Source organism: Allobosea sp. TBD101 (assembly GCF_059817965.1).
This window is the reverse complement of sequence record NZ_CM187543.1, coordinates 2,656,166-2,712,955: the sequence shown is the minus strand read 5'-3', so window position 1 is coordinate 2,712,955 and position 56,790 is coordinate 2,656,166. Positions and strand designations below refer to the sequence as shown.

The 56,790-nt window shown below is 67.0% G+C and carries 54 protein-coding genes (2 of these 54 only partly in view); 12 read left to right on the top strand and 42 right to left on the bottom strand.

The genetic code is table 11. From position 1 onward, the window contains the following. The 5 genes from AC6RIC_RS13290 to clpS form a co-directional block, all read right to left on the bottom strand. A protein-coding gene (locus tag AC6RIC_RS13290) for an AzlD domain-containing protein (protein WP_454656715.1) crosses the window boundary here: on the bottom strand, nt 1–265 show its 5' portion. The gene continues 95 nt to the left of window position 1, outside the view; the window shows 265 of its 360 coding nt (coding positions 1–265); it begins with the start codon at nt 263–265; its stop codon lies off the left edge, out of view. Beyond that, a complete protein-coding gene (locus tag AC6RIC_RS13285; protein ID WP_499736489.1) occupies nt 262–984 on the bottom strand; it encodes an AzlC family ABC transporter permease in 723 nt (240 codons plus the stop codon). The genes AC6RIC_RS13290 and AC6RIC_RS13285 overlap by 4 nt, the downstream gene beginning before the upstream one ends. Nucleotides 985–1,132: 148 nt before the next feature. Then, nucleotides 1,133–1,429, bottom strand: a complete 297-nt coding sequence (locus tag AC6RIC_RS13280) for a hypothetical protein (RefSeq protein ID WP_454656713.1) — start codon at nt 1,427–1,429, stop codon at nt 1,133–1,135. Between the two features lie 7 nt (nt 1,430–1,436). Next, nucleotides 1,437–3,962, bottom strand: coding sequence for an ATP-dependent Clp protease ATP-binding subunit ClpA (gene clpA, locus AC6RIC_RS13275; protein WP_499736488.1), 2,526 nt, complete (start codon nt 3,960–3,962; stop codon nt 1,437–1,439). 46 nt (nt 3,963–4,008) lie between these two features. After that, on the bottom strand, nt 4,009–4,368 hold the full coding sequence (gene clpS, locus AC6RIC_RS13270) for an ATP-dependent Clp protease adapter ClpS (RefSeq protein WP_499736593.1): 360 nt from the start codon (nt 4,366–4,368) through the stop codon (nt 4,009–4,011). A gap of 285 nt (nt 4,369–4,653) precedes the next feature. On the opposite strand from clpS, the gene kdsA reads away from it, so the two are divergent. Next, nucleotides 4,654–5,526: a 3-deoxy-8-phosphooctulonate synthase gene (kdsA, locus tag AC6RIC_RS13265; RefSeq protein ID WP_454656711.1), complete on the top strand. Its 873-nt coding sequence runs from the start codon at nt 4,654–4,656 to the stop codon at nt 5,524–5,526. Then, the gene (locus AC6RIC_RS13260) at nt 5,519–6,742 is read left to right on the top strand and encodes an MFS transporter (RefSeq protein WP_499736487.1); all 1,224 of its coding nucleotides are present in this window, start codon (nt 5,519–5,521) and stop codon (nt 6,740–6,742) included. Before kdsA ends, AC6RIC_RS13260 begins: the two co-directional genes overlap by 8 nt. Here the strand turns inward: AC6RIC_RS13260 and queF are convergent. Then, on the bottom strand, nt 6,727–7,182 hold the full coding sequence (queF, locus tag AC6RIC_RS13255; RefSeq protein ID WP_293808740.1) for a preQ(1) synthase: 456 nt from the start codon (nt 7,180–7,182) through the stop codon (nt 6,727–6,729). The two genes, AC6RIC_RS13260 and queF, sit on opposite strands and share 16 nt — an antisense overlap. Nucleotides 7,183–7,464: 282 nt before the next feature. Between queF and AC6RIC_RS13250 the strand changes: the two genes are divergently transcribed. Continuing rightward, nucleotides 7,465–7,788, top strand: a complete 324-nt coding sequence (locus AC6RIC_RS13250) for a hypothetical protein (RefSeq protein WP_454656709.1) — start codon at nt 7,465–7,467, stop codon at nt 7,786–7,788. Between the two features lie 202 nt (nt 7,789–7,990). Further along, on the top strand, nt 7,991–9,274 hold the full coding sequence (gene eno, locus AC6RIC_RS13245) for a phosphopyruvate hydratase (protein WP_499736486.1): 1,284 nt from the start codon (nt 7,991–7,993) through the stop codon (nt 9,272–9,274). A gap of 24 nt (nt 9,275–9,298) precedes the next feature. Here the strand turns inward: eno and AC6RIC_RS13240 are convergent, their stop codons facing one another. Then, a complete protein-coding gene (locus tag AC6RIC_RS13240) occupies nt 9,299–9,937 on the bottom strand; it encodes a hypothetical protein (RefSeq protein ID WP_499736485.1) in 639 nt (212 codons plus the stop codon). A 171-nt stretch (nt 9,938–10,108) separates the two neighbouring features. On the opposite strand from AC6RIC_RS13240, the gene AC6RIC_RS13235 reads away from it, so the two are divergent. Further along, on the top strand, nt 10,109–11,098 hold the full coding sequence (locus AC6RIC_RS13235) for a DMT family transporter (RefSeq protein ID WP_499736484.1): 990 nt from the start codon (nt 10,109–10,111) through the stop codon (nt 11,096–11,098). Here the strand turns inward: AC6RIC_RS13235 and AC6RIC_RS13230 are convergent. From AC6RIC_RS13230 to AC6RIC_RS13205, 6 genes are all read right to left on the bottom strand, one after another. Further along, complete coding sequence (locus tag AC6RIC_RS13230) at nt 11,012–11,797, bottom strand: hypothetical protein (protein ID WP_499736483.1); 786 nt, start codon at nt 11,795–11,797, stop codon at nt 11,012–11,014. The two genes, AC6RIC_RS13235 and AC6RIC_RS13230, sit on opposite strands and share 87 nt — an antisense overlap. After that, nucleotides 11,794–12,957, bottom strand: a complete 1,164-nt coding sequence (tgt, locus tag AC6RIC_RS13225; RefSeq protein WP_499736482.1) for a tRNA guanosine(34) transglycosylase Tgt — start codon at nt 12,955–12,957, stop codon at nt 11,794–11,796. The genes AC6RIC_RS13230 and tgt overlap by 4 nt, the downstream gene beginning before the upstream one ends. 84 nt (nt 12,958–13,041) lie before the next feature. After that, nucleotides 13,042–13,788: a hypothetical protein gene (locus AC6RIC_RS13220; RefSeq protein ID WP_499736481.1), complete on the bottom strand. Its 747-nt coding sequence runs from the start codon at nt 13,786–13,788 to the stop codon at nt 13,042–13,044. Nucleotides 13,789–13,883: 95 nt separating this feature from the next. Beyond that, nucleotides 13,884–14,240 (bottom strand): ArsC family reductase, encoded by a 357-nt coding sequence (locus AC6RIC_RS13215; RefSeq protein ID WP_499736480.1) that lies wholly within the window; start codon nt 14,238–14,240, stop codon nt 13,884–13,886. Nucleotides 14,241–14,252: 12 nt separating this feature from the next. Beyond that, a complete protein-coding gene (locus tag AC6RIC_RS13210) occupies nt 14,253–14,960 on the bottom strand; it encodes a glutathione S-transferase N-terminal domain-containing protein (protein WP_499736479.1) in 708 nt (235 codons plus the stop codon). 118 nt (nt 14,961–15,078) lie between these two features. Further along, a complete protein-coding gene (locus tag AC6RIC_RS13205; RefSeq protein ID WP_499736478.1) occupies nt 15,079–15,663 on the bottom strand; it encodes a 2'-5' RNA ligase family protein in 585 nt (194 codons plus the stop codon). Nucleotides 15,664–15,867: 204 nt separating this feature from the next. Between AC6RIC_RS13205 and AC6RIC_RS13200 the strand changes: the two genes are divergently transcribed. Beyond that, nucleotides 15,868–17,247 carry a M20/M25/M40 family metallo-hydrolase gene (locus AC6RIC_RS13200; protein ID WP_499736477.1) on the top strand — a complete coding sequence of 460 codons (1,380 nt, stop codon included), beginning with the start codon at nt 15,868–15,870 and terminating at the stop codon, nt 17,245–17,247. A 271-nt stretch (nt 17,248–17,518) separates the two neighbouring features. On the opposite strand, the gene AC6RIC_RS13195 is transcribed toward AC6RIC_RS13200, so the two are convergent. The 3 genes from AC6RIC_RS13195 to AC6RIC_RS13185 all read right to left on the bottom strand — a co-directional run bounded on the left by AC6RIC_RS13195 (nt 17,519) and on the right by AC6RIC_RS13185 (nt 21,108). Beyond that, a complete protein-coding gene (locus tag AC6RIC_RS13195) occupies nt 17,519–18,301 on the bottom strand; it encodes an enoyl-CoA hydratase/isomerase family protein (protein ID WP_499736476.1) in 783 nt (260 codons plus the stop codon). A 12-nt stretch (nt 18,302–18,313) separates the two neighbouring features. After that, nucleotides 18,314–19,507, bottom strand: coding sequence for a CaiB/BaiF CoA transferase family protein (locus AC6RIC_RS13190; RefSeq protein WP_499736475.1), 1,194 nt, complete (start codon nt 19,505–19,507; stop codon nt 18,314–18,316). A 284-nt stretch (nt 19,508–19,791) separates the two neighbouring features. Further along, nucleotides 19,792–21,108: an aspartate aminotransferase family protein gene (locus tag AC6RIC_RS13185; RefSeq protein ID WP_499736474.1), complete on the bottom strand. Its 1,317-nt coding sequence runs from the start codon at nt 21,106–21,108 to the stop codon at nt 19,792–19,794. Between the two features lie 133 nt (nt 21,109–21,241). Between AC6RIC_RS13185 and AC6RIC_RS13180 the strand changes: the two genes are divergently transcribed. Continuing rightward, nucleotides 21,242–22,033 (top strand): IclR family transcriptional regulator, encoded by a 792-nt coding sequence (locus AC6RIC_RS13180; protein ID WP_293808767.1) that lies wholly within the window; start codon nt 21,242–21,244, stop codon nt 22,031–22,033. 5 nt (nt 22,034–22,038) lie between these two features. Here the strand turns inward: AC6RIC_RS13180 and AC6RIC_RS13175 are convergent, their stop codons facing one another. The 11 genes from AC6RIC_RS13175 to AC6RIC_RS13125 form a co-directional block, all read right to left on the bottom strand. Beyond that, on the bottom strand, nt 22,039–22,986 hold the full coding sequence (locus AC6RIC_RS13175; protein WP_499736473.1) for an ABC transporter permease: 948 nt from the start codon (nt 22,984–22,986) through the stop codon (nt 22,039–22,041). Then, the gene (locus AC6RIC_RS13170; protein ID WP_454656694.1) at nt 22,983–23,861 is read right to left on the bottom strand and encodes an ABC transporter permease; all 879 of its coding nucleotides are present in this window, start codon (nt 23,859–23,861) and stop codon (nt 22,983–22,985) included. The genes AC6RIC_RS13175 and AC6RIC_RS13170 overlap by 4 nt, the downstream gene beginning before the upstream one ends. A 43-nt stretch (nt 23,862–23,904) precedes the next feature. Further along, nucleotides 23,905–25,443: an ABC transporter substrate-binding protein gene (locus AC6RIC_RS13165; RefSeq protein WP_499736472.1), complete on the bottom strand. Its 1,539-nt coding sequence runs from the start codon at nt 25,441–25,443 to the stop codon at nt 23,905–23,907. Between the two features lie 31 nt (nt 25,444–25,474). Next, nucleotides 25,475–26,983 carry a M81 family metallopeptidase gene (locus AC6RIC_RS13160; protein WP_499736471.1) on the bottom strand — a complete coding sequence of 503 codons (1,509 nt, stop codon included), beginning with the start codon at nt 26,981–26,983 and terminating at the stop codon, nt 25,475–25,477. A gap of 339 nt (nt 26,984–27,322) precedes the next feature. Then, on the bottom strand, nt 27,323–28,285 hold the full coding sequence (locus AC6RIC_RS13155; RefSeq protein WP_454656691.1) for an ABC transporter ATP-binding protein: 963 nt from the start codon (nt 28,283–28,285) through the stop codon (nt 27,323–27,325). Further along, a complete protein-coding gene (locus AC6RIC_RS13150) occupies nt 28,282–29,094 on the bottom strand; it encodes an ABC transporter ATP-binding protein (RefSeq protein ID WP_454656690.1) in 813 nt (270 codons plus the stop codon). The genes AC6RIC_RS13155 and AC6RIC_RS13150 overlap by 4 nt, the downstream gene beginning before the upstream one ends. Beyond that, on the bottom strand, nt 29,091–29,945 hold the full coding sequence (locus AC6RIC_RS13145) for an ABC transporter permease (protein WP_454656689.1): 855 nt from the start codon (nt 29,943–29,945) through the stop codon (nt 29,091–29,093). Before AC6RIC_RS13145 ends, AC6RIC_RS13150 begins: the two co-directional genes overlap by 4 nt. Nucleotides 29,946–29,953: 8 nt before the next feature. After that, nucleotides 29,954–30,895, bottom strand: coding sequence for an ABC transporter permease (locus tag AC6RIC_RS13140; protein WP_499736470.1), 942 nt, complete (start codon nt 30,893–30,895; stop codon nt 29,954–29,956). A 34-nt stretch (nt 30,896–30,929) separates the two neighbouring features. Next, the gene (locus AC6RIC_RS13135) at nt 30,930–32,528 is read right to left on the bottom strand and encodes an ABC transporter substrate-binding protein (RefSeq protein ID WP_499736469.1); all 1,599 of its coding nucleotides are present in this window, start codon (nt 32,526–32,528) and stop codon (nt 30,930–30,932) included. Between the two features lie 215 nt (nt 32,529–32,743). Next, nucleotides 32,744–34,048, bottom strand: a complete 1,305-nt coding sequence (locus tag AC6RIC_RS13130; RefSeq protein ID WP_499736468.1) for an alanine racemase — start codon at nt 34,046–34,048, stop codon at nt 32,744–32,746. Next, a complete protein-coding gene (locus AC6RIC_RS13125; protein WP_499736467.1) occupies nt 34,039–35,499 on the bottom strand; it encodes a M81 family metallopeptidase in 1,461 nt (486 codons plus the stop codon). The genes AC6RIC_RS13130 and AC6RIC_RS13125 overlap by 10 nt, the downstream gene beginning before the upstream one ends. A 187-nt stretch (nt 35,500–35,686) precedes the next feature. Between AC6RIC_RS13125 and AC6RIC_RS13120 the strand changes: the two genes are divergently transcribed. Beyond that, entirely contained in the window at nt 35,687–37,171 is a 1,485-nt protein-coding gene (locus AC6RIC_RS13120) for a M81 family metallopeptidase (protein WP_499736466.1), read from the top strand. Between the two features lie 241 nt (nt 37,172–37,412). Then, nucleotides 37,413–39,803, top strand: coding sequence for a heavy metal translocating P-type ATPase (locus AC6RIC_RS13115; RefSeq protein WP_499736465.1), 2,391 nt, complete (start codon nt 37,413–37,415; stop codon nt 39,801–39,803). 199 nt (nt 39,804–40,002) lie between these two features. Here the strand turns inward: AC6RIC_RS13115 and AC6RIC_RS13110 are convergent, their stop codons facing one another. Beyond that, the gene (locus AC6RIC_RS13110) at nt 40,003–40,356 is read right to left on the bottom strand and encodes a hypothetical protein (RefSeq protein WP_499736464.1); all 354 of its coding nucleotides are present in this window, start codon (nt 40,354–40,356) and stop codon (nt 40,003–40,005) included. A gap of 561 nt (nt 40,357–40,917) precedes the next feature. Here AC6RIC_RS13110 and AC6RIC_RS13105 point away from each other — a divergent pair. Then, complete coding sequence (locus AC6RIC_RS13105; protein ID WP_082009515.1) at nt 40,918–41,073, top strand: DUF1127 domain-containing protein; 156 nt, start codon at nt 40,918–40,920, stop codon at nt 41,071–41,073. A 185-nt stretch (nt 41,074–41,258) separates the two neighbouring features. Beyond that, nucleotides 41,259–42,665 (top strand): methylenetetrahydrofolate--tRNA-(uracil(54)-C(5))-methyltransferase (FADH(2)-oxidizing) TrmFO, encoded by a 1,407-nt coding sequence (gene trmFO, locus AC6RIC_RS13100; protein WP_454656681.1) that lies wholly within the window; start codon nt 41,259–41,261, stop codon nt 42,663–42,665. Between the two features lie 45 nt (nt 42,666–42,710). Here the strand turns inward: trmFO and AC6RIC_RS13095 are convergent, their stop codons facing one another. The 5 genes from AC6RIC_RS13095 to yajC form a co-directional block, all read right to left on the bottom strand. Further along, on the bottom strand, nt 42,711–43,622 hold the full coding sequence (locus AC6RIC_RS13095; protein ID WP_499736463.1) for a phytoene/squalene synthase family protein: 912 nt from the start codon (nt 43,620–43,622) through the stop codon (nt 42,711–42,713). 65 nt (nt 43,623–43,687) lie between these two features. Continuing rightward, nucleotides 43,688–44,065 carry an Mth938-like domain-containing protein gene (locus tag AC6RIC_RS13090; RefSeq protein WP_499736462.1) on the bottom strand — a complete coding sequence of 126 codons (378 nt, stop codon included), beginning with the start codon at nt 44,063–44,065 and terminating at the stop codon, nt 43,688–43,690. Between the two features lie 132 nt (nt 44,066–44,197). After that, entirely contained in the window at nt 44,198–45,160 is a 963-nt protein-coding gene (secF, locus tag AC6RIC_RS13085) for a protein translocase subunit SecF (RefSeq protein WP_499736592.1), read from the bottom strand. Between the two features lie 33 nt (nt 45,161–45,193). Continuing rightward, nucleotides 45,194–46,804, bottom strand: a complete 1,611-nt coding sequence (gene secD / locus AC6RIC_RS13080; RefSeq protein ID WP_499736461.1) for a protein translocase subunit SecD — start codon at nt 46,802–46,804, stop codon at nt 45,194–45,196. A gap of 62 nt (nt 46,805–46,866) precedes the next feature. After that, on the bottom strand, nt 46,867–47,142 hold the full coding sequence (gene yajC, locus AC6RIC_RS13075; RefSeq protein WP_454658982.1) for a preprotein translocase subunit YajC: 276 nt from the start codon (nt 47,140–47,142) through the stop codon (nt 46,867–46,869). 342 nt (nt 47,143–47,484) lie between these two features. On the opposite strand from yajC, the gene AC6RIC_RS13070 reads away from it, so the two are divergent. Then, entirely contained in the window at nt 47,485–48,369 is an 885-nt protein-coding gene (locus tag AC6RIC_RS13070) for an ATP-binding protein (protein WP_454656677.1), read from the top strand. 298 nt (nt 48,370–48,667) lie between these two features. On the opposite strand, the gene AC6RIC_RS13065 is transcribed toward AC6RIC_RS13070, so the two are convergent. The 9 genes from AC6RIC_RS13065 to scpB form a co-directional block, all read right to left on the bottom strand. Next, entirely contained in the window at nt 48,668–50,041 is a 1,374-nt protein-coding gene (locus AC6RIC_RS13065; RefSeq protein WP_499736460.1) for a peptidoglycan DD-metalloendopeptidase family protein, read from the bottom strand. Nucleotides 50,042–50,463: 422 nt separating this feature from the next. Further along, nucleotides 50,464–51,126: a protein-L-isoaspartate O-methyltransferase family protein gene (locus AC6RIC_RS13060; protein ID WP_499736459.1), complete on the bottom strand. Its 663-nt coding sequence runs from the start codon at nt 51,124–51,126 to the stop codon at nt 50,464–50,466. 19 nt (nt 51,127–51,145) lie between these two features. Beyond that, nucleotides 51,146–51,907 (bottom strand): 5'/3'-nucleotidase SurE, encoded by a 762-nt coding sequence (gene surE, locus AC6RIC_RS13055; protein ID WP_499736458.1) that lies wholly within the window; start codon nt 51,905–51,907, stop codon nt 51,146–51,148. 2 nt (nt 51,908–51,909) lie between these two features. After that, nucleotides 51,910–53,211 (bottom strand): serine--tRNA ligase, encoded by a 1,302-nt coding sequence (serS, locus tag AC6RIC_RS13050; RefSeq protein WP_499736457.1) that lies wholly within the window; start codon nt 53,209–53,211, stop codon nt 51,910–51,912. Between the two features lie 106 nt (nt 53,212–53,317). Then, complete coding sequence (tatC, locus tag AC6RIC_RS13045; RefSeq protein ID WP_499736456.1) at nt 53,318–54,130, bottom strand: twin-arginine translocase subunit TatC; 813 nt, start codon at nt 54,128–54,130, stop codon at nt 53,318–53,320. Further along, complete coding sequence (gene tatB, locus AC6RIC_RS13040; RefSeq protein ID WP_499736455.1) at nt 54,127–54,834, bottom strand: Sec-independent protein translocase protein TatB; 708 nt, start codon at nt 54,832–54,834, stop codon at nt 54,127–54,129. The genes tatC and tatB overlap by 4 nt, the downstream gene beginning before the upstream one ends. Before the next feature lie 44 nt (nt 54,835–54,878). Beyond that, nucleotides 54,879–55,127, bottom strand: a complete 249-nt coding sequence (locus AC6RIC_RS13035) for a twin-arginine translocase TatA/TatE family subunit (protein WP_499736454.1) — start codon at nt 55,125–55,127, stop codon at nt 54,879–54,881. A gap of 80 nt (nt 55,128–55,207) precedes the next feature. Beyond that, entirely contained in the window at nt 55,208–56,248 is a 1,041-nt protein-coding gene (locus tag AC6RIC_RS13030) for an ABC transporter ATP-binding protein (RefSeq protein ID WP_454658981.1), read from the bottom strand. A 247-nt stretch (nt 56,249–56,495) separates the two neighbouring features. Further along, on the bottom strand, nt 56,496–56,790 hold the end of the coding sequence (gene scpB, locus AC6RIC_RS13025) for an SMC-Scp complex subunit ScpB (protein ID WP_499736453.1). Its footprint extends 404 nt past the window's final position; only the last 295 of its 699 coding nucleotides appear in the window; its start codon lies beyond the right edge, outside the window — the gene reads right to left on this strand; the stop codon is at nt 56,496–56,498.

Here is a 56,790-nt window from a genome sequence, read left to right as displayed (position 1 = left end):
CCGCGGCCACCAGCGCCGCGACGCGCACCCAGCCCGGAGCCGCCGCGAGCACGCCCGGCGGCGAGACGATCAGCTTGGCCACGATCCCCGCGAGCAGCGCGGTCGCGACCGCCCTCACCCATTCGAGCAGCGGCGAATCGTTGGAGAGCCCACGCGAGAAGCCGACCGCAAGCCAGCGCCAGATCTCCGTCGGCAGCACGGCGAAGAGCAAGAGCGCGAGATAGGGCCAGAGCGGCCCGTCGAGCATGGCGATCGGCTGGGTCATGCCGACTTCCGTTTCCGTCCGATGAGGAAGGCCAGGGTTCCGGCCACGAGTCCGGCCACGATCAGGTCGAAGCCACCGCCGATGAAGCGCTGGCAGAGGGGCGCGAAGGCGAGCCCGAGGATGAGAGCCGCCACATCGCCGCGATGGCGCAGGCCGGCGAGCAGCGAGATCAGGAAGAACATCGGCGTCAGGCACAACAGGCCGGCAGCGAAGGGAACCGGCAGCGCGCCGAGCAGGTAGTACCCAGCAAAGGTGCCGAGCGAGCTCACCGCCATGCAGGTATTGGCGAAGCCGAGGAAATAGGCCACGCGCTGATGCGGCGCGATGCCGGGCAGGCGCCGCAAACCCTCGCTCCAGGCGGTGACCGCAACGTAGTGGGCGAGCAGAACCTGCTGCCAGACGCTCTGGCCGGGCCGGCGCAGCAGCGGCAGGATCGCCATCGTCATCGGCAGGAAGCGCAGCGAGGCGAAGGCAATCGCGATCACGATCGCGCTCCAGGCGGCTCCGGCCGCGATCGAGGCGAAGAACAAGACCTGAGAGGGACCGGCCCAGACCAGGATGGTCGAGAGCACGGCGACATCGACGGGATAGCCGACATCGCGCGCGAGCGAGCCGATGCCGATCAGCCCGAAGCCGACGATCCAGGCCGGCAGCATCAGCGCATCGCGCATGCCGGCCAGCGCGACGCGCTGCCAGCTCCAGTCAGCGGATACGCTCATGAGGTCATTGCTGCGGGATGGTTCGACACAGGTTCCGGCCCGGAAGAGTGCCCGGTCAGTTCCTCTATCGTCCATGCGCCCGACGCTTGCATAGCCACCGGCAAGCCGGTCCGCTCTGCGGTTGATGCAGGAGCGTCGGCGCTGACCGTCAGCCCTTACCGCCCTTCATCGCGATGGCGATGAGTTCGTTGGCGAACTCGATCAGTTCCTTGGGGATGCCGCCGACGGCCTGCACGCCGAGATAGATCAGGTAGCCGAAGGCCGGCACCAGGATCCAGCCCAGCACTTCCTCGAAGATCTTGCGGCGGCGGCGACGCCGGTCCCGCTTCTCGAACCAGCCGAGCTTCTCCTTCTTCGGGCGCGCCGGGGCGGTGGGCGCCACGGGTGCCTCCTGAAGCACCTCGCCGCCATCGGCGGCGAGGCTCGCGGTCTTGCGCTTGAACAACACGTTCTCAGGCCTTCGTCAGCGGAACCTTCGGCACGGTGCGGACGCCCTTGGCCGAGGCCTTCGGCGCGCCACCTGTCCCATCTGGAGTGCCGCTACCTTTAGGCCCTCGCCGCGGCGGAGTCTTGGTCGTTTTGCCGGCAGCCGCAGTTTTCGCACGCGGCTTCGGAACGCGCTTGGCGGTCGCCGCCGCGACATCTTTCTCCGGCTTGGGCTTGGCCGGCCCGTCCGGGAACTCGAGGCCGAGCACCTTGATGCCGGTCTCGGACTGGACGACGACGACCTTGACCGCGCCGCCGCTCTTCAGGCGCCCGAACAGAACCTCGTCGGCGAGCGGCGTCTTGATCGTCTGCTGGATCAAGCGCGCCATCGGCCGGGCGCCCATCGCCTCGTCATAGCCGTTCTCGACCAGCCACTCGCGCGCCTCGTCCGAGAGCTCGATCGTGACGTTGCGGTCGGCGAGCTGCGCTTCGAGCTGGAGCACGAACTTGTCGACGACGCGGGCGACCACCGTCTTCGGCAGATGGCCGAAGGAGATGACAGAGTCGAGCCGGTTGCGGAATTCCGGCGCGAACAGCTTGTTGATCGCCTCGGTATCGTCGCCCTCGCGCTTGGTGCGGGTGAAGCCATAGGCGTTGCGGGCCATATCGGCGGCGCCGGCATTGGTCGTCATGATCAGGATGACGTTCCTGAAATCGACCTGCTTGCCGTTATTGTCGGTCAGCTTGCCGTGATCCATCACCTGCAGGAGGATGTTGAACAGGTCCGGATGGGCCTTCTCGATCTCGTCCAGCAGCAGCACGCTATGCGGATGCTGGTCGATCTGGTCGGTCAGCAGGCCGCCCTGGTCGAAGCCGACATAGCCCGGAGGCGCGCCGATCAATCGCGAGACGGTGTGGCGCTCCATGTATTCGGACATGTCGAAGCGGATCAGCTCGACGCCGAGCGAGGAGGCGAGCTGGCGCGCGACCTCGGTCTTGCCGACGCCGGTCGGGCCGGCAAAGAGATAGCAGCCGATCGGCTTCTCGCCGTCGCGCAGGCCGGCGCGGGCGAGCTTGATCGAGGAGGACAGCGCCTCGATCGCCTTCTCCTGGCCGTAGACCGTGCGCTTCAGCGTGGTCTCGAGATTGCGCAGCACCTCGGCATCGTCCTTGGAGACGGTCTTGGCCGGGATGCGCGCCATGGTTGCGACCGCAGCCTCGATCTCCTTGACGCCGATCGTCTTCTTGCGCTTGGACTCGGTCACCAGCATCTGCGAGGCACCGGTCTCGTCGATCACGTCGATCGCTTTGTCCGGCAGCTTGCGGTCATGGATGTAGCGGGCCGAGAGCTCCACCGCCGCCTTGATGGCGTCGTTGGTGTAGCGCAGCTTGTGGAACTCCTCGAAATAGGGCTTCAGCCCCTTCAGGATCTCGATCGTGTCCGGAACCGACGGCTCGTTGACGTCGATCTTCTGGAAGCGGCGCACCAGCGCCCGGTCCTTCTCGAAATACTGGCGGTATTCCTTGTAGGTGGTCGAGCCGATACAGCGTAGCGAGCCCGAGGCAAGCGCTGGCTTCAGCAGGTTGGAAGCGTCCATAGCGCCACCCGAGGTCGCACCGGCGCCGATCACCGTATGGATCTCGTCGATGAACATGATCGCCTTCGGGTGCTGCTCGATCTCCTTCATCACCTGCTTGAGGCGCTCTTCGAAATCGCCGCGATAGCGCGTGCCGGCGAGCAGCGTGCCCATGTCGAGCGAGAAGACGGTCGCGTCCTCCAGCACCTCGGGCACCTCGCCGCGCGTGATCTTGAGGGCGAGGCCCTCGGCGATCGCGGTCTTGCCGACGCCGGGATCGCCGACCAGCAGCGGATTGTTCTTCTGGCGGCGGCACAGGATCTGGATCGTGCGCTGCACCTCGGCCTCGCGGCCGATCAGCGGGTCGATGCGCCCGTCCCTCGCCTTGCGGTTGAGGTTGACGCAGTAAGCGTCGAGCGCACTTTCCTTTTTCTTCTTGTCCTTGTCCTCGGCCTGGCCCTGCTCGGAGCGCTGCTCGCGCTGCGGCTCGCCCTCCTCCTCGGAACCGCGGACAGGCCGGCTTTCGCTCGCGCCGGGGCGCTTGGCGATGCCGTGGCTGATATAGTTGACCGCGTCGTAGCGGGTCATGTCCTGCTCCTGCAGGAAGTAGGCGGCGTGGCTCTCACGCTCGGCGAACATCGCGACGAGCACATTGGCGCCTGTCACCTCCTCGCGGCCCGAGGACTGGACATGGATCACCGCGCGCTGGATGACGCGCTGGAAGCCGGCGGTCGGCTTGGAATCGTCACGTCCGTCGGTGACGAGATTGGTCAGCTCCGCGTCGATGTAATCGACGAGATTGCGCCTGAGCAGGTCGAGATCGACGCTGCAGGCGCGCATCACCGCGGCCGCGTCCTGATCGTCGACCAGCGCGAGCAGGAGGTGTTCGAGGGTGGCGTATTCGTGACGGCGCTCATTGGCGAGGGCCAGAGCCCGGTGAAGCGCCTGTTCGAGACTGCGCGAGAAACTCGGCAAGGGGCGCGCTCCTATCTGATTTCCAAAAGAACTCGATGACCCAAGACTACTTCTTCTCCATCACGCATTGCAGCGGATGCATGTGCTTGCGCGCCAGATCCATGACGAGCGTAACCTTGGTCTCGGCGACTTCGTAGGTAAAGACGCCGCATTCGCCGACGCCGTTCTGATGCACATGCATCATGATCTGCGTGGCTTCGGCGCGATCCTTGTTGAAGAACCGCTCCAGAACGTGAACGACGAACTCCATCGGAGTGTAGTCGTCGTTGAGCAGCAGGACACGATAGAGATTGGGCTTGCGCGTCCGCGTCCGGGTGAGGACCGCAGTGCCGCTGCCCTCGCGCCCGCCGCCTTCGCGCCCGCTGCCATCGCTCGGTGGCTGGCCGCGCTTGGGGCGATCGGCCATGGCCAGCCCGGTCATCACCAACCCGCCGCCGGCGCGCACCGGACGCCCTGCCTGCCTTGCCTTGTCCTGGCCTGACTGCATCATTCCCGTCCGCGCCGTATCCACATCCGATCCTGCATCGTCATCCGAGATAGTGCTTCGCCTGTGAATTTACAGACCTCGCTCCTGCTTCGCCAGCCCGTTCGCGGCAAGCATGGCCGATAAGCTCTCCGCAAGGCAGCCCCGACTTGACCCGGCCGTGCCGGCGGACTTAAGCCCGGCAGCCCGCTGGACAAGGACGCCACCATGACTCCCAACGCCATCGTGACCATCGGCGAGGATCTCGCCCGCCCCGTGCGCTTCGGCAATGCGCTGCCGCTCGCCCTGATCGCCGGCCCCTGCCAGATGGAAAGCCGCGATCACGCGCTCGAATGCGCGCTGGCGCTCAAGGAGATCGCAGACGAGCTGAAGATCGGCCTTGTCTTCAAGGCCTCCTTCGACAAGGCCAACCGCACCAGCGTCAAGGGCGCCCGCGGCATCGGCATGAAGGCCGCCCTGCCCGTCTATGCCGAGATTCGCGAGCGCACCGGCCTGCCGGTCGTGACCGACGTGCACGAGGCCGACCAGTGCGCGCCCGTGGCCGAAATCGTCGACATCCTCCAGATCCCGGCCTTCCTGTGCCGCCAGACCGATCTGCTCGTCGCCGCCGCGAAGACCGGCCGCGTCGTCAACGTCAAGAAGGGCCAGTTCCTCGCCCCCTGGGACATGGTCAATGTCGCCGCCAAGGTGACCGAGAGCGGCAACCCGAACGTGATGCTGACCGAGCGCGGCGCCTCCTTCGGCTACAACACGCTGGTCTCCGACATGCGCGCCCTGCCGACCATGGCCGAGATCGGCGCGCCGGTGATCTTTGACGCCACCCATTCGGTGCAGCAGCCCGGCGGCAAGGGCGCCTCGACCGGCGGCCAGCGTGAATTCGTGCCGGTGCTGTCTCGCGCGGCGGTCGCCGTCGGCGTCGCCGGCCTCTTCATCGAGACCCATCCCGATCCCGACAAGGCGCCCTCGGACGGCCCCAACATGGTGCCGCTCGCCGAGTTCAAGGGCCTGATCGCCGAATTGCAGGGCTTCGACCGCCTGGCCAAGTCGCGCACCGCCCCGGCGGCGCTCGCCTATGTCTGATCCCGCGTCGCTGAAGGAACCATCGGCGACATCGCTAGGAACGCTCGTTCTCGTCCTCGGGGCCTGCGGTTTCGCCTCGACCTTCACCATGCGGCTCATCGACCCGCTGGTGCCGACCCTCGCCGACCATTTCAGTCGCTCGATCGCGCAGATCGCGGTGATGGCGACAGCGTTCTCCTTCTCATACGCGTTCGGGCAGCCGGTCCTCGGCCCCATCGCCGACGCAGTCGGCAAGATCCGCACGATCGGCACCTGCCTCGCCCTCCTGACCCTGCTGTCGATCGCCTGCTCTTTCGCGCCGAACTACGAGGTATTGCTCGCGCTGCGTGCTGCGAGCGGCATCGTCGCCGGCGGAATCATCCCGATCGCGATGGCCGCGATCGGCGATCGCGCGACGATGGCTCAGCGCCAGATCACGCTCGGCCGCTTCACCGTCATCATGATCTTCGGCCAGATGGCTGGCGCCGCCTGTTCCGGCGTGATCGCCGAATATGCCGGCTGGCGGGGCGTCTTCCTGATGGCAGGCGGCATTGCCGCGCTCGCCTTCCTGATGCTGACCCTGACGATGCGGCCGCGCGCCAATGCGGTGCGCCGCCGTCCGACCCTGGGCGGAGCGATCGCGAGTTACGCGGCCGTCTTCTCGAACCCGCGCTCGAAGCTTCTCTATGCGCTGGTGATCACCGAAGGCAGCCTGATCTTCGGCATGCCGCCCTTCGTCGCCGCAATCCTGCAGGAGCGCGCCGGGGTCGGCCCCTCGCTTGCCGGGCTGGTCATCGCCGGAACCGGCATCGGCGGGCTGATCTACGGTCTCTCGACCCGTATCCTGGTTGATCGGATCGGCCCTGCCCGCATGCCGGTCGTCGGCGGCGTTCTCATGGCGATCGGCTATGGGCTGTTTGCGCTGCCCTTCCTGCCGTGGTGGAGCGCCGTGCCGTTCTTCGTCATCAACGGCTTCGGTTTCTTCCTGATGCACGGCACGTTCCAGGCGCAGGCCACCGAACTCGCGCCCGGCGCCCGTGGTTCGGCGGTCTCTCTGTTCGCCTGCTCGCTGTTTGCGGGCCATGCGCTCGGTCCCGTGCTGATGGGCACCGCGCTCCACTTGTTCGGCACGACCGGCGCCGTCACCCTTTTTGCCGTTGGGATCGGGCTGCTCGGCTTTGCCGCGCCGCGCATCCTGCCGATGCTCGGCGCGGCGGAGGCTCACCGCCCGCGATAGGGCGCAACGCCCTGGTCGGGCAGCCAGAGGCCCTTCGGCGGCTCGCCTGTTTGCCAGAACACGTCGATCGGAATGCCGCCGCGCGGATACCAGTAGCCGCCGATGCGGAACCATTCCGGCTCCAGCAGATCGACCAGCGTCTTGCCAATCGACACGGTGCAATCCTCGTGGAAGGCGCCGTGGTTGCGGAACGAGCCGAGATAGAGCTTCAGCGACTTCGATTCGACCAGCCACTGCCCCGGCAGATAATCGATGACGAGGATGCCGAAATCGGGCTGGCCGGTGACCGGGCAGATCGAGGTGAATTCCGGACAGGTGAAACGGGCGAGGTAGTTCGTGCCGGCATGCGGATTAGGCACGCGGTCGAGTCGTGCCTCCTCCGGCGAGGCGGGCAAGGCGCTGCTCTGGCCGAGCTGCAAGGTGGAGGCGTCGATGGTCATGGGATGCTCCTGCATTTGGGCGGGGTTCTAGAGCATCTCCGGCCGACATGGGAACTGCCGCCGTTTCGAAGACCGGACAGCATCTGCCCTGCATCCTGCTGCGCGCAGCAGCAGGAGCTTCCGTCCGTTCGTAAATAAAACGATCGATATAATAATCAAATTTTATACGATCATATTCGATAGTTTTCTTAAATATCTCCCGATCTTCCACACGCTTGTTTGCGTGATCGCGTCATAAGATCTAGGTCGATCTCACGAAATCAGAAGCCTAGACCAAGCTACATGATCATTGCCGGCATATTATTTCTGATGGGCCTGCTGATCGGCTTGTCTTACGGCTATCCGGCAATCGTCCTGGCCAGCGTCGCCGTCACGCTCGTCATCTTTCCGACATGGGTCATCCGCGGCGAGTTCGGCCTCTTCGTCGTCCTCGTCTGGATCGGCTATCTCTTCGCGCTGCAGGCCGGCTTCCTGCTCGGCGGCTATCTCGGGCTGCCGGACGAGGACCAGGACCTACCAGAACCAGACCGGCCGCCCCGCAGCGAGGCAAAGCCCCACCCACCACAGCACGGTGAGGCCGGACCAGAACAGGACAGAGTTGAGTGAAGGCCGGCGGCGCATGGGCATGGTCTGGAACATGATCGTTTCCCGATGGGACGAAGCGTCTGAACGCCCGGACAATCCGCAAGCCGCGCGCCATCAGACCGCTGCCGCACCGTCAAGAACCTGCGGATTGAGGCTTTCCCCGCGGCAGGCTCTTGGCTAGAAGCGCCCTATCCATCCCGCCCCGCCTCTCCCGGAGCCTGCCATGACCGCGATCATCGACATCATCGGACGCCAGATCCTCGATTCCCGCGGCAATCCGACGGTCGAGGTCGATGTCGTGCTGGAAGACGGCTCGATGGGCCGCGCCGCCGTTCCGTCGGGCGCCTCGACCGGCGCGCATGAGGCGGTCGAGCTGCGCGACGGCGACAAGTCCCGCTATGGCGGCAAGGGCGTGCTCAAGGCGGTCGAGGCGGTGAACGTCGCCATCGCCGAGGCGATCGTCGCCATGGACGCCGAGGACCAGACCGCAATCGACCAGGTGATGATCGAGCTCGACGGCACGCCGAACAAGTCGAAGCTCGGCGCCAACGCCATCCTCGGCGTCTCGCTCGCCGTCGCCAAGGCCGCGGCCGAAGCCTCCGGCCTGCCGCTCTACCGCTATGTCGGCGGCACCTCGGCCCGCGTCCTGCCCGTGCCGATGATGAACATCGTCAATGGCGGCGCCCATGCCGACAACCCGATCGACTTCCAGGAATTCATGGTCATGCCGATCGGCGCGACCTCCTTCGCCGAAGGCCTGCGCATGGGCGCGGAGATCTTCCACACCCTGAAGAAGAAGCTGCACGACGCCGGCCACAACACCAATGTCGGCGACGAGGGCGGCTTCGCCCCGAACATCAAGTCGGCCGAGGCTGCGCTCGACTTCGTCATGCAGGCGATCGAGACCGCCGGCTACAAGCCGGGCCAGGACGTCGCGCTGGCGCTCGACTGCGCCGCGACCGAGTTCTTCAAGGACGGTTCCTACGTCTACGAAGGCGAGCGCAAGACCCGCGATCCGAAGGCCCAGGCCAAGTATCTCGCCAAGCTTGTCGGCAACTACCCGATCGTCTCGATCGAGGACGGCATGGCCGAGGATGACTGGGAGGGTTGGAAGGCGCTGACCGATCTCGTCGGCTCGAAGTGCCAGCTCGTCGGCGACGATCTCTTCGTCACCAACGTCACCCGCCTGTCGCAGGGCATCAAGAGCAAGACGGCGAACTCGATCCTGGTCAAGGTCAACCAGATCGGCTCCCTGACCGAGACGCTGGCCGCCGTCGAGATGGCGCAGCGCGCCGGCTATACCGCCGTGATGTCGCACCGCTCGGGCGAGACCGAGGATGCGACCATCGCCGACCTCGCCGTCGCCACCAATTGCGGGCAGATCAAGACCGGCTCGCTCGCCCGCTCGGACCGGACCGCGAAGTACAACCAGCTCCTGCGCATCGAGGAAGAGCTGGGCGCGCAAGCCGTCTATGCCGGCCGCAACGCGCTGAAGGCTCTGGCCTGATCGATAAGTCTCAAGCTGCCGCGCTCACCAGCGCGGCAGCAGGCCGTTCGCTTGCGTCAGGGTCCATGACCCTGCCGCCTGCACGCTTCCGGCAGCACCGGACACCACATCGACAACTTTCATCGCCGGCGCGACCACAAGCTGCCGCAGCGATGTATCGCCGGCCTCGCCGCCTGACGCTTCCATCGCCTGCGCCGTATCCACGCTGGCCATGGCCGCCGGAGGCAGGATCACCAGCGGCGCGGCCGCCCCCTGCCCTTTCTTCTCGGACAGCACCGCCAGACGACGCGGCGGCAGCGTAACCGCGCTGGCTACGGCCGGCGCCTTCGCTTGAGCAACGACCGTCCGGGGCGGGGTCCAATCACCCTGCTCCGGCCATGCGAGCGTCATCGGCATCGCCAGGGCGGCCGGCGTGAGCGGGCGCCCCACCGAGAAATCCTCCTCGCCGACCGATGCGAATTCCGCCAACCGGTCGCCGATCTTGCCATCGCGCAGCAGGGTCAGGGTCGATGCCCTGGCGCGATCGGGCGCCGCATCGGACATGAGCGTCGGCACCATCACGAGCAAGGCGGTCGCCGTGGCGACGCCCAACGTCAGCAGGAGATCGCCCCCCAACCTGGCCGCCATCGTGGTCGGGGCGGGAAAATCAGAATCTGTCGGCATCGGTTGCGCTCCACATTGCTGCGCCCCTTGCATGTTGCCGCGCAAGCAAGCCGTCGCGTCTGGGCGCCAGCAGGGCCGAAACGGGGCGCAAATACGGTCTGCCGCGGCACGCGCGGGCGCCATGCGTGCCGCCCCGTAACCGGCCCGGTGGCGCGGCGGTAGAGAGAGGCCATGGATCAGATCGCTCCCGCTGCCCTGCACGAGACGGATGCGAGGGTGCGCCGCCGCAAGCGCCTCGCGGCGCTCGGCATGCTGCTGGCCGTGCTGATCTACGGCTCGAATTTCGTCATCAGCCGCCATGCCGTCCTGAACGGATTGACCCAGCATGACCTGATGGCGCTGCGCTTCGCCACCGCCGGCCTGCTGCTCTTGCCGATCTTCCTGCGGCCGGGCCTGGCCTCCTGCGGCGGTGTCGGCTGGAAGCGCGGTCTCTGGCTGACGCTGAGCAGCGGCTTCCCGATGACCTATCTGATGCTGACCGGTCTCACCATGGCGCCCGCCGCGCACGGCGCCACCATCGGGCCGGGCACGGTGACGCTGATCGGCATCATCGGCTCGGTCGTGATGTTCGGCGCCGCCCTGACCGGGCGGCTCATGGTCGGCGTCGCCGGCGTGCTCGCCGGTCTGATCTGCCTCGGCATCGCCGGCAGCGCGGGCGCGAACGCCATGACCCTGCGCGGTGATCTCTGCTTTCTCGGCGTCGGCCTGCTCTGGGGCTTCTATCCCCTGATGATCCAGCGCTGGCAGGTCGACGGCCTGAACGCGACGGCGATCGTCTCGGTCCTGTCGCTCGTCTACCTGCCGGTCTATTTCCTGTTCTATTTCCGCGGCTTCGACGTCGCGCCCTGGTGGGTGCTCGCGCTCCACGGCTTCAACCAGGGCGTTCTCAACGTCATCGTCGGGCTCTGGGTCTGGGGCTGGGCGGCACATGTGCTGGGCCCGTCCGTGGTCGGGCGCTTCCCGCCGCTGATCCCGGTCACCGGCACGCTGCTCGCGATTCCCGCGCTGGGCGAAATCCCGTCCTCGCTTCAGCTCGTCGGCATCGTGCTGATCATCGGCGGCCTGTTCGTGGCATCATGGCGCCGACCGGCGCGCCAGCCCGAGCAGGATCAGGTTCCAGACAACCGCGATGGCGAGACCGAGGCCCAGCGCCGTCCATGAGCCCCAGGGCACGGCGGCGAGATGCACCGCCGCCAGCCCCAGCCCGGCTCCAAGCAACCCAAGCGCGCTGCTGCCGATGACCGCGGCCGCGGCCGGGCCACCTGCGCGGGTATGCAGGATGACGATCAGGCTCGACAGGATGATCGGCAGGCCAGCAAGGATGCCGGACCATTGCGGCCCAACGCGCTCGCTGAGGCCGGTCACGATACCGACCAGCGCCGCGACGCAAGCCGCGCGGATCGGAATGGCATGGCGCGAGATTCCGGCCGGCGGCTTGGCCCGGACCTTGAGATAAGGCCGCACGAGCAGGTGCACGACGAACAGGGCGAGCACCGTCAGCACCGTGAGCGGAACAACTGACAGCGCCATGCTGCGAATCACCAGCAGCAGCATCGTCCAGATCGCCAGCGCCCCTCCGAGGGAGACGAGCACGCCATGGCGCTGGGCGAGCAAGACATAGCTCAGCACGAAGCTGGCATGGGTCGCATTGGCATTCATCGTGCCGAGCGCGGCGCCCGCGATGAAGTCCGGGCCATGGTCGAGCGCCAGGAAGACGAGGACCGGTCCGAGCGAGATCGGCAGGGTCGCGATCATCGCCGCCATCAACGGCCCGGCGCGCTCGGCCAGCATCGAACAGCTCACGACCACGCAGGCCGCGAGCGTCATCTTGAGAGGCAGCAGGGCGAGGCCCGTGCTCAAGCCGGCTCGCCCCTTTCCCAGCCTTCGCGGGTCTCGGCGATGAAATCGTCGAGCCGCCCGGCAGCGATCGCGGCGCGCAGGCCCGCCATCAGATCCTGGTAATAGGCGAGGTTCACCCAGGTCAGCAGCATCTTGCCGAGCATTTCCTCAGCCTTGACGAGATGGTGCAGATAGGCGCGCGACCAGCGATTGGCGGCCGGGCAGGAGGATTGCTCGTCAATCGGGCGGGAATCCTCGGCGTGCTTGGCGTTCTTCAGGTTCATCCGGCCGAAGCGCGTGAAGATCTGGCCATGGCGGCCGGCGCGCGTCGGCATCACGCAATCGAACATGTCGATGCCGCGCGCCACCGATTTCACGATGTCGTCGGGCGTGCCGACGCCCATCAGGTAGCGCGGCTTCTCCTGCGGCAGATGCGGCTCGACCGTCTCGATCATCGCCAGCATGACGTCCTGCGGCTCGCCGACCGCCAACCCGCCGACCGCATAGCCCTTGAGGTCCATGGCGGCGAGCTCGCGCGCGCTCTCGACGCGCAGATGCGGCACGTCCCCACCCTGCACGATGCCGAACAGCGCCCGGCCCGGATGATCGCCGAACGCGGTCTTGCAGCGCTCGGCCCAGCGCAGCGACAGGCGCATCGCCTTCTCGGCGACCTTCTCCTCGCAGGGCAGCGCCACGCATTCGTCGAGCTGCATCACGATATCGGAGCCGAGCAGGTTCTGGATCTCGACCGAGCGCTCCGGCGTCAGCACATGCTTCGAGCCGTCGATATGGGAGCGGAAGGTCACGCCCTCCTCGGTCAGCTTCCGGAGCTGCGACAGCGACATCACCTGGAAGCCGCCGGAATCGGTCAGGATCGGGTGCGGCCAGTTCATGAACTTGTGCAGGCCGCCGAGCCGGGCGACGCGCTCGGCGCCGGGCCGCAGCATCAGGTGATAGGTGTTGCCGAGCACGACATCGGCGCCGAGCGCCCTCACCTGCTCGGGATACATGCCCTTGACGGTCGCGGCGGTGCCGACCGGCATGAAGGCCGGCGTGCGGATGACGCCGCGCGGCATGCTGATCGCGCCGGTGCGCGCGGCGCCGTCGCGGGCGGCGACCTTGAAGGTGAATTCGGGTGTGGCAGCGATCTCGGGCTGCGCGGGATGGGGCTGAACGGTCATGGCCTGCGAGGTAGCGCATCCCCCCGCTGGGCGAAAGGCCATGTACGCAGAAGCGCTCCGCTCAAGTCGCCTGTCGGCAAGCGGTCAGGCTCGGTACGATTGGCGCAGCGCAAAGACCAAAATCGCAACCGTCAGCCAAAGCCGCAGCGTCGCGAAGATCACGACGTAGCTGAGAGACAGCAGCGCCTTGACCCCGATGGGCACGCCCTGCCCCAGCCAGATATCGCGGATCCACAACCGGAACCAGCCTTGGATCGGCGCCAGGAGGATTGCGGAGGCACCAACCAGAAGAACGCCGGGCAGCAGCCAGCGAATGCGCCGCATGAACTCCCGCATGGCGCGAAAGAGACTCGGCTTCGCGCTCTCATCGACCTGCAGGACCATCAGCAGCACGATTGCGGCGACGAAACCGCTCCAGACGCGACCGGCATGCGTATGCTGATCGAACGCGATGCCATCGAAGCCGAGCATGAATGTCCCGGGCCGGGTGAATAGCCCCGATGCTGCCGCGGCCACCGTCGCCACGACCAGAAGTCCCAGTATGGGCAGCAGCACATGGCGCGTCATTCTGAGTTGCTGCGAGAACGCGAGCTGCCCCAGACCGGATTGACCGTCGCTGATCAGCACCATACGCCATGCCACGATCACGAATGCCAGCAGCAATGCGACATTCGCGATGATGAGCGCCGGCACAGCGATCAGCCCGCCCGCGAAGGCGACAATCCGCATTGACGCGGCCAGCATCAGCCACGGCACCGCCTCCATCTGGCGAAACGGACCGTAAGACACCGAGGGCAAAGCGCTGTGCGCCGGGGAACGTCGAACCAACATGGCTGCGCATCATAAGGCGCAACGTTCCAAGCAGCCCTTGCAGCAGCCACTAAAACTACGCAGGCGCTGCAAAGATCCGGATAACGCTTTCAGCGTTAGCTTCGCCCCAGCGCCGCCTCGTAGATCTCCGGCTTGAAGCCCACGATCGTCTTGCCTTTGCCGAGGTCGAGCACCGGCCGCTTGATCATCGAGGGCTGCGCCAACATCAGCGCGATCGCCCTCCCGGCATCGAGCCCCTGCTTCTCGGCGTCAGGCAGCGCGCGGAAGGTGGTTCCGGCGCGGTTCAGCACCGTCTCCCAGCCGTGCTCCTTGACCCAGCGTTCAAGCGAAGCCCGGTCGATCCCGCTCGACTTGTAGTCATGGAACGCGACCGCGACGCCGTGGCCATCGAGCCAGACGCGCGCCTTCTTCATCGTGTCGCAGTTCTTGATGCCGTAGATCGTGATAGCCACGTCGCGAACCTCTCAGGCCGGGCGCTTCGGGCTATCGAGGCCGCGCTGGACCGCGGGGCGCGACAGGCAGCGCTCCAGCCAGATCGGCACATGGGTCAGCTTGGAATAGTCGACGAGTTCGCCCGCGCCATAGAAGCCGACGAGATTGCGGACCCAGCCGAGGATCGCGATATCGGCGATGCTGTAGTCGTCGCCCATGATCCAGGTTCGGCTCGCCAGCCTGTCCTCGAGCACGCCGAGCAGGCGCTTGCTCTCGCTGGCATAACGGTCGCGCGGGCGCTTGTCCTCATATTCGCGGCCGGCGAATTTATGGAAGAAGCCGAGCTGGCCGAACATCGGGCCGATCGCCGCCATCTGGAAGAACACCCACTGGATGGTCTCGTAGCGGGCGGCGGGGTCCTTCGGCAGGAGCTTGCCGGTCTTCTCGGCGAGATAGAGCAGGATCGCGCCGGATTCCCACAGGCCGAACGGCTTTCCGTCCGGGCCGTTGGGATCGATGATCGCCGGAATCTTGCCGTTGGGATTCAGCGACAGGAATTCCGGCCCCCAGGTCTCGTTCTTGCCGATATCGATGAGATGCGGCTCGTAGGGCAGCTCCAGCTCCTCCAGCGCGATCGAGACCTTCACGCCGTTCGGAGTCGGCAGCGAATAGAGCTGGATGCGGTCGGGATGCGCGGCGGGCCAGCGCCTTGTGATCGGGAAAGCGGACAAGTCGGCCATGAGAGGCTCCGTCTGAATCGGATGAGGCTTCGGCCGCGAACGATAGAGCCGGCCGCGACCAAAGCAACGGGACACGACCCCGATTGCCGCAAGCCGGCCTTGCACGGCTGCATGGAAGTCAGTCCAGCGGCCAAGAGCCTAAAATCACGTACTCCCTGTTATCGATGCTCTCGATCAGGACGAACTCGCGCACCTGCCAGCTCAGCGGCGGCACATCGATCGGCTCCCGACGTTTCCGGTCGTAGAACATCGTCACATGCGGCCGGAAGCTCGACCCATCGACCTTGAGCCCGGCGCGTCGCAAGGCGTCGAGGAGCGTGCCGGACAAGCCGTTGGCGCCCGGCAAATCCTCACATGTCATCAGCGAAAACGCGTAGTTCGTAGGCTTACCGAAGCTTGCCGCTTGATTGAACATGACAGCGAAGGAGGTCTTCCGGATTGTCTTGGCGACCTGACGTGCCATCGCGATGCTCTGCCCGAACGGGCCGTCGGGGACCGCGATCCCCCGCAGGGTCACATGATACTTGTCGGGACCGCGCAGCGGCCTCCCAGGGTGAAGACGATAGTGCAGAGCGCGCGCAAGCTGGTCGATCTGCAGCCCAGCCTCCGCATCCGGGAGGAGCGCGAAGAAATAGCGGGGCGGGCGGCGGCCTTCTCGCGGCCGGAACTCTCGCCCACCGTCAAGGTCGAGAACGAGCTGCATGATCGCATCATAGAACAAAACAAGAACTTAACAAGGAGCGAGCCGACCAGCAAAATTCGCAAGGCTGCCAGTCGCCGCGACCGCCCTACCCGCGCTTGAGCACCACAGGCCCCGCGTCTAGGCTGCTTTCGGTGGCCGCACGGCCGCCGCTTGCGCCCCTCGCTCGGCGGGCGGCACGGATTCCTCTCCTGTCAGGCATTGGCTATGGCTTCCTCAGACGCACTCGCCGCGGTCTTCGACCATATCGAGACCAACCGCAGCGCCTTCCTCGACCGCCTCATCGCGTATCTGCGCCATCCCAGCATCAGCGCCGAGAATATCGGTATCGCCGAGGTCGGCCTGCTGCTCGTCGACATGCTCACGGAGATCGGCCTCGAGACCAGCCTGATCCCGACCGAAGGCCATCCGGTCGTCGTCGCGCGCTGGGAGAAGGCGCCGGGCAAGCCGACCGTGCTGCTCTACGGCCATTACGACGTGCAGCCGCCGGACCCGCTCGACAAATGGGTCTCGCCGCCCTTCGAGCCGACGATCCGCGACGGCCGGCTCTATGCGCGCGGCGTCGGCGACAACAAGGGCCAGCATTTCGCCCAGATCCTCGCGATCGAATCCCACCTCAAGGTCCATGGCGAATTGCCCTGCAACGTCATCCTCGTGCTTGAGGGCGAAGAGGAGATCGGCAGCCCGAACATCGCCGGCTTCGTCCGCGCCAACCCGCATCTGCTGAAGGCCGACCTCGCCGTCACCGCCGACGGCCCGCGCCATGCCAGCGGCGCGCCCTCGATCAAGTTCGGCTCGCGCGGCGTCGTCTCCTTCGACCTGCGCTGCCGCCATGCCAGCCGCGACGTCCATTCCGGCAATTTCGGCGGCGTCGTGCCGAACCCGATCTGGACGCTGGTCCATCTCCTCGCGACGATGAAGAACCCCGAAGGCGAGATCACCATCGACGGACTCCATGACGACATCGAGCCGCCGACGGCGGAGGAGCTGGAAGCGGTCGAGCACCTGCCTCTGGACATCGAGGCCTTCAAGAAGGGGGTCGGGCTCACCCGCCTCGATGCGCCCGCGGATCGCCCGTTCTACGAGCGCCTCTGCTTCCGGCCGACGCTGACCATCAACGGCTTCCATGGCGGCTATGGCGGGCCGGGCACCAAGACCGTGCTGCCGAACGAGGCGCTGGTGAAATGCGACATCCGCCTCGTCGAAGCGCAGGACCCGGAGGACATCCTGCGCAAGGTCCGGGCGCACGTCGAAAAGCACGCGCCCGAAGTCGAGTTCATCTGCGAAGAGAAGGGCATGCAGCCCTCCAAGACCTCGATCGCCTCGCCCTATACCGCGCCGCTGCGCCGCGCCTTCGTCGCCGCGCAGGGCGAAGAGCCTCTGCTGATCCCGGCCGGCTTCGGCAGCCTGCCGAACTACGTCTTCACCAAGATCCTGGGCATCCCGGCCTTCGTGACGCCCTATGCCAATCACGACGAAGCCAACCACGCCCCCAACGAGAACATGACGCTGGACTGCTTCTACAGCGGCCTGCGCACGGGTGCGGCCCTGCTGCACGAACTCGGCCAGCTCGGAAAGCCGGTCTGAGGCAGGCGTCACGGTACGCCGTCATGGTCGGGCTTGTCCCGACCATCCACGTCTTCGCTGGGCGAAGGCCGTGGTCAAGACGTGGATGCTCGCCACAAGGGCGAGCATGACGCTCCGACCAGAAACGTGGGTCATCCCGGACAAGCCGCAAAGCGGCGCCGATCCGGGATCTATGCCGGAACCTTCATCAGGAGCGCTCCGGAATGGATCCCGGGCCTCCGCTTCGCTCCGCCCGGGACGACGGCGTGGTTCCGGTGAAAATCTGGAGGAGCTACCTGCCCTGCCAATTCGGCGTCCGCTTGCCCAGGAAGGCTTCCATGCCCTCGCGGAAATCGGCGCTGGTGTAGCAGAGCGTCACCAGATCATGGCCGTCGATCCCTGAAGCGGTCGCGGCCGTCAGGCGGCGCATCGCTTCCTTGGTCGCGCGCATCGTCAGGGGCGCATGGCCGGCGATGATCACTGCCAGTTCGCGCGCTCGGCGCATCAGCGCCTCGTGATCCGGCACCAGCTCATTATAGAGCCCGATGCGCGCGCCCTCCTCCGCCTCGACCAGCCGGGCGGTGAAGACGATGTCCTTGACCCGCGCCGGGCCGAGAATGGCGTAGAGCCGCCCGTAATTCTCCATCGACAGGCAGTTGCCGAGCGTGCGCGCGATTGGGAATCCGAAGCGCGCCGTCTCCGTCGCGATGCGCAGGTCGCAGGCGAGCCCGATCGCCGCACCGCCACCCGTGAAGGCGCCGGAGATCGCGGCAATTGTCGGCACAGGGCAGCTTTCGATCGTACCGATCACGGTCTCGATCCGCTCCTCATAGGCCAGCGCATCCTCGGCGCTGGAGAAGGAGCGGAACTGGGCGATGTCTGTGCCGGCCGCAAAGGCCTTGTCGCCCGCCCCGGTCATGACGATGACGCGTGGATCGCCATGCGCGGCCGGGTCACGGCAGATCTCGGCGATGCGCTCGTACATGGCGAAGGTCAGCGCGTTGCGCGCCTGGGGCCGGTTGAGCGTGATCGTGCCGACCCCGCCCTCGACCGCATACAGGATTTCGTCGTTCACGCAGGCTCTCCGTCAGATCACGCCATCGGCCCGCAAGCGCGCGAGCCCGGCTTCGTCATAGCCGAGATCGGCCAGAATCTCGTCGTTGTGGGCGCCGGCCGCAGGCGTCGGCGTCGCGACATCGGCCGGCGTCCGCGACAGCGTCACCGGCTGGCCGATCAGCCGGATATCGCCAAGCTCGGGATGGCTCACCGGCTTGGCGATGCCGAGATGGCGCACCTGCGGGTCCTCGAACATCTCGTCGACCGCATAGATCGGCCCGGCCGGCACGCTGTTGCGCTCCATCGCCTCCAGCCAATCGGCGCTGTCGGCAGCAGCGAAGATGTCCTCGATCAGCTCCCGCAGTTCCGGCCGACGGGCGAAGCGCTTCTCCGTGCTGTCATAGCGGGCATCGGCGCCCCATTCCGGTCGCCCGATCGCCCGGCAGAACGAGCGCCACTGCTCCTCGCCGCCAACGCCGAGATTGATCGCGCCGTCGCGCGTCCGGTAGACGCCCATCGGCGTCTGGTAGGGGTGGTCGTTGCCGGATTGCGGCGGCACCGAGCCCTCGACGAGATAGCGCGCGGCCTGGAAATCCATCATCGCGATCTGGGCCTCGAGCAGCGAGGTCTGCACCCATTGCCCCTTGCCCGAGACCGCCCGCTCCTGCAGCGCGACCAGCGCGCCGACCGCGCCATAGAGCCCGGCCGAGGAATCGGCGAGCGCGATTCCGGCCCGCACCGGCCCCTGACCGGGCAGGCCGGTCACCGACATCATCCCGCCCATGCCCTGCGCGATCTGGTCGAAGCCGGCGCGCGTCCGGTACGGACCGGACTGGCCGAAGCCGGAAATCGAAACCAGGATCAGGCGCGGATTGCGCGCATGCAGCGTCTCGAAATCGAGTCCGAGCCGCTCCTTCACGTCTGGCCGGAAGTTCTCGACGACGAGATCGGCCTCGTCGATGAGCTTCATCAGGATCGCCTTGCCTTCGGGCGTCTTGAGGTTCAGCGCCAGCGAGCGCTTGTTGCGATGCAGGTTCTGCATGTCGTAGCCGAGGCGCGGCCCGCTCATGTTCTCGTTGGGGTCGAGCCCCGGCGGGCTCTCGACCTTGATTACGTCGGCCCCGAAATCGGCGAAGACGCGCACGCAGGTCGGCCCCGCCCGCACCCGCGTCAGGTCCAGCACCTTGAGCCCGGCAAGCGCGGTGGACGGTCTCGGCTGCGGCATCGGTCTTCGCTCCCTCTCGGAGCGAACTATCCGGTACGGTACGCGGCGCGGTCAATGGCAGGGCGCATGCTGCATGCAGGAGCCAAGCGCATGGCGAACCACCCTTGTCATTCCGGGGCGCGCCGCAGGCGCGAACCCGGAACCCACGACTGGGTGGGACATGGAGTATTCGGTTGCCGGCCGCTCGCCCGGTCGTGGGTTCCGGGTTCTTCGCTTACGCGAAGCCCCGGAATGACAAGGGGAGAGGCCCTAGACCGCTCCCGTTGAACCGTTGCGCGGCGCCGCTACGCCATCGCCCGCGCCGCCTCTCGCACCGCCGCCAGCGTCGCATCGACCACAGCCGCATCATGCTCCGACGACACGAACCAGGCGCCGCGCTCCAGCACGCGCACGCCGCGCTTGAGCAGTTCATGGGCGAAGCGGCTATAGGCGGCCTTGTCGGCGCGCGCGACGTCCCGGTAGTTCCGCGCCGGGGCGTCGAGCCCGAAGGCGACATGGAACATCAGCGGGAAACCGGCGACCTGCGCCTTGATGCCCGCCTCCTTCAGGATCGTGCGGATCCCGTCCTGCAGGCGCTGGCCATGGACGGAACTGCGCTCGTAGTGCTCCGGCGTCAGCGCCTTCTGGGTCGCGACGAGCGCCGCCATAGCCACCGGCTGGGCGTTGAAGGTGCCGCCATGCAGCACGCCATCGGCGAAGAGGTCGAGCAGGTCGGCCCGGCCCGCGATCGCCGCGACCGGGAAGCCGTTGGCGATGGCCTTCGCCATCAGGGTGAGATCGGGCGTCACGCCGAAGCGCTCCTGCGCCCCGCCGCGCCCCAGCCGGAAACCGGTGATGACCTCGTCGAAGATGAGGATCGCGCCATGTTTGCGGCAGGCCGCTAGCGCGCCTTCCAGATAGCCCGGTGCCGGCGCGATGGCGCCCTGGTTGCACATCGCCGGCTCCATCAGCACGGCAGCGACATCGCCCTTCGCGAGGCGCGCTTCCAGCGCCGCGAGATCGTTCCAGCCGAGGATCGAGAGCCCCTCGCCCGCCTCCGGATCCTGCCCCTTGCTGCCGATCACCGGTGTCGGCGCCTCCTCGGGACCTGCCGCATTCAGCCCCGGCGCGGTCGACCACAGGATGTTGTCGAACCAGCCGTGATAATGGCCCTCGAACTTGACGATGGTGCGCTTACCGGTGGCGGCGCGCGCCAAGCGCATCGCAGCCTGCGCCACCTCCGAGCCGGATGAGCCGAAGCGCAGCCTTTCCGCCGAGGGAATGCGCTCGCAGATCAATTGCGCGGCTTCCGCCTCGATCGGCATCTGGCCGGCGAAGAGGATACCTTTCTCAGCCTGGCGCTTCACCGCCTCGATGACGGGTGCCGGCGTATGGCCGAGCACGGTCGCGCCCATGCCGCAGTAATAGTCGATGATCCGGTTACCGTCGGCATCGATGAGATAGGCGCCCTCGCCGCGCTCGAAGACGAGCGGCCCGGGCTGCATGCCCAGCCGGAAATTGCTGTTCACGCCGCCGGCGATGAAACGCGCATTCGCCGCGATCTGCCGGGCGGATTCGTCAAAGCGCAGAGCGCCCGCCTGCTGGCTGCCATTGCCTGTCACTGCGTTGCCTCCTGCTGTTGTCCCGACCAGACCAGACCGCTCGCTCCGCGTAAAGGAACAGTGGTTTCGCCTTGCGGAATTCGTCAGGGTTAGCCATGCTGGCTCTCGAGCGAGCCCGACCAGCGGAGCGGCCATGCCCAGGAAAACCGACAACCCCTATGTCGTGCAGCCGGTGATGAAGGCGCTGAAGGTGCTGGAGCTGGTCGCCCGCCACGGTCATGAGATCGCGCTCACCGCCGTCAGCAAGGAGCTCAAGATCCCGAAGACGACGACCTTCCGCTATCTGCAGACGCTGACCGCCGCCGGCTTCCTCGACCACAACCGCGCGACCGACCGCTATAATCTCGGGCCGCAACTGCGCGCCATCGCCCGCGCCGATGCCAGCGTCAGCAAGGTCCGCGAACTCGCCCGCCCGGCGATGATCGAATTGATGCAGGAGTTCAACGAGACCGTGAACCTCGCCGTGAAAGGCAACGGCAGGGTCGTCTATATCGACCTGATCGAGGCCAACCGCTCGCTGCGCATGCAGGCCCGCATCGGCGAGAGCCATCCGATGCATTCGACCGCGCTCGGCAAGGCGATCCTCGCCTTCCTGCCCGAGGCGGAGCGGCAAAGGCAGCTCGACCTGCCGCTCACCGAGCGCACCGGCCGCACGCTGCTGGAGCGCGAGGAGATCGAGCGCCAGCTCCGGCAGGTCGCCCGCACCGGCTATGCCACGGAGATGGGTGAGAACGAGGACGGCGCCATGTGCGTCGGCGTGCCGATCCTCGACGAGGACGGCTACCCCGTCGCGGCGCTGAGCGTCTCCGCGCCGCTGATGCGGATGCCGCATTCGCTGGCCGCCAAGGTCGGCACGCGGTTGCGCGAGGTCGCGGCCGGCATTTCGACCCATCTCGGCTCGCGCCCGACCGCGGACCTGCGCTAGAGCGCTCATCGGTATTCGATCCGCGGGTCGATCCAGGCATAGAGCATGTCGACCGTGAGGTTGATCAGCATATAGGCGACCAGGATCACCAGGATGCAGCCCTGAAGCAGGGGGTAGTCGCGGGTGGTGATCGCCTGGATCAGCAGGCGCCCGAGCCCCGGATAGGTGAAGACCGCCTCCGTCACCACGGCGCCGCCGATGAAGTTCGCCATCATCAGCCCGACGATGGTGACGAAGGGCAGGAGCGCATTGCGCATGATATGCAGGCCGACGATGCGGTTCTCCGGTACGCCCTTGGCGCGGGCGGTGCGGACGTAATCGGCCCGCGCCTCGCCGATCAGCGAGGCCCGCAGGAAGCGCGCCAGGATGCCCGAGACATAGGTTCCGAGCGTGATCGCCGGCAGCGCGAGGCTGCGCAGCGCATCGACCGGCGACTCCCAGAACGGAACATGGCGCGAGGCAGATGGCAGCCAGCGCAGTTCCACCGCGAAGAGCAGGATCAAGAGAATGCCGAGCCAGAAGGTCGGCACGCCCAGCGCGAGCGCGCTCCAACCGCTGAGCAACCGGTCGAGCCAGGAATTCGGCCGCACCGCGCTCGCGATCGCCACGGGAATGCCGATGATAAGCGCAACGAAAATCGCCGCCAGCGCGAGTTGCAGTGTCGCCGGCATGCGCTCGCCGATCAGTTGGACAACCGGCTGGCGGCTGTGCAGCGAGAGCCCGAAATCGCCCATCATCGCCCTGCCGAGCCAGTCGGCGTATTGCACCACCATCGGCCGGTCGAGCCCGTAGCGCTGGATCGCGGCGGCGATCTCCTCGGGTCCGGCATTCTCGCCGACGATCACCGCGACCGGTCCGCCCGGAACGGCATAGATCATCGCGAAGATCGCGAAGGAGGCGATCAGCAGCACCGGCAGCATCTGGAAGAGGCGGCGCAGAACATAGGCCGTCATCGCCGCCCCCCGATCGTCTCGCCGCTCGCATCGGTCCCGTCGCGGTCGAGGATCGCGGTCAGCGCCCGGCCGATCGTATCGAGCGACAGGATCGTCAGCGTCAGCACGATACCGGGCAGAACCGCATAGGTCGGTGCCTCGTAGAGGTAGGATTTGCCGGTGCGCAGCATCTCGCCCCAGCTCGGCGTCGGCGGCGGCACGCCGACCCCGAGGAAGGCCAAAGCCGCCTCCAGCAGGATCGCGATCGAGGCCAGCACGATCGCCTGCACCACCAACGGACTCAAGGCGTTAGGCAGGATCGTTCGAAACATGATGTAGCCGGGGCTGCCGCCGAAGCCGCGCACCGCCGTAACGAAATCGAGCTGGCGCAAGGCCATGACCTGCGCCCGCGCGATACGAGCGAAACCCGGGATTCCGGCAATGCCGACCGCGATCAGTGCCGCGCCCTGGCTGCGTCCGAGCACGGCGATCAGCGCCATCGCGAACAGGATGTTCGGCAGCGCCAGCAGCACGTCGATGCAGCGCATCAGGAGTGAATCGCGCCAGTCGCCATAGAAGCCGGCAGCGAGCCCGATCGGCACGCCGACCAGCGCCGCAATGATGACCGCGCCGGCCGCCGTGAACAGTGAGGTTCGCGCGCCATAGATGACGCGCGCCAGGATATCGCGGCCGAGTTCGTCCGTGCCGAACCAGTTCTCGGCCGAGGGCGGCAATAGCGAGGCCGCCACGCTCTGCGACAGCGGATCGAAAGGCAGCACGGTCGCAAAACCCGCCGCCAGCGCCACCAACGCGAGGAAACCGAGCCCCAGCGCCGCGCCGCGCCGGGCAATCAGCCGGCGCAACAGGGCTTTGAGTCGGGCAAGCGTCTCCGTCATCGCCGGGCGCCGCACTGGCGCCGCCCGGCCCCGTCAAGCCGTGTCATTTGAAGCCGATGGTGCGCGCGATGAAGAGGTTGTCCATATCGAGCGTCACGCCGCCGATCTTGTCGGAGGCCACGATCAGGCCGACATCGTAGGAATTGGTGGGGATGCCGAAGGCCTCCTCGACCAGAACCTTGTTGAGGTTGTCATAGGCCGCCTTGACCTCGGCCGCGCCGCCCGACGTGGCATCGACCCTGGCGATCGCCGCGACATAGTCGGGATGCGGATGCGGGTCCTTCAGGACCGGATTGCCCGAGGTGCGGTAGATCGAGTTGGTGGCGACACGCGACGGGAACTTCTGGATATTGCCGACCGCGCCGAAGGTCGCCGCGAAATCGCCGCCGAGAAGCGCGGTGACGTATTCCGCGCCCTGCCGCATGTCGAGCTCGACGGGGATGCCGATCTTTTGCAGCGAGCCTTGCACGATCTGGCTGATCGCCACCGAAGGCTCGTCGCTGCCATTGACCAGGAGCTTCCAGTTCTTGATCTCGTCGGCGGAGAGCCCGGACGCGGCGATCAGCTTCTTCGCCTTCTCCAGGTCATAGGCATAGGTCGCGTTGTAGCTCTCGTCATAGGCCGGGCTCGCCGGCGCCCAGGGCAGGGCCACGACCTTGCCCATGCCGGCATAGCCGACCCGCAGGATGCTCGCCCGGTCCATCAGATGGTTGAAGGCCTGCCGGAACGCCTTGTTGCGGAACGGCCCGCGCGTCGAGTTGATGCGGAAGACCTGTACCAGCGGCCCCGGCCCGGCGAAGACCTGGAAGCCGGCATTCTTGAGCCGCACCGCGCTGCGCGAGGAGCCGTTATAGACGATGTCGACCGCGCCCGATTCCAGCGCCGCGCTGGCGGAAGCGTCCTCACTGAACACCGTGAAGACGAGGTCCTGCACGATCGGCTGCTTCTCGCGCCAGTATTTCGGGTTGGCCTTGAGCGTCAGGCTCTGGCCGACGGCGCGGTTGACCAGCGTGTACGGCCCAGTGCCGGCCGGCACGGTCTCGACCGTGTCGATGCCCTTCGGGTCGATCGGGATCAGGAATTGCAGCAGGTCGAGCATCTGCCGCTCGGGCACCGGCGCCTTGAAGTTGATCGTCACGGTGGAATCGTCCGGTGCCGACCAGTCCTTGACGATCGACATGGTCGCGAAGACGTTCTTGCCGCGTTTGGGATCGGCGCCCTTCTGGAGGGTCGCCAACACGGAATCCGCCTTGAACGGCGTGCCGCTATGGAAGGTCACGCCACTGCGCAGCTTCAGCGTCACCGCGGTCTTGTCAGGCGCGATCGTCCATGCCGTCGCCAGGCTCGGCTCCGGTTTCCCCTCCGGCGTGTATTCGATCAGGCTGTCATAGAGGTTCTTGATGACGTGGAAATTCACCGTCGAGAGCTGCTGCGGATCGTAGTTCGCCAGCTCGCTCAGCACGGCGACGCGCAGTCTCCCGCCCTTGAGCTGCTGGGCGGAAGCCGGGAGGGCTCCCGCCAGGGATACGCCCGCCAGCGCAAGGCCGGCCATGCCGAATTGACGTCGCGACAGCTTTGTCATCGCTTTCCCCTCTTGTTGTGTTGGTTTCGTCTCAGCGCGTCCCCGCTCCCGGCTGGGACGAGTGTGCCCGCCAGTCGCTTATTGTCTCCAACGGATAGACCGGGCGCGGAATCCGCTGCCACGGCAAGGTGAACACGTCCGATTGCCCCGGCCCGCGCGTATCGGCACGGACGAGCCCGGAGGCGATGCGGTCGAAATACTGGAAGTTCGAGGCCGTCTTGAGCACGGCCATCTTGTAGTCGGAGAGGTCGATGCCGAAGGCCTCGTAGACATCGGGCACATTGCCGGCGACGCCACGCAGTTCCGAGATGAGGAGCGTCACCGGCCCGACATCGAAGACCGCGACGCGGCCCATGTCGACCTCGGGCTGATGATTGAACTTCAGCGGGATCGATCCGCCGCCGAGCTTCCTGACCCGCCCCGTTACCATCAGCGGCTTGAAGAAGGCGGTCGCCGCATCGCCCCCGAGCGGCAGCGTCACCTCGGCGCCCTCGCCCGCCGCCGTCAGCGTCGCGACGGCCTTGGGCGAGATCAGCGGGATCAGCGCCTTGCTCCTGATGCCGAGCCGCAGCATCGATTCCAGCAGCAGGTTGCTGTCGCCCGCCGCGCCACCGAAGACGGTGTCGCCGGTATCGCTGACCACGACCATGCCGCGCTCGGCCGCATCGGCCTTGCGCACGGCATCGTCGATGGAGACCGCCTCGCGAATCTGGAAATCGTCGCGCATCGACCAGGCGAGATCGGCGAGTTCGTCCGCGAGTTTCTCGGCCAGCGACTGATCGCCATCGGTGACCACGATCGTCGACCAGCCGCCCTCGGCGACATCGAGCCAGGGCTGCATCGGATAGTTTGAGGCCTGCAACACGCGCCGGTCCGCCTCGATGGCACGGGCCCGGTCGAACCAGATTTTCATCGGCCCCTTCGAGGTCAGGAACTGCTCCTGATGCGACAGCAGCGGGATCTTGCGCCAGGCCATGACTGGCTTGCACTTCTCGGTGAGGATGCGCAGCAGCACCTCGGTCCCGACCTTGCCGGTGTCGAACACGTCGTGCGGCTGGGTGCGGTGGCCGACGATGGCCGTGCAATTGGCCATGATCTTGTGGGTGACATTGGCGTGGTGATCGAGCCCGAGCAGGATCGGCACGTCCGGCCCGAGGATCTTGCGGCAGAGCTCGGCCTGCTCGCCCTCGACATCGTCGATGCCCTCGGCCGCGCAGGCGCCGTGCAGATGCAGGACCAGCCCGTCGATCGGCCCGACCGTTTCCAAGCCAGCCCGGATCTTCGCCTGGAAGAAGTCGAAAGCCTCGCGCGAGATGCGCCCGCCCGCCACGGCCCAGGCGCGGATGATCGGGATCGTCTCGATGGCGAGCCCGCTCTCCTTCACCGCCGCGTAATGTCCGCCGATCTGGCCGATCTCGCCGAACTGCCGGGCGATCTCCTCGCCCTCGACCAGGCCGAACGCCTCGAAATCGGCAAGCGTCGTCAGCAGCGGATTGAAGTCGTTCGTCTCCTGAACGATGTGGATCAACGCCAGACGCACGGGCATCCTCCCGGATTGCGACCGCTGCTCCGGCCGATGCCGGGCGAAGCGGTTTCTCGGACTTCAGGGCATCGTTCCGGGCCACTTCTTCAGCCCGGCCTCATCGTCAAAAGCCTAGTTGCGCCAGATATTTCGCGTCAAGGATTGGATGTTCCATCTGAAGGAACACGCTCGACCTCCCCCGAAAGAAGCGATGTCATCCCGGGCGACCGAAGGGAGACCCGGGATCCATTCCGGAACCTTCATCGGAAATGCTCAGAAATGGATCCCGGATCTTCGCTTCGCTCCGTCCGGGATGACCGGGCGATAAGATTGAGAACTCGCAATTCAAGCGATCGCTCACGCCGCCTCTCGTCCTGCTCCCTTCGGCCAGTAGCGACAGGAGACGCCGTGCCCCGGCACGACCTCATGCCATTCGGGCGTCCCCGCCCGCGCGTGATCGACGCCATGGACGCAAGCCCCGCCGTCGCCGTCGAGGAAGCGCAGATCGGGCGGCGGGCGTCGGAGCCGCTCGCGCTGGAGCACGGGATCGGGCACCGGCACCGCATCGAGCAGGAGCTGCGTGTAGGGATGGGCCGGGCTGTCATAGACTTGGGCTGCGCTGCCCATCTCGACGATGCGCCCGCGGAACATCACGGCGACGCGATGCGCCATCTCCCGGACGATGGCGAGGTCATGCGCAATGAAGAGATAGGACAAGCCGAGCTTCTCCTGCAGCGATTGCAGCAGCGTGACGATCTGCGCCTGCGTCCGCACATCGAGCGCCGAGACCGGCTCGTCGCAGACGACGAAATCGGGATTGACCGCCAAGGCGCGGGCAATGACGACGCGCTGGCGCTGCCCACCGGAGAATTCGTGCGGATAGCGCCGCATCACCAACGGATCGAGATTGACCAGTTCCAGCAGCTCCGCGACGCGCTCGTGGATGCGGTTCGCCGGCACCGTGCGATGCACCTGCAAGGGCTCGCTCAGGATCTGCCCGATGGTCATGCGCGGATGCAGGCTGGAATAGGGGTTCTGCAGCACGAACTGCATATGCCGGCGCATCCGGCGCAATTCGCCGGAGCGCATGGTCGTCAGCTCCTGCCCCATCAGCCGGACCGAGCCCTCGCTCGCCTTCTGGAGCTGGAGGATGGCACGCCCGGCCGTGGTCTTGCCGGATCCGGACTGGCCGACGAGCCCGAGCGTCTGCCCCGGCGCGATCTCGAAGGAGAGGCGCTCGACCGCTTTGACCGGCGGAGCTCCACGCCGCGCCGGAAACAGCACCGAAAGATCGCGAACCTGCAGCAGCGGCTCCGTCATCGCACAGCCCCCGCCCCTTGCAGGCGCGGCACGGCATCGAGCAGCGCCCGCGTATAGGCATGCTGCGGCCGTGCGAACACATCATCGACAGGCCCGGCCTCGACGATCTCGCCGCGATACATCACGTTCACCCGGTCGACCATGCCGGCGACGACGCCGAAATCATGGGTGATCAGCATCAGCGCCATGCCGCGCTCTTCCCTGAGCCGCAGCAGCAGGCGCAGGATCTGCGCCTGCACGGTGACGTCGAGCGCCGTGGTCGGCTCGTCGGCGATCAACAGGTCCGGCTCGCAGGAAATCGCGATCGCGATCAGCACCCGCTGGCGCTGCCCGCCCGAGAACTGGTGCGGGAAATCGTCGATCCGCCGTGCCGGGTCGGGAATGCCGACGAGGTCGAGCAGCTCGACGCTGCGCGCGCGCGCGTCCCTCACAGAGAGGCCGAGATGGCGGCGGAGCATGTCGCTCATCTGCGCGCCGATGCTCATCACCGGGTTGAGCGAGGTCATCGGGTCCTGGAAGACCATCGCGATGCGCCGGCCGCGCAGATCGCGCATCTCGTCCTCACCGAGCCCGAGCAGTTCCTGCCCCCAGAAGGCAACGGAGCCGCCGAGCCCGATCGAGGCGCCCTCGGGCGCCAGTCGCATCAGCGCCTTGGCGGTGACGCTCTTGCCGCAGCCGGATTCGCCGACGAAGCCGACCGCCTCGTCGGCATTGATGTCGAAGGAGATGCCGCGCACCGCCTGGATCACCTCGCGACGCGTGGTCACGGTCGCGGTCAGGTCGCGCACCCTGAGCAGCGGGCCGGTCATCGCACGCTCCCCACATCCAGAACCTCGCGCAAGCCATTGGCGATGATGATGAAGGTCAGCGTCGCGAAGACGATTGCCAAAGCCGGGCCGACCACGGTCAAGGGCGCGAGCTCCATGAACTGGCGGGCTTCCGAGAGCATGCCGCCCCAGTTCGGATCGGGCGGCGGTGGGCCGAGGCCGAGGAACGACAGCGCCGTCACCGTGAAGATCGTCTGGGACAGCGTCAGGCTCGTCGCGACGAGGATCGGCGAGACCACGATCGGCAGGATATGGCGCAGCACGAGCCTGATCTCGCTCATGCCCACGCTGCGCGCCGCCTCGACATGGTCCCATTGCTTGACGCTGAGCACCGGCGCCCTGACCACCCGCGCCATGGCCGGCGTGTAGACGATCGCGATGGTCAGGATCAGGTTCGGCACGGTCGGGCCCAGCGCTGCCACCACCGCGATCGCCAGCAGCAGCACCGGGAAGGCGAAGACGACATCAAGCAGGCGCATGATGATCTCGTCGGTGCGCCCGCCCATGTAGCCGGCCGCGAGCCCGAGGATCAGTCCGGCCACCAGCGCGATCAGCACGGCCGAGACCGTGATCAGCAGCGTCGTCCGGCCGCCGACGATCAGGCGGCTCAGCACATCGCGCCCGATCGAATCCGTGCCGAGCCAATGCGCGGCGCTCGCAGGCGCGAGCGAATCCGGCGAGGTGGCGGAAGGGTTATAAGGCGCGACCAGCGGCGCAAAGATCGTCAGCACCAGCATCGCTGCCAGCATGGCGAGCCCGACGCCGAGCAGGAGCCAGCCCTGCGTGATCCCGGTTCTCTTGCGCGCCGCAGCCACCGGCGCGCTGTCTTGCACGGCGCCGCTCACATCTGCACCCGTGCGTCGACGCGGGCATAGGCGATGTCGATCATCGTATTGACCAGCACGACGATCCCGGCCGCGACCAGCACGATCGCCTGGATCACCGGATAGTCGCGGCTGTTGATGGAATCGAACAGGTACTGCCCCATGCCGGGAATGGCAAAGATGGTCTCGACCAGGATGCTGCCGCCGAGCAGCGCCGCGATCTTGAGGCCCGCTGCGGTGATCACCGGGGTCAGCGCATTGCGCATCAGGTAGTCGCGCAGGATCGCGGCCGGCGTCAGTCCCTTGGCGCGGGCGACCATGACGAAATCCTGGTTGGCAACCTCGAGCACGGCAGCGCGGGTGTTCTCCGCGATCGTCACGGAGACCGCGAGCGCCAGCGCGAAGGCCGGCAGCAGCAGGCTGGCGAGATTGCCGAGCGGTCTCTCAAGAAAGGGCGTGTAGCCGAGCACGGTGATCTCCGGGAAGTAGAGCCCGAAGAGCAGCACGATCAGCGTCGCCACGACATAGTTCGGCACCGCCAGCATCAGCCCGTTCCAGAGCCGGACCAGCCAGTCGGTCGCGCCGCGCAAGCGCGCCGCTGCCAGCCCGGAGGCGACCCCCATCACCGCTGCAATGACGGCGGCGAGCAATGTGAGCTGGATGGTGACGATGAGCCGGTTCAGCAATTCGCCGAGTACCGGCTGGCGGGTGACGAAGGACTTGCCGAAATCGCCGGTCAGCGCCGCGCCGAGCCAGCTCAGATATTGCGCCATCAGCGGCTGGTCGAGGCCGAGGTCGCGCCGGATCGTCGCTAGAACCTCCGGCGCGACGCTCTGCGAGCCCGCCGCCGCGATGGCGAAATCGCCGGGAATGGCCCGCATCAGCATGAAGGCGACGAAGGAGACGCCGAGCAGGATCGCAGCCATCCAGGCAAGACGCCCGAGGACGAAGCGCGTCATCGACAGACCTCCGCCGGAAGGCGGCAGGCCGGACCTATTTTTTTAGCCATGTCGTACGCACGAAGGAGCGGATATTCGCGGCGAGCGGCACATAGCCCTGCACATGGTTCCACCAGATCTCCCAGCGCAGCGGGTACTGGTAGATCTGGATGACATAGGCGTTGTCGGCGATGCGCTTCTGGATCGCCTGGTTCTTCGCTGCACGCTTGGACACGTCGAGCTCGGCTCGCGCCTCGGCGACCATCTTGTCGAGCTCGGGATCGTTCGAGCCCATCGCCTTGCCGTAGCCACTGGTCGAGACGATGTACTGGAAAATGCCGTCCGGATCGGGCGTCCAGGACAACGCGACCGAGAGCAGCGTCGGCCAGTCGCCGCTCGCCCATTTCGCGAGAAGCGGAGCGGTCTCCATCGGCACCAGTTTCACGGTGATGCCGGCCGCCTGCCATTGCTGCTGCAGGATCTGCGCGCAGGCGACGTCGAGCGGATTGGCCGCGACGACGATATAGTCGCCGAGATCGATCCCGTTGGGATAGCCGGCCTCGGCCAGCAGCGCCTTCGCCGCCACCGGATCATGCTTGTAGTATGGCAATTCACCGGTGCCGTCATAGCCGCCGACCTGGCTTTCCGGGATCATCGCACCAACCTTGCCGGCGCCGCCGAGCACGGTGTCGAGGCAGGCCTTGCGATCGGTCGCGAGGCTGAGCGCACGACGCACCTTCACGTCGTTGAGGGGCTTGGCCTTCATGTTCAGCCAGATTGGGAAGGTCCGAGAGGTCTGGCCCGGCGCCGACACGAAGTTGGATGAGGCGCGCGAGATCGCGGTCGCGACCTTCGGGTCCTTCACCCAGGTCATGTCGATGGCGCGCGAGCGCAGCGCCGAGGTCAGCGTCGCCTGGTCCTTGTAGAACTTGAAGATCACCTTCGCGAGATAGGGCTCGCCCTTCTCGTAGTAGCCGTCGAAGCGCGTCAGCGAGAATTGCTGGTTCGGCTGATAGGCCTCGAAGGCGAAGGGCCCGGTGCCGACCGGCTGGGTGACGAGGTTCTCGACGCCGGCCGGCACGATCGCGCCGTTGGGATTGCTGGCGAGATTGCTGAGGAAGGCCGCATCCGTCGCGTTGAGCTGGAACTTGACCGTGAAGGGGTCGACCACCGTCACCGACTCGACGCTGGAATAGAGCGCCCTGAGCCGGCTGCCCGTCGCCGGGTTCATGATCCGGTCGAAGGTGTGCTTCACGTCGGCAGCGGAGAAATCCTTGCCGTTATGGAATTTCACGCCCTGCCTGAGCTTGAAGACATAAGTCTTCGGATCGGGCTGCTCATAGCCCGTCGCCAGATCGGGCTCGACCTTCATCTGGGCGTTCCAGCGCAGCAGCCCGGTATAGAGCAGGCTGGTGAAGTCGAAGGACGAGAAGGCGTTGACCGTGACCGGGTCGAGCCCGATCGGATCGGCATCGGCGCCGATCGTCAGCGTGCCACCGGCAACCGGCGTCTGCGCCGATGCGAAGCTGCTCCACAGGCCGGGCGCGGCCAGCGCCGCGCCACCCGCCGTCAGCAATTGCAGCAGCCTGCGGCGCCGCAGGCCCTGCACGGCGAGATCAGGCTCATCGGCCATCGGGAATGACGGTGTCGTCACGAACGATCCTCCCAGCATCCTGCTTGCCGGCCAAGCTGGCCGATTTCGCGCGAGACAGGAGCCGGCCTTCGCCGCGCTTCCTGTCATCGCCGCTTGGCCCGTCTCGTCCGCGTCGCGGATGGCGGGCCTTCCCTCTGTGAGATGCAGGCTAGGAACGGCCTGAATTCACGTCAAGGATTGCAGGTTTCACCAGAAGGAACAGATTCGGAAGCGCGTCAGAAGAAGGTCCGGATTGCGCCGGTGACGTTCCAGTCATCGTCGACCAGCATCAGCACGGCCCATTTGTCGAAGGTCAGGCAGGGATGTGCAATGCCGAAGGCCACCATATCGCCGACCTGGAGCGGGCTCTCCTCCGGTGTGCCGAGATGGCAATGCTGGTCGTTAAGCGCCAGCACGTTGTGCCCGGCCGGCATCGGCTCTGGCCGCGCCATCGCCCCGCCCGGCCGATACCAACGCAGCGGCACCGGCAAAGCGGAATCATAGGTGACGTCGCGCTTGCCGAGAGTGAGCAGGCTACGCCCGCGCTCCGGCCGCGACTGGACATAGGCCCAGACCTCGAGGGCGGGTTCGAGCCCGCCGGGCGGCAGCTTCAGGCTGGTCTCCAGCATGATCCGACGGAAGGAGGCCGAATAGCCGAGATCGTCATGCGTCAGATAGCAGCCGGAGCGCAGCACCTTGAGCAGCGGGCGCCCGAGACTCGCCGCGTTGAATTTTTCGCCAACCCGGTCGAACAGCGCGGTTCCGCCGGCGCTCAGGACCAGCGGCTCGGGGCCGAGCAGGCCCTCGGCATTCGCCGCCGCAGCGACGGCGATCACCTCGTCGAGCAGCTTATCAGCGCCTGCACTATCGCTATGCAGACCCTCGAAGCATTCGAAGCCAGCGAGCCGCAGGCCCGGAGCACCCGCGATGGCCCGCGCCACAGCGAGCGCTTCCTCGCGGGTCCGCGCGCCGGTGCGCCCGCCCATGAAACCAATCTCGACGAAAATACCAAGCGGATTGGCGCCCGCATGCCCCTTCGCCGCCTCCGCCAGCAAGCCGACCCCGGCGATGCTGTCGGCAAGGCAATAGAGTTCGAAGCCGGGCTCGCGCAGCGCCTCGAAACAGGCCGCAACCTCTTGCCGCCCGATCGGCTGGTTGGCGAGGATCACCCGCTTCACCCCGAAATGCCGGGCGACCGCGAGCTGCTGCATCGTCGCGACGGTGATCGCCCAGGCGCCATCGGCGACCTGCAGGTCGAAGAGCTGCGGCGCCATCGTGGTCTTGCCATGCGGGGCGATCAGCAAGTCGTTGGCAGCGCTAAAGGCACTCATCCAGGCGCTGTTGGCCTTGAGCACGCTCTCGCGGATCACGGCGAGCGGCATCGGCATGTCCCCAGTGAGCACGTTCCAGCCTTGCTTGCCGACATCGCCAAGCCGGAGCGATGCGCTCGGCGGCAGGCCCTTCACCAGCACATCGAGGCGCTGATCCTCGATCTCGCGGAGCGACAGGCGCGGGAGCGGGGCGGAAGCAGTCACAACCATGGATTCGGGTCCAACGGAGAGAAGGGGCGTTTCACCTTGGTGTAGGGGATCTTGCTCGCATCGGGCGGGTAGGGTCCACCGCTGTCGAGATAAAGCACCTGTGCCGCGATCGGCGCGAAGGCGGCGTGGAAATGGTTGGAGGATTTCACCACCACCACCTTCTTCGTGCTCAGATCGATGCCGAGATTGGTGAAGACCGGCGGGCTGAAGGTCTGCGCCCGGGTCGAGGCCAGCACGATGTCGAGCTTGCCGATCCGGATCGCCGCTGCCGGCCCGAGCGAGACCCAGCTCTGCTCGAACGGAATCAGCAGGTCCGCGGTCGCACCAGTGACCGTCACCATCGCATCGATCGGCCGCCCCGAGGACGGCGCCGCCTTGCCGATGAAACGCAAGGGAATTTCGGCGCCGACGCCGGCCGCCCGGCACAGGCTCACGGCTACCGGGTCCCACATCGCGCCGATCGCCGCCGGAATCTCGGGATGCTTCAGCAGCGCCTCGACCATCACCGAGGAATCGCCGGCGACGCCGCCGCCCGGATTGTCCCAGCGATCGGCCAGCACCACCGGCTTGCCGGGCTTGGCCAGCTCCAGCGCCGCCGCGATGCCCTCTTCCGGCTTGTAGTGCTTCGGCGAGGCGCCCTGCCCCCAGCGCAGAATTTCGAGGCCGAGTTCCTTCGCCAGCGTCGCCGCCTTCGCTCCGTCGCCATCGGCGATGACCAGCACCTTGGTCCCGACATCGGCGACATCCGCCGCCTGGAAGCCATGAGCGACCGAGATCGAGAGGATGCCGTCCTGCCCCTCCATCGCGAGCAGCCGGTCGACGAAGCTACGACCGGGCTCGCGGCTGGTCATGAAGGCGGCAAGCCCGCGGCAATCGAACACCGCGCTCACCGGCCTCACCTGCTTGCGCGCGGTCTTCAGGCAGAGTTCCAGCAGGTCCTCCGCCCGCGCCAGGAAATCCGTATGCGGGAACTCCTTGAAGGCGACGATGATGTCGGCGCCCGCGACCATCTCAGCCGTCAGGTGGCAATGCATGTCGAGTTCGGCCCCGATAACGCAATCCGGCCCGGCCAGCGCCCTCACCCGCGCGATCAGGTCGCCCTCGCAATCGTCATAGCCGCGCGCCACCATCGATCCGTGCAGGCCGAGCAGCACGATATCGACCGGCAAGGCCGCCTTGAGCTGGCCGAGGATTTCGTCGCGCAGGCTCTCATAGGCCTCCTGCGAGACGAGGCCGGCCGGCTCGGCCCAGGTCGCCGTGCCCTCGACCAGCTCGTAGCCTTCGCTGGCGGCGCGGCGGCGTGCCGCGACGGTCGGCGCCGAGCATAGCGTCGGCGTGTCCGGGTGCGTGCCGGGCGGGCAGTAGAAGCCGCCCTCGAAAGCGCTGCGATCGACGAAGAGCGGTGCGAACGTATTGGTTTCCGTCGCCAGCGACGCAGTGAAGACGCGCATCCGCATGCTCTCTCGGTCAAGCGCGGCAGCCGCCCCTTGAGACTGCCGGCCGACCTCATGAAACGAGGTCGGAGCGCGGCCTGTCAAAGCATCCGCGTTCCCCACGATGGAACAATGCAGGCTTGATCCGGAACAGATCGGCGGCCGAGATGGAGGGGCTTTGCGAGCCAAGGAGCTTCAGCCGATCATGTCCCGCCGCCGCATCCTGCTCGGATCGCTCTTCCACGAGACCCATAGCTTCGTCGAGGAAGAGACCACGCTTGCCGACTTCACCATCCGCAAGGGCGCGGAGCTGCTGGCCCGGCGCGGCGACGGCTCGACGATCGACGGTTTCCTGGAAGTCGCCGAGGCCGAAGGCTGGGAGGTCCTGCCCACGATCGACTACGGCGCCCTGCCGGCCGGCCCGGTCGACCATGCGGTGTTCCAGCGCTTCCTCGCGGAATTCGACGCCGGGCTGAAGGCGGCCCTCGCCGATGGCGGCCTCGACGGCATCTGGCTTGCCCTTCATGGCGCGATGGTCACATCCCGCTGCACGGACCCGGAAGGCGCCTTGCTCGCCCATATCCGCTCGGTGCCGGGATGCGAGACCTTGCCGGTCTTCGGCGTCTTCGATCTCCACGCCAATTTCACCGCGTCCATGGCGCAGCATGCCAACGCCCTCGTCGCCTATCGCGAGAACCCGCATACCGACGCGCGCGAATCCGCCGTCCGCTCCGCAAGACTACTGGCGCGCTCGCTCGCGAGCGGGGAGCTGCCGCGCATGCTCTCCTGCAACGCGCCCGTGATCTGGCCACCGACCGGAACCGGTACCGCCGACCGGCCGATGCGCGACCTGGAGGCGCTGGCGCGCCAGATCGAGCAGAAGAACCCGGATATCTGGGTTGCCAATGTCGTCGGCGGCTATTCCTTCTCGGATGTGCCCGAGGCCGGCGTCGCCTTCGCGGTCGCCTTCACCGGACCGGAAGCGGCAGCCCGCGATGCTCTGGAGCGCCTGACCGCGACCGCCACCGAATTGCGCGAGCTCGGCCTGCCGGCGGAATGGAATCTCGACGAAGCCGTGGCGGAGATCCTGCGCTCGGAGGGCGGCCCCTATATCGTCGTCGAGCCGGCCGACAATATCGGCGGCGGCGCGCCGGGCGACTCGACCTCGGTGCTGCGCGCCTTCCTGCGCCATGGCGTCGAGAATTGCGCCGTCGCCATCGCCGATCCCGCAGCTGTCGCCGCCATGGCCGGCGCCAGGCCCGGCGAGACCCGCAAGCTCTCGATCGGCGGCAAGGGCAGCCCCATCGCCGAACGCCCGGTCGAGATCGAGGCACGCTTCGTCAGCGCCAGCGATGGCGAATTCGCGCTGGAAGACCTCAACAGCCATCTCGCGGCCGCGCAGGGCTCGCATTTCAGCATGGGGCCGTGCGTGGTCGTGCAGGTCGAGGGCGTCACCGTGCTGCTGAGCAGCCGCAAGACGCCGCCTTTCGACCTTGGCCAGCTCCGCTCGCAGGGCATCCAGCCGGAGACGCTGAAGGCGATCGGCGTCAAGGCGGCGGTCGCGCACCGGCGCGCCTATGACAAGATCGCCAAGGGCAGCTTCACCGTGGCGACGCCCGGTCCCTGCACCAGCCGGATCGCAGGCCTGCCCTACAAGCGCCTGCGCCGGCCGGTTTATCCGCTGGATTGAAGACCGTCTCCGCTTTCATTCTCGACGCGGGTCATCCCGGACGCAGCGAAGCGGAGATCCGGGATCCATACCTGAACCTCAGCCGGAAGCGCTCCGGAATGGATCCCGGGTCAAGCCCGGGATGACAACGCGAGGCTTGAGAGAACCAGCAGGCGCATAAACTGCATTTTCCCTCTTGAACCTGAAGTGGCTACAGCTTGTAGAGAGGTGTCCCGTAGCGAAAGAGAGACGGAGACACGTCATGGCCGCCCGCCCCGAAACCACAGCCCAGACCCTGTCCTGGAAGGTCGGCGGCATGGATTGCGCGAGCTGCGCGGCGAAGATTCGGGGCGCGGTCGAGCGCCTGCCCGGCGTCAGCGACGTCAAACTCTCCGTGATGTCGGAGACGCTGACGCTCGCGCTCGATGCCGGCGCGACCACGCCGGAAGCGATCGAGAAGCGCGTCAACGGCCTCGGCTACAGCACCTCCGCTCTGGCGGCCCCGGCCACTGAGCGTCCGGCAGCGAAGCATGCCGATTGCGGCTGCGGCCATGACCACGGCAGCCACGGGCATGAGCATCTTCACGACCATGACCATGGCAAGCATGAGCATGGCGACGCCTGCTGCTCGGGCCATGCGCATGATCACGATCACCAGCACGATCATTCCGGCCATTCCCACGCCGGTCATGATCACGCCCCGAAGGCCGGCAAGCAGTCCGCTACCGCAGGGGATCACGGCCACGGCCTGCCCGGCCATGTCCATGAAGCCACGCCCGAGGGCGCGAACTGGTACCAGACCGGCAAGGGTAAGCTCGTCATCGCGACGGGGCTGCTCCTCGGCGCCTCCTATGCCGCGGGCTTGATCTGGCCCGGCATCGGTCATTGGGCCTTCATCCTGGCCTGTATCGTCGGCGTCGCCCCCGTGGCAAAGCGCGCCTTTGCCGCAGCCCGCGCCGGCATCCCCTTCACCATCGAGATGCTGATGACGATCGCCGCCATCGGCGCGCTCTTCATCGGCGCGGCCGAGGAGGCGGCGCTGGTCGTCTTCCTGTTCGCGGTCGGCGAGGTGCTCGAAGGCGTCGCGGCCGACCGGGCCCGCGCCTCGATCCGCGCGCTCGGCGACCTCGTCCCCAAGACCGCCATCGTCGAGGAGAACGGCGCGACCTGCCAGGTCGATGCCGCGAGCCTTCGCATCGGCCAGACCGTGCTGGTCCGCCCCGGCGACCGCATCCCGGCCGATGGCGAGATCACCGACGGCACCTCCGGCATCGACGAGAGCCCGGTCACCGGCGAATCCGTGCCCAAGACCAAGGGCGTCGGCGAGCCCGTCTATGCCGGCTCGGTCAACCGCGAGGCGGCGCTGCGCGTGCGCGTCGACAAGGCAGCGCAAGACAATACCATCGCCCGCATCATCCGCCTGGTCGAGGAGGCGCAGGAAGCCCGCGCGCCGACCGAGCGCTTCATCGACCGCTTCTCGCGCTGGTACATGCCGGCGATCGTCGGCCTCGCCGTGCTGGTCGCGCTGGTGCCCCCGCTCCTGCTCGGCGCCGAGTGGTCGGTCTGGATCTACCGGGCACTGGCGCTGCTGCTGATCGGCTGCCCTTGCGCGCTCGTCATCTCGGTGCCCGCCTCGATCGCCGCCGCCTTGTCGGCCGGCGCCCGCCAGGGCCTGTTGATGAAGGGCGGCGTCGTCATCGAGACCGCCGCCAAGACTGGCCTCGTCGCCTTCGACAAGACCGGCACGCTCACGCAAGGCAAGCCTGGTGTCACCGATGTCGTGGCGCTCGCCGGCAGCGAGGCTGAGGTCCTGGCCTTCGCCGCCGCTGTCGAGCACGGCTCGTCGCACCCGCTGGCCGAAGCCGTGCTGGAACACACCCGCAGCAAGAGCATCGCCTACAAGCCGGCGACCGAGGCGGCGGCGCTGGCCGGCCAGGGCGTCACCGGCAAGGCCGATGGCCGCGCCGTCTTCGTCGGCGCTCCCCGCCATGCCGAGAGCCGCGCGCCCTTCGACAAGCGGGCACGCCTCACGGCCGAGGAACTGGAGGCTGCCGGCAAGACTGTCGCCGCCGTCATCGTCGACGGCGCGCTCGCCGGCTTCATCGCGCTGCGCGACGAGCCGCGCGAGGACGCCGCGGCGGCCATCGCCGAACTCAAGGCGATGGGCATCCGCTCGACCATGCTGACCGGAGACAATGCCCGCACCGGCGCCGCCATCGCCGCCGGCCTCGGCATGGAGCACAAGGCCGAACTGATGCCCGACGACAAGGTCGCGGCGATCAAGGCCTTCTCCGGCGAGACCGCAGTGATGATGGTCGGCGATGGCATTAACGACGCGCCCGCGCTCGCCGCTGCCAGCATCGGCATCGCCATGGGCTCGGGCACCGATGTCGCTTTGGAGACCGCCGATGGCGCCGTACTGAAAAGCCGCGTGCGCGATGTCGCGGCGCTGATCCGGCTGGCGCGGGCGGCCATGGGCAACATCCGCACGAACATCACGATCGCGCTCGGGCTCAAGGCCGTATTCCTGGTCACCAGCGTGCTCGGCTATACCGGGCTCTGGGTTGCGATCCTCGCCGATACCGGCGCGACCGTGATCGTCACCGCCAACGCGCTGCGGCTCCTGCGCTTCGACGCCGGCAAGGCGAGCTGAACAGCAGCGCCACACAGTTGTCATTCCGGGGCGCGCCGCAGGCGCGAGCCCGGAACCCACGACTGGGTGCGACTGCATTGTTCAGTTGCAAGCGGCTCGCCCGGTCGTGGGTTCCGGGTTCTTCGCTGCGCGAAGCCCCGGAATGACAAAGGCGGCGCAAAGCCGCGACCATACAGCTTCAGCAGCGTCCAGGCGTGCCTCAGACCCGGATATCGGCAAGCGCGCCGGTCTTTTGCGCGGTCTCGCCCTTGGCTTCCATCTGCTTCAGCATCTCGTCGCGGATCTTGGTCATCACGTCCGCCTTGGCCTGGGCATCGAGCTTGTTGAACTCGTCCTCGGTCATGCCGAGCTTGGCGAGGAGTGCGGCCTGAACCCGCTCCTCCGGCGTCATCCGCGCGATCTTCAGGAACTCGGATTCGGCCGAGGGCGATGAAGCAGAGGACGAGCCGGAAGCTCCGGCATCCTGCTTCGAATCGTTATCGGCCGCCTGTTTGGCGGCGTAGGTCTTCGGCAGGTTGACGGGCCAGTTCGAGGTCGAGAATGAGACGGTCATCGCGCGCTCCTTTCTGTTGACCACCGTGAGGCAAGCCCTGGGCCGCGAGCGGATCGCAAGGATTCTTCTTTCAATTCAATAGATTGGCCAGAAATAGACCCAGACAACGATGGGCCACCCATTCTGAAGTCGGCAAGTTCTGCCCGGCAAACACTGCCGCACGCGGATCATTTTGAGTCGCGCCGTCGCCCCCCGCTGCGACCAGGCATCGCATCCGCAGCGCCTCGTACCGCAACGCAAAATTACCCCGTCGCAAGCGCTCGCCATTTAGCAACCGCAACATGCCTATTTCAGAGGCACATATCGCCAGACTACTCGCTCAAATTTACGAATGCACAAATCAGAGGCTGCAAATTTCCTCAATTTCGCCGCAACCGTTACCGTCAACGCAGAACGACCCCACGAAAATGACCGGAACCTTAACTCGACATGCATTGATTGCATATCGGAGCTGACCTTGTGCCCCTGTTGGAAGCAGGCTGTCCGGTTTATATGCACTGCACAACGAGATTGTCGCTGTGGGCACCGCCCCGGTCCGGAATATTCGCAAGGGATACCACCATGTTCGTCACCATGATCGCTGCCAAAATTCGCGCCTACCTCCGCTATCGCGAGACCGTTCGTGAGCTCTCCCGTCTGACCGACCGCGAGCTCGATGATCTCGGCCTGTCGCGCTCGGAGATCTCCTTCATCGCGCGTTCGCACGCCGCGGCCTGAAGGCTCTGGAATGAGAACCGCCGCGCACAGGGTGCGGCGCGTTCCGTGTAGTTTCTCCTGAGGCTCGTGTTTCCCCTCCCCTCGAGCTTCGGTCGAAGAGCGAATGCCCGCCTCACGGCGGGCATTTTGCATTTCAGGGCGCCTGTCCCTTGACCTCGCGGCCCGCTGCGGACACATCCGCAGCCATGGAACCCGTTCACATCATCGGCGGCGGTCTCGCCGGCTCCGAAGCCGCCTGGCAGATCGCTGAGGCCGGCATCCCCGTCATCATCCACGAGATGCGCCCCGTTCGCGGCACCGACGCCCACAAGACCGAAGGCTTGGCCGAGCTCGTCTGCTCGAACTCCTTCCGCTCCGACGATTCCTCCAGCAATGCGGTCGGCCAGCTCCATTGGGAGATGCGCCGCCTGAATTCGCTGATCATGGCCAAGGGCGACGCCCATCAGGTCCCGGCCGGCGGCGCGCTCGCGGTGGACCGTGACGGCTTCTCGCAGGCCGTCACCGCAGCACTGGAAGCCCACCCGCTCGTCACCATCGATCGCGGCGAGATCGCCGGCCTCCCCCCGGCCGAATGGGACAATGTCATCATCGCCACCGGCCCGCTGACCTCGCCCGCGCTGGCGCAGGGCCTGCAATCGCTGACATCCGAGGATGCGCTCGCCTTCTTCGACGCGATCGCGCCGATCGTCCATTTCGATTCGGTCGATATGGATCAGGCCTGGTTCCAGTCGCGCTACGACAAGGCGGGGCCGGGTGGCACCGGCGCCGACTACATCAATTGCCCGCTCGACCGCGACCAGTACGAGGCCTTCATCGACGCACTGCTCGCAGCCGAGAAGACCGAATTCAAGGAATGGGAAGGCACGCCCTATTTCGACGGCTGCCTGCCGATCGAGGTCATGGCCGAGCGCGGCCGCGAGACCTTGCGCTGGGGGCCGATGAAGCCGGTCGGCCTGACGAACAAGCATAACCCGACGGTCAAGGCCTATGCCGTCGTCCAGCTCCGGCAGGACAACGCGCTCGGCACGCTGTTCAACATGACGGGTTTCCAGACCAAGCTGAAATATGGCGAGCAGGCTGCGATCTTCCGGATGATCCCGGGCCTCCAGAACGCCGAGTTCGCAAGGCTCGGCGGCATCCACCGCAACACCTATCTGAACTCGCCGAAGCTGCTGGATGAGCGCCTGCGTCTCAAGGCCGATACGCGCCTGCGCTTCGCCGGCCAGATCACCGGCTGCGAGGGCTATGTCGAGAGTGCCGCCACCGGCCTCCTTGCCGGTCGCATGGCCGCCGCCGAGCGGCTCGGGCGCGACCTGCCCCTGCCGCCTGCGACGACGGCGCTCGGCGCGCTGGTGAACCACATCACCGGCGGCCACATCGTCACCATCGACGAGGGGCCGCGCTCCTTTCAGCCGATGAACATCAATTTCGGCCTGTTCCCGCTGATCGAGGGCGTGGCGACCACCGGCCCCGACGGCAAGCGCCTGAAAGGCCCGGCCAAGAGCCTCGCCCGCAAGCAGGCCCTGACGATCCGCGCCAAGCAGGTCATGGACGAATGGGCCGGCGGCGTCGAGGCGAAGGCGGCGGAGTGACGAGGTAAAGCGTCTGGCTCAGGTCAAGCCCGGGCATGACGCACCTCAGCGCTTCCGCGACGCCCGCCACAGCACCCATTGCCGGCGCCAGGCCGGCAGGGTGATGATGGTGCGGTAGGGATCGTAGCCGCCGACCTCCATTCGCTTGAGATAAGGCTCGACCAGCGCGACCGGCAGGAAGGCCGGCTTCAGGCCGGCGGGGATCGTCTCGCCGAGGCTGGTCAGCCGCTTCAGGTGTCCACGCACGATCTCGCGCAGTTCCTTGAGCGTATAGAGCACACCCGGCCCGCCGCGCCCGCGCACGATATCGTCGCGCGTCACGCCGTTGCGGGTGAGGATGTCGGCCGGCAAATAGACCTGCCCCTCGGCCGCATGCCAGGGAAAGGCACGCATCAACCCGGTCAAGGCATAGGCGACGCCGGCATGGCCGCAAGCCGTCGCCCCGCCGGGATCGCGCCCGCCGGCCAGGATGATGCAGGCCAGCCGGATCACGGCACTCGCCGTCTCGCCGGCATAACCCTCCAGGTCGCGCAGCGAAGGCATCGGATCGTCGTAGAGGTCGAAGATGCGCGCATCGATCAGCGCGGTCAGCGGCGCGGCCGGCAGGCGATAGCGCTTGATCGTGTCGAGCAGGGCCGCGGCGACCGGATGCGCCTGCGTCTCACCCCCTGCCTGCCCTTCCAGCACGTCGCGCCACCATTGCAGCCGGACCTCGCCGGGCAGAGGCTCGCTGACCAGCGCCCTGACCCGTGCGATTTCCAGGCTGAAGGCATAGAGCGCATAGAGCGCCGCCCTGCGGTCCTCGGGCGCGTAGAGCCCGGCGATGTAGCGGTCCTGGTCCTGCTCGCGGACGAGCTCGGCGCAATGGGCATAAGCCTCCGGCAGGCGCGCCTGCGCGGTTTCCCTGCGGTCGTCGGTATCGGTCTGCGGCATTGTCCCGCCTCGGCCCGTCATCATGCGGCCGTTTCCAATCTTAGGGCAAGCACCCTGTTCCCGCCACGCCTGGCCAACATGGCCGGCATCTAGTCGACCGCGATCAGCGCCGCCGCAACCCGCCGATCTTCGCCGACGAGGACATTATAGGTCCGCGCTGCGGCTCCGGTCGCCATGCCCTCGACCGTGATGCCGGCTTGCTTCAAGGGATCACGCAGAGCGGGCGGAATGAAGGCGATGTCCGGCCCCGTCCCGATCAGCAGGAAATCGATCGTTCCGGCCTCGTCGAGCACCGGCTGAAGGCTCTCGATCGTGATCTCGGCAAAGCACGTCACCGGCCAGATACGGATGCCCGCCGGCGTCGCGATGATCGAGCCCTTGTGGCTCATCTCGGCGAAGCGGAACCCGCCCGCGCCGATGGCGTCGAGCGGGAATCGGCCGGGAACGAAGCCCTCGAAGCGCGGCATCCTCTCTCTCCTTCAGGCTTCCCTCGTCGTCATTGCGAGGAGCGAAGCGACGAAGCAATCCAGGGAGACTGAGCGGAACGTCGCACCCAGTCTCCCTGGATTGCTTCGCTCCGCTCGCAATGACGAAAGCGCTCAGGCCTTCGCCTTGGAGGCAGAAGCCTTGGCGGCCCGCGCCGCCTCCTGCGCTTCCTCTCGGGCGCCGGCCGAGCGGACGTCCATGTAGAGCAGCACTGGCGTCGAGACGAACATCGCCGAATAGGTGCAGACCACGACGCCGAACAGCATGACCAGCGCGAAGCCCTCGATCGCCGAGCCGCCGAAGATCACGAGCGCCAGCAGCGACAGGAAGGTCGTGGTCGCCGTCATCGCGGTGCGCGACAGCGTCGAGTTCACCGAGAGGTCGAGCAGCTCGGCCACCGGCATGGTCTTGTAGCGGCGCAGCAATTCGCGTGTCCGGTCGAACACCACGACCGTCTCGTTCAGCGAATAGCCGACGATGGTCAGGATCGCCGCGATCGAGGTCAGGTTGAACTCGAGCTGCGTGATCAGGAAGAAGCCGATGGTCAGCACGATGTCGTGCAGCGTGCCGAGAATGGCGCCGATCGCCAGCGGCATCTCGAAGCGGAACCAGAGATAGATCAGCACGCCGACGATCGCGAGCACGACGCCGAGCGTACCCGCCTGGACCAGTTCGCCCGAGACGCGCGGGCCGACCGTCTCGACCCGGCGGAAATCATAGGTCGAGGCGAAGGCCTCGCGCGCCTTGACCACGACCGCCTGCTGCGCGGTCTCGCCGCCCGGCTGCATGCCGAAGCGCATCGAGACCTCGCCGCCCGAGCCGAACTCCTGCACCTCGGCCTCGCCGAAGCCGAGCCCGTTGGCGGTATGGCGGATCTGGGCGATGTCGATGGCCGCGCCCTTGGTCTGCATCTCGATCAGCGTGCCGCCCTTGAAGTCGATGCCGAAATTCAGGCCGACGGTCAGGAAGAGCGCGAGGACGAGGATCGAATAGGCAGCCGACAGCGGATAGCTGAAGCGGCGGAACCAGACGAATTTGAACTTGGTGTTGTCGGGAACGATACGAAGCAGGCGCATGCGCATGGCCAATCTCCTGAGGGGTTGGCAGCGTCAGAACGGAAGATGCTTGGGCTTGGCCCAGCGATACCAGATCGCGATCAGCATCCGGGTCAGCGTCACCGCCGTGATGACGGTGGTGAGAATGCCCAGGATGAAGACGACCGCGAAGCCGCGCACCGGGCCGGAGCCGAGCGAGAACAGCGCAACGGCCGCGATCAGCATGGTGACGTTGGAGTCGATGATCGTCGCGAAGGCGCGCTGAAAGCCGGCTTCGAGCGCCGAGACCAGGCTGCGGCCCTGATGCTCCTCCTCGCGCATGCGCTCGTAGATCAGCACGTTCGAATCGACCGCCGTGCCGATGGTCAGCACGATGCCGGCGATGCCGGGCAGCGTCATCGTCGCGCCGAGGAAGGACATCAGGCCGAAGATCAGGCCGACATGGACGACGAGCGCGATGCTCGCGATCAGGCCGAACACGCCGTAGGTCGCGAGCATGTAGATCACCACCAGCACGGTCGCGATCAGGGTCGCCATCTTGCCAGCCTGGATCGAGTCGGCGCCGAGGCCGGGGCCGACAGTGCGCTCCTCGACGATGGTCATCTTGGCGGGCAGCGCGCCGGCACGCAGCAGGATCGACAGGTTGTTGACCTGTTCGACCGTGAAATTGCCGGAAATCTGGCCCGAGCCACCCGTGATCGGCGACTGGATCACCGGCGACGAGATCACCTTGTTGTCGAGCACGATCGCCAGCGGGCGGCCGAGATTCTCGGTGGTGATCTGGCCGAAGCGCTGGGCGCCGCGGATGTTGAAGCGGAAATTCACGATCGGCGTGCCCGAGCGCGAGTCGAAGGCCGGCTGCGCGTCGATCAGGTCGGCGCCGTCGACGACGGGCTGGCGCAGAACGGGCACCATCTGGCCGCCGGCATCCTGCGAGGGCAGCATGTCGACATCGCTGCTGTTCGCATCGCCGACGAGGCGGAATTCGAGTTTGGCGGTATCGCCGAGGATCTGCTTCAGGCGCTGCGGGTCCTGAAGGCCCGGCACCTGCACCAGGATGCGGTCGAGGCCCTGGCGCTGGATGTTCGGCTCGGTCGTGCCGAGCGCGTCGACGCGCCGGCGCAGCACTTCCATGGCCTGCTCGACGGCGCGGCGGATGCGCTCGTTCGAGCCGGCTTCCGTCACCGTGAGCTGGATCAGCCCGTCCGGCTGTTCCGTGACATTGATCGACTGGTTGCCCGACGGCCCGAAGGCGCCGATCGTGCCGATCGGCTGGGCGAGCTCGCGCAGCTTCGGCATCACGCGGGCGCGCTCGGTGGCGTCCGGAACGCGGACCTGCACGCCCCGCGGCGTCGTCTGGATACCGCCCTGGGGCGCGGCGCGCTCGTCGCGCAGGATGCGGCGGACGTCGTCACGCAGCTGGACGACCTGGCTGCGCACCAGCTCGGCCCGGTCGATCTCGAGCAGGACGTGGGACCCGCCTTGCAGGTCGAGGCCGAGCACCACGGCATGAATCGGCAGGAAGGCCCGCGGAATCCAGGACGGTGCGTTGGTTTCGATGGCCTTGCGCGTCTCAGGCGACAAGAGGTTCGGCACGGCGAGCCCACAGCCGATGAACAGCACGAGCAGGACGAGGATGACCTTGCGGGCCTGGAGACGAAGCATCTGCGTGAACAGCCTTGTTATCGTGGCTCAGGCTCCGCATGCGGAGCCTGACCGTGGCATTCTCAGTTCTTGACCGGCTCGCTCTTGGAGCGGACGTCCTGGATCATGCCGCGCACGATGCGCACGCGCACGCCGTCGGCGATCTCGACCTCGATCTCAGCATCGTCGACGACCTTCGAGACCTTCCCGATCATGCCGCCGGAGGTGACGACGGTGTCGCCGCGACGCACGTTCTTGATCAGCTCCTGGTGAGCCTTCGCCCGGCGCTGCTGCGGCCGGATGATCAGGAACCACATGATGACGAAGATCAGCAGGAACGGCACGAGCTGGATCAGCATGTCGGCGCCGCCACCGGCTCCCGAAGCCTGGGCGAAAGCGGGGGTGATCACGAATACACTCCTCTGGTACGGCGGCGGCACGCCGCCGACCGCGAATCTCTGATGGAAAGACGTAAGGCCAAAACCACCGCCCGGCCGGAAAATCGCGCGGACTATAGCCAGCAACGCCATGAAATCAATCGGACGCGCCCGGTTTCCCGCGCGCGCTCCCTCACCTATGGGCTGGCTGCCATTCGCGCAATGCCCCTTGCGCACGATCCACGGCGTGGTTTAGCTAGCGGCGTGAACCGTACCGGACGGTACGGTACGGTTCGACAGAACGAAACGAAGGCGCAAGCTGCCATGACCACGACCGAAACCGCCCCCGACCAGACGCTGGCCACGCTGCTGCGCATCGCCGACGCGCTCGAGCGCATCGCCCCGCCCCGCCGCAAGGCCGCGGACCTCAAGGCTGCGGACGCCTTCGTCTGGCAGGCTGCGGGCTCGGAGCTGGTGCCGGTGCCAAAGGTGAACCGCGTCGCACTCTCGCTCTTGCGCGGCGTCGATCGCGTTCGCGACACGCTGGCCGAGAACACCGAGCGTTTCGCCCAGGGCCTGCCGGCCAACAACGTGCTGCTCTGGGGCGCGCGCGGCATGGGCAAGTCCTCGCTGGTCAAGGCCGTCCATGCCGACACCAACCTGCGCCTCGCCAAGGATGCGCTGCCGCTGAAGCTGATCGAGATCCATCGCGAGGATATCGAGAGCCTGCCCGCGCTGATGAGCCTGCTGCGCAACGATCCGCACTATGCAATCGTCTTCTGCGACGATCTCTCCTTCGACAGCGACGACACCTCCTACAAGTCCCTGAAGGCGGTGCTCGACGGCGGCGTCGAGGGCCGTCCCGACAATGTCGTGTTCTACGCCACCTCGAATCGCCGCCACCTGCTGCCGCGCGACATGATGGACAACGAGCGCTCGACCTCGATCAATCCGGGCGAGGCGATCGAGGAGAAGGTCTCTCTGTCCGATCGCTTCGGCCTCTGGCTCGGCTTCCACAAATGCAGCCAGGACGAATACCTGGAGATGATCAACGGCTATGCCGGCCATTTCGGACTGAATGTCGCCGCCGACGAGTTGCGCCGCGACGCGCTGGAATGGTCGACGACGCGCGGCTCCCGCTCCGGCCGCACCGCCTGGCAGTACATCCAGGACCTCGCCGGCCGGTTGGGCAAGCGGCTGGAATCCTGAAAAGGCGTACGCTCGCAACGACTTTGCCCCCTTGTCATTCCGGGGCTTCGCGCAGCGAAGAACCCGGAACCCACGACCGGGTGAGCCGTCCACAACCGGTCTTATTGGCCAGCCCAGTCGTGGGTTCCGGGTTCGCGCCTGTGGCGCGCCCCGGAATGACAACCGAGGCAACTGCCTGCCCAACCCGGAACACAAACGAAAACGGGGCCGCCCTTTTCTGGGGCAGCCCCGTTCTTTTCGATCGGGAGGGTCTCGCGGAACCGATCGAAGGCTGGAAAACTCGTCCGCGGCTCCGGGATCAGTTGTTCAGATAGGGCGTCGGATCGACCGGCGCGGAACCCTTGCGTAGTTCGAAGTGGAGCTGCGGCGAGGAGACGTTGCCGCTCTGGCCGGAGCTGGCGACGACCTGGCCGCGCTTCACGGTGTCGCCGCGCTTCACCTTGAGCTCGCCGTTATGGGCGTAGGCCGAGACATAGCCGTTCGGGTGGCGAATCAGGACGAGATTGCCGTAGCCCTTCAGCTCGCTGCCGGCATAGGCGACCGTGCCGCCCTCGGCCGCCTTGACCGGCGTGCCTTCAGGAACCGCGATGTTGATGCCTTCGTTGCCGCCCTTGCCGCTATAGCCCGAGATCACGCGGCCGCGCGCCGGCCAGCGGAAATCCGCCTTGTCGGCCGAAGAGGTCTCCTCTTCCTGCTTCGGGATGCTGGCCGTGGTCTTCGGCTCCGGAACCGGATCGGCCTTCGGGATCGCGGTCGGCTTCGGCTCGACAGCCGGAGCGCTCGCGACGACCACCGGCTTGGCGGCTGGCACGGCGGTCTTCACCGGCTTCGCCTCGGGAGCAGGCTTCGCAGCGACGACCGGCGCAGCCGCAGGCTTGGCGACCGGCGTCGGCAGGGCGGCGCCGGTTTTGCGGGCATCGGCCTTGGCCTTCGCTTCGGCAGCGAAACGGGCGCGCGATTCCTTCATGGCCTGCGCATCGGCGGCAGCCTTCGCCTTGGCCTCGGCGGCAGCAGCAACCTTCGCGTCGGCAGCGGCCTTTGCCTGCGCCTTCGGATCGACGGCAGCCGGCGGGGTCACACGCGGAGCCGCCGACGGGCCGGCGACGAAACGCTGCGTCTCGACCGGCGCCTGGGCGACCTGGCGGGCCGGCGCGGGGGCGGCGGCCGGAGCAGCAGAGGCGGAAGCGTTGTAGACGGGAATGGTGATGCGCGTTCCGGGAGCAACGTTGGCGCTGTTCAGCCCGTTCGCCGACATGATGGCGGCACGCGGCACGCCATAGCGCGACGAGATCGTGTCGAGCGTCTCGCCCTGGGCGAGCACGACGGGGGTTCCGCCCTGCGCGGACCAGCCGGCGGCACCGCCGGAGACGGCCTGCGGGGCCGGCGAGCTCAGCGCGACGGAGGATTGCGGCGGCGGCAGAGACTGCGCCCGAACGACCGGAGCGGAAGCCACCGGCTGCAGCGGCGCGCTCGACACCTGCCCGATCGAGCCGGTCGTGGCCGGATCACGGAACTGGGACGGCGCCTGGGCCGACTTGAAGGGGCTCTCGAACGGCGTGTCGGTGAAGCGCATCGCATCCGACGAGCAGGCACTGACGCTGAGAGCGAACAGGCACACCGTCGACAAGCGACGGAGCGCGCGGGGATTGATCGTTTCGGCTTGGCTACGCATGAACTGAGTACTCGCGAACGACGCAACTCGATGACCGGGATTAAAGTCCCGTTGAGCTTAATTTCGCGTAAACGGCGCCAGAAACTTGGGTAACGCGTTCCAGGCGCCGCAAGGAGCCGGATATGGCCGGCCTGACTGCCCGGCCATGGGCGCAAGACCCTGCAGAGGCACACCGGCATCCCTCGAATGTAGGATGCGCGCCAGCATGACGTAAGGGTAAGATATGCCGGAGATTGGTCCACCTCACCCCATGCTAGGCGGGCCGGCTCCTCGGGGAACCGACATGGATCGCTTCAGAGGCTTCGTTGCCATCACCATCGTGATCGCCGCCGTCGTCACGACGATCGCGTGGATCGGCTTTCTCGGCTGGGCCGCCTGGCACCTGCTGGCCTGAGAGGACGGCCGCCGGTGTGACGGCACGCCTACAGCGCGCGCGACCGGCCGGGTATCAAGGGCGGCAGGCGCAGCGCCGGCCCGGTCGCATGGTCGAACTGCCCGTCTTCGAGATGGGTGACCACGACCCGCCGCGCCGCCCCTTCGACACGCAGCGCGCCGACGAGACGACCGCCCGGCGAGAGCCGCGCCAGCAACGCCTCCGGCACCGCCTGCGTGACGCCGTTGACGAGGATGCGATCGAAACGCCCGAGCGTCCGGTCAGGCTGGAATCCGTCCCCATGGCGCAGATCGACGGCCCCGCCGAAGCCGCTGTCGGAAACGCGCTCATGAGCCGCCAATGCGAGCGAGCGATAGCGCTCCAGCGAAACGACCTCGCCCCCCATCGCGGCCAGCAGCGCCGAGACATAACCCGATCCGGTCCCGATCTCGAGCACCCGCGCGCCCGGCTGCATGTCGAGCGCGCCGAGCAGATTGGCAACCGTATGCGGCGCGGTCATCGTCTGGCCGCAGGGCAGCGGCACCGAGACGTCCTGCCGGGCGAGATCGGCGAAGCGGGATGGTGCGAAGCGGTCGCGCGGCACCCGCTCCATCGCGCGCAGCAGCGCGAGATCGCGCACGCCCCGCGCGCGGAGCGAGAGCAGGAAGGCGACGGTGCGCTCGCCTTCGCTGGCCGGCGCGTCCTCGCTCATGCCCCTCCCCGCCTCTCGCTCAGGCGAACAGCTGCGCGAAGCGCGTCAGCGTCGGCTCATGCGTCAGGTCGAGTTCGAGCGGCGTGATCGAGATGCGCTTCTCGGCCAGCGCCTTCAGGTCGGTGCCGTTGGCCGGCTCCTTGCCGCTGCGCTGAAAGGCAATCCAGTAATAGGGATTGCCGCGGCCGTCCTTGCGCGGCTCCAGCTGCACCAGTTCCTGGTCGCGCCGCCCCTGCACGGTGACGGCGACGCCCGCAACCTCGTCCGGTCCCGCATTGGGGAAGTTCAGGTTGAACAGCACGCCCTCCGGAATGCCCTCTTCCAGCAGGCGGCGGATGATCCCCGGCGCATGGCTCTCGGCGCAGTCCCAGCGGATCGAATCGCGATTGCCGGGCGCATAGGCCTGGCTGACCGCGATCGAGGGCACGCCGAGCAGCGTGCCTTCCATGGCGGCAGCGATGGTGCCGGAATAGGTCACGTCCTCGGCGACGTTCGAGCCGCGGTTGACGCCGGAGAGCACGAGATCGGGCCGCGCATCGGCCATGACCGAACGCACCGCCATGATCACGCAATCGGTCGGCGTGCCCTGCACCGCGTAGCGCTTCTCGCTGATCTCGCGGAGCCGCAGCGGATTGGACAGCGACAGCGAATGCGCGACGCCGGACTGGTCGGTCTCGGGCGCGACGACCCAGACATCGTCGGAGAGCTGGCGCGCGATGCGCTCCAGCACGGCCAGGCCCTCGGCATGGATGCCGTCATCATTGGTGACGAGGATACGCATTCTCAGGCCGCCTTCTCGATCCGCGTCACGCCGCGCATATAGGGCACCAGCACGTCCGGCACGGTGATCGAGCCGTCGGCGTTCTGGTAGTTCTCCATCACCGCGATCAGCGCCCGGCCGACAGCCGTGCCCGAACCGTTGAGGGTGTGCACGAAGAACGGCCCCTTACCGTCCTTCGTCTTGTAGCGGGCGTTCATCCGCCGCGCCTGGAAATCGCCGCAGACCGAGCAGGACGAGATCTCGCGATAGGTCTTCTGGCCGGGCAGCCAGGCCTCGATGTCCCAGGTCTTCTGCGAGGCGAAGCCCATGTCGCCGGTGCACAGCGTCATCACGCGATAATGCAGGTCGAGCTTCTTCAGCACCGCCTCGGCGCAGGCGAGCATGCGCTCATGCTCCTCGCGCGACTTCTCAGGCGCGGTGATCGAGACGAGCTCGACCTTCTCGAACTGGTGCTGGCGCAGCATGCCGCGCGTGTCGCGTCCGGCAGAGCCGGCCTCCGACCGGAAGCAGGGTGTCAGCGCGGTGAATCGAAGCGGAAGCTCTTCCTCGGAGAGGATTGATTCCCTTGCCAGATTGGTCAGCGGAACCTCGGCGGTCGGGATCAGCCAATGCTCCTCGCCGGCGCGGAACTGGTCCTCGCGGAACTTCGGCAGCTGCGCCGTGCCGAACATGGCGTCGTCGCGCACCAGCAGCGGCGGATTGACCTCGGTATAGCCGTGCTCTTCCGTGTGCGTGTCGAGCATGAACTGCCCGATCGCCCGCGACAGGCGCGCGATCCCACTTTGCAGCACGACGAAGCGCGAGCCGGAGAGCTTGGCCGCCTTCTCGAAATCCATCTGGCCGAGGGCCTCGCCCAGCTCGAAATGCTGCTTGGGGTCGTTGACGCCCTTGAGCAGCCCGCGCTCCTCCGGCTTCACGCCATGGACATGCAGCACGACATTGCCGTGCTCGTCGGCTCCGTCGGGCACGTCGTCGAAGGGCGCGTTCGGGATCGCGGCGAGCTTCTCGTCGAGCGCGTCCTTGGCGGCCTTCTCCTCGGCCTCCAGCGCCGGCTGCTGCTCCTTGAGCGCCGCGACCTCGGCCTTCAGCGTGTCGGCGAGCGCGACGTCCTTCGCGCCCATCGCCTTGCCGATCTCCTTGGAGAGCGCGTTGCGGCGTTCCTGCGTGGCCTGCGCCTTGGCGATCGACGAGCGGCGGACATCGTCGAGTGCGAGCAGCGAGGACGACAGCGGCGCCAGGCCCCTGCGCTCAAGCCCCTTGTCGAACGCCGCGGCGTTCTCGCGAATCCATCTGATGTCGTACATCGTCGTCCGGCCATGCCATCGCTGCGGAATACAGCGTCGCATGCTCTAGACCGGGATCGCGCGCGAGGGAACCACCCCTCGCGTCATTCCGGACGGCGGAGATCGATTACTCCGCCGCCTCCTCCTCCGCCTTCTTCGCCTCGCTCTTCTTCTCGACCCGGCGCACCGAAAACACCGAAAGCTCGTAGAGCAGCATCATCGGGATCGCGAGCATGAGCTGCGAGATCACGTCCGGCGGGGTCAGCACCGCCGCCACGACGAAGACGAAGACGATGGCGTAGCGGCGCTTTTCCTTCAGGAACTTCGAATCGATCATGCCGGCCTGCCCGAGCAGGGTCAGGATCACCGGCAGCTGGAAGGCGATGCCGAAGGCGAAGATCAGGGTCATGATCAGCGAGAGATATTCGCTGACCTTCGGCAGGAGCGCGATGCCGGCCTGCGTCTCGGTCGCGGCCTGCTGCATGCCGAGCGAGAACTTCATCAGCACCGGCATGGCGAAGAAGAAGACCAGCATGGCGCCAAGCGTGAAGAACGCCGGTGTTGCCATCAGGTACGGTGCAAACGCCGCCTTCTCGTTCTTGTAGAGGCCGGGCGCCACGAACTTGTAGACCTGCGTCGCGATCACCGGGAAGGCGAAGAAGCCGGCGCCGAAGGCCGCCACCTTGATATGGGTGAAGAGCAGCTCGAGCGGGCCGGTATAGATCAGCTGCGCATTGGCGGCGCTGCCGGCGGCCCAGACATAGGGCAGCACGAGGATGTTGTAGATCTGCGTCGAGAAGCCGAAGCAGACGAAGAACATCAGCAGGAAGGCGATCAGCGACTTGATCAGCCGCGAGCGCAGCTCGACCAGATGCTCGATGAGCGGTGCGCGCGAGGCCTCGATCTCGTCCTCGCCCTCGCGAGGATTGGCGACGCTCATGCGGAATTCTCCTCGCCCTTGGCGGTCTTGCGCTTGCGGGCGGCCGGCTTGGCGGGTTCAGCCGGAGCTGCGGCAGCGACCTTAGGCTTGCGCGCGGCTGCCTTCGGTGCCTTAGCCGGCGCAGCCACGACAGGCACCGGATCCGGTGCTTCAGCGACAGCCGGTGCTTCGGCGGCCTTGGCGCTGCGCTTGCGGACGGGCTTCGCCGGAGCGGGCTCGGCCGCGACCGCCGGGGCAACCGGCGCCGCGACGACCGGGGCCGCCGGCTCGGCTGCGGCCTTGCTCGCGCGCTTCGGCTTGTCGGCGGGCTTGGGCGTCTCGGCCGCGATCTGGACCGGCGGCAGAGGCTCAGGCGGCGGCAGCGAGGCGAGCTTGGCCTCGGCCTCCTTCAGCGCGGCCTCGTCCGGCTTCGGCGCATCGGGCTTGGAAGCCTCGAAGTCCTTGATCGAGTCGATCGGCTTGAAATCATTGTTCAGCGCGCTCGACACCGATCCGCCGACATCCTCGACCTGCTTCTTCAGGTCGGCGAGCTCGGCCTCGCGCATCGCGTCGTTGAACTGCCCCTGGAACTCCGAGGCCATGCGCCTGACACGGCCAATCGTCTGGCCGACCGTGCGCAGGGCCTTGGGCAGGTCCTTCGGGCCGATAACGACCAGCGCCACCGCGCCGATCAGCACCATCTCGCTCCAGGCGATGTCGAACATCGACGGCTCGTCCTCTCAAGCCTGCCCCCGAAGGGGCAGCGGCATCAGGCCTTGTGCTCGGCCTTGGCCTGGGCCTGGGCAGCGGCGTTGTCGGCATTCGTCTGGTCGATCACCTTGGGATCGACGGTCGTAGCGGTCGGCGCCGCCGTCTCGTCATCCTCGGCCATGCCCTTCTTGAACGATTTGATGCCCTTGGCGACGTCGCCCATCAGCTCGGAAACCTTGCCGCGTCCGAACAGCAGCATCACGATGACGCCGACGACGATCCAGTGCCAAATGCTCACGCCACCCATGGCGAAACTCCTCCGAAATTGCGTCGACCGGGGCAGGCCCCAACCAAGTCCTTGTCCGGTCGATTGTTCGGCGGCGGAACCTATTGATCCGCAGCCGGAAACACAAGGACTTCATCCGACGGAATCTCGACCCCGATCTCGTCGCCCACCGCGATCTCGTCAGAGAGCGGCGCCCGCACCGACAGGGCCCGATCGAAGCCGTCGACCCTCACCTGCAGATGGTCGGCCTCCCCGAGGAAGCGCCGGCCGATCAATCGCCCACGCAGGTAATAGCCCTTCGGCACGATACGAACGCGGTGCGGCCGGATGCAGGCAATGGCGGCCGCGCCCTCCGCGATCCCCGGCGCTGCGAAGCGGCCGAACGGGGTATCGACGGCTCCATCGGAAACCCGCCCCTCGACCTCGGTTAAGTCGCAGAAAAATCGGGCGGCAAAGAGGCTGGCAGGCTGCCGGTAGAGTTCCTCGCCGGTGCCGATCTGGACGATCCGGCCGGCCCGCATCAGCACGATCCGGTCGGCAATCCGCATCGCGTCCTCGGGATCATGCGTGACGATGATCGAGGTCGCACCGGTCTCCTCCAGCAGGGCTGCGGTCTCGTCGCGCACCACATCGCGCAGACGCCGGTCGAGATTGGAGAACGGCTCGTCCATCAAGAGCACGCCCGGCCGCGGCGCGATCGCACGCGCCAGCGCCACGCGCTGCTGCTCGCCGCCCGAGAGCATATGCGGATAGGCATCGGCGAGTTCCGCGAGACCGACCCGCCCCAGCGCCCGCAAGGCGGTCGCATCGGCCGCGGCCGGAGCCTGGCCGCGCAGGCCGAAGCGGACATTCTCGCGCACCGAAAGATGCGGAAACAGGGCATAGTCCTGGAAGACGAAGCCGACGCCGCGATGCTCGGGCTCGACGAAACGATCGGGGTTGGAGACGTCACGCCCTTCCAGCAGGACGCGGCCGGCGCTCGGCCGCTCGACCCCGGCCGCGAGCCTGAGCAGCGTCGTCTTGCCGCAGCCGGATTGGCCGAGAAGCGCGACGATCTCGCCGGGTTTGACGGAAAGCGAGACATCGGACAGCGCCGTCACCGAACCGAAGCGTTGCGTCACGCCCTCGAAGCCGAGCGCCATCGGGATCGCCGCCCCGGCCGTGCCGCGCCGGCCCCAGCCGAGCCATCCTGATTTGGTTTCGCTCTGCGCCAATGCCCTGCTCCACCTATCCAAATTTGCGCTGTCATCCCGGGCGACCGAAGGGAGACCCGGGATCCATGCCGGAGCGCATCCAGCAGAAGCTCAGGCATGGATCCCGGATCGGCGCCGCTGACGCGGCTCGTCCGGGATGACATACGGAGGGGAGCAGCGACCTCAGCGTGCGCCCTCACCCCTGTTGCGATCCGCCTTCGCCGTCGTCAAGCGGGCTGAACAGATCGCCGAGCGGGTCCTCGTCGTCGCGCAAGCCCGGATCGTCGTCGGGAACGGGCACGGCGAGGTCGCGCGTCAGCCGCCCCTCGATGAAGCCCGTGCCCTTGAGTTCCTCGAGTCCCGGCAGGTCGTCGATGCGATCGAGCCCGAAATGATCGAGGAAGCCCGGCGTCGTCCCGTAGGTGATTGGCCGCCCCGGCGAGCGCCGCCGCCCGCGCAGGCGCACCCAGCCCGCCTCGAGCAGGATGTCG

Coding starts and splice junctions, on each gene's coding strand:
- eno (WP_499736486.1), top strand. CDS start 7,991: ATGACCGCGATCATCGACATCATCGGACGCCAGATCCTCGATTCCCGC.
- secF (WP_499736592.1), bottom strand. CDS start 45,160: ATGCGCCTGCTTCGTATCGTTCCCGACAACACCAAGTTCAAATTCGTC.
- AC6RIC_RS13035 (WP_499736454.1), bottom strand. CDS start 55,127: ATGGGTGGCGTGAGCATTTGGCACTGGATCGTCGTCGGCGTCATCGTG.
- AC6RIC_RS13155 (WP_454656691.1), bottom strand. CDS start 28,285: ATGACGGAGCCGCTGCTGCAGGTTCGCGATCTTTCGGTGCTGTTTCCG.
- AC6RIC_RS13120 (WP_499736466.1), top strand. CDS start 35,687: ATGTCCCGCCGCCGCATCCTGCTCGGATCGCTCTTCCACGAGACCCAT.
- AC6RIC_RS13200 (WP_499736477.1), top strand. CDS start 15,868: ATGGCTTCCTCAGACGCACTCGCCGCGGTCTTCGACCATATCGAGACC.
- AC6RIC_RS13065 (WP_499736460.1), bottom strand. CDS start 50,041: ATGCGTAGCCAAGCCGAAACGATCAATCCCCGCGCGCTCCGTCGCTTG.
- AC6RIC_RS13170 (WP_454656694.1), bottom strand. CDS start 23,861: ATGACGGAGACGCTTGCCCGACTCAAAGCCCTGTTGCGCCGGCTGATT.
- AC6RIC_RS13110 (WP_499736464.1), bottom strand. CDS start 40,356: ATGACCGTCTCATTCTCGACCTCGAACTGGCCCGTCAACCTGCCGAAG.
- AC6RIC_RS13105 (WP_082009515.1), top strand. CDS start 40,918: ATGTTCGTCACCATGATCGCTGCCAAAATTCGCGCCTACCTCCGCTAT.
- AC6RIC_RS13165 (WP_499736472.1), bottom strand. CDS start 25,443: ATGACAAAGCTGTCGCGACGTCAATTCGGCATGGCCGGCCTTGCGCTG.
- yajC (WP_454658982.1), bottom strand. CDS start 47,142: ATGCTGATCCAGCTCGTGCCGTTCCTGCTGATCTTCGTCATCATGTGG.
- tatC (WP_499736456.1), bottom strand. CDS start 54,130: ATGAGCGTCGCCAATCCTCGCGAGGGCGAGGACGAGATCGAGGCCTCG.
- AC6RIC_RS13260 (WP_499736487.1), top strand. CDS start 5,519: ATGTCTGATCCCGCGTCGCTGAAGGAACCATCGGCGACATCGCTAGGA.
- AC6RIC_RS13220 (WP_499736481.1), bottom strand. CDS start 13,788: ATGTTGGTTCGACGTTCCCCGGCGCACAGCGCTTTGCCCTCGGTGTCT.
- AC6RIC_RS13205 (WP_499736478.1), bottom strand. CDS start 15,663: ATGCAGCTCGTTCTCGACCTTGACGGTGGGCGAGAGTTCCGGCCGCGA.
- AC6RIC_RS13150 (WP_454656690.1), bottom strand. CDS start 29,094: ATGACCGGCCCGCTGCTCAGGGTGCGCGACCTGACCGCGACCGTGACC.
- surE (WP_499736458.1), bottom strand. CDS start 51,907: ATGCGTATCCTCGTCACCAATGATGACGGCATCCATGCCGAGGGCCTG.
- AC6RIC_RS13210 (WP_499736479.1), bottom strand. CDS start 14,960: ATGGCCGACTTGTCCGCTTTCCCGATCACAAGGCGCTGGCCCGCCGCG.
- AC6RIC_RS13090 (WP_499736462.1), bottom strand. CDS start 44,065: ATGCCGCGCTTCGAGGGCTTCGTTCCCGGCCGATTCCCGCTCGACGCC.
- AC6RIC_RS13180 (WP_293808767.1), top strand. CDS start 21,242: ATGCCCAGGAAAACCGACAACCCCTATGTCGTGCAGCCGGTGATGAAG.
- AC6RIC_RS13140 (WP_499736470.1), bottom strand. CDS start 30,895: ATGACGCGCTTCGTCCTCGGGCGTCTTGCCTGGATGGCTGCGATCCTG.
- tatB (WP_499736455.1), bottom strand. CDS start 54,834: ATGTTCGACATCGCCTGGAGCGAGATGGTGCTGATCGGCGCGGTGGCG.
- AC6RIC_RS13285 (WP_499736489.1), bottom strand. CDS start 984: ATGAGCGTATCCGCTGACTGGAGCTGGCAGCGCGTCGCGCTGGCCGGC.
- serS (WP_499736457.1), bottom strand. CDS start 53,211: ATGTACGACATCAGATGGATTCGCGAGAACGCCGCGGCGTTCGACAAG.
- clpS (WP_499736593.1), bottom strand. CDS start 4,368: ATGGCCGATCGCCCCAAGCGCGGCCAGCCACCGAGCGATGGCAGCGGG.
- AC6RIC_RS13190 (WP_499736475.1), bottom strand. CDS start 19,507: ATGCCGCAGCCGAGACCGTCCACCGCGCTTGCCGGGCTCAAGGTGCTG.
- AC6RIC_RS13060 (WP_499736459.1), bottom strand. CDS start 51,126: ATGAGCGAGGACGCGCCGGCCAGCGAAGGCGAGCGCACCGTCGCCTTC.
- AC6RIC_RS13030 (WP_454658981.1), bottom strand. CDS start 56,248: ATGGCGCTCGGCTTCGAGGGCGTGACGCAACGCTTCGGTTCGGTGACG.
- secD (WP_499736461.1), bottom strand. CDS start 46,804: ATGCTTCGTCTCCAGGCCCGCAAGGTCATCCTCGTCCTGCTCGTGCTG.
- AC6RIC_RS13175 (WP_499736473.1), bottom strand. CDS start 22,986: ATGACGGCCTATGTTCTGCGCCGCCTCTTCCAGATGCTGCCGGTGCTG.
- AC6RIC_RS13125 (WP_499736467.1), bottom strand. CDS start 35,499: ATGCGCGTCTTCACTGCGTCGCTGGCGACGGAAACCAATACGTTCGCA.
- queF (WP_293808740.1), bottom strand. CDS start 7,182: ATGACCATCGACGCCTCCACCTTGCAGCTCGGCCAGAGCAGCGCCTTG.
- AC6RIC_RS13070 (WP_454656677.1), top strand. CDS start 47,485: ATGACCACGACCGAAACCGCCCCCGACCAGACGCTGGCCACGCTGCTG.
- trmFO (WP_454656681.1), top strand. CDS start 41,259: ATGGAACCCGTTCACATCATCGGCGGCGGTCTCGCCGGCTCCGAAGCC.
- AC6RIC_RS13240 (WP_499736485.1), bottom strand. CDS start 9,937: ATGCCGACAGATTCTGATTTTCCCGCCCCGACCACGATGGCGGCCAGG.
- AC6RIC_RS13095 (WP_499736463.1), bottom strand. CDS start 43,622: ATGATGACGGGCCGAGGCGGGACAATGCCGCAGACCGATACCGACGAC.
- AC6RIC_RS13235 (WP_499736484.1), top strand. CDS start 10,109: ATGGATCAGATCGCTCCCGCTGCCCTGCACGAGACGGATGCGAGGGTG.
- kdsA (WP_454656711.1), top strand. CDS start 4,654: ATGACTCCCAACGCCATCGTGACCATCGGCGAGGATCTCGCCCGCCCC.
- AC6RIC_RS13130 (WP_499736468.1), bottom strand. CDS start 34,048: ATGGTTGTGACTGCTTCCGCCCCGCTCCCGCGCCTGTCGCTCCGCGAG.
- AC6RIC_RS13250 (WP_454656709.1), top strand. CDS start 7,465: ATGATCATTGCCGGCATATTATTTCTGATGGGCCTGCTGATCGGCTTG.
- AC6RIC_RS13115 (WP_499736465.1), top strand. CDS start 37,413: ATGGCCGCCCGCCCCGAAACCACAGCCCAGACCCTGTCCTGGAAGGTC.
- tgt (WP_499736482.1), bottom strand. CDS start 12,957: ATGACCGTTCAGCCCCATCCCGCGCAGCCCGAGATCGCTGCCACACCC.